Genomic DNA, 57,671 nt, shown 5'->3' on the forward strand with positions numbered 1-57,671 from the left:
TCAGCTTTGAAACAGCCGCGCATCAGCTTGGTGCAAAGCCGCTGTTTTTGCACAGCGGCTCCATGCAGCTTGGCCGTGGTGAAACCATCGCTGACACCGCAAAGGTGATGAGCCGCTATGTGGATATCATCATGATCCGCGCCAACACGCACGAAGCCGTGGTTGAGTTGGCCGAAGAAGGCGACGTGCCCGTGATCAATGCGCTCACTGACCGTTCGCATCCCTGCCAGTTGATGGCGGATATCATGACGATTGAAGAACATCGTGGCCCAATCAAGGGCAAAAAGGTGGCCTGGCTTGGGGATGGCAATAATGTCGCCACTTCTCTGATTGAAGCGGCAGTGAAGTTTGATTTCTCGCTCGTGCTTGGGTGCCCCGAGGCTTTCGCCCCTTATGATGATGTGTTGTCGTGGGCGGAAGAAGAAGGCGGGGACGTGCGGGTTGTAACCAATGCCGAAGAAGCCGTGTGGGACGCGGACGCCGTGATCACAGACACCTGGGTTTCCATGGGTGACGACCGCACGGGTAGCCGCGTGCGGGCGCTTGAGCCATTTCAGGTAAACCGCGCTTTGATGGCCAAGGCGGCGGATGATGCGCTTTTCCTCCACTGCTTGCCGGCACACCGGGGTGAAGAGGTGACCAACGCGGTCATCGATGGTCCGCAGTCTGTTGTGTGGGACGAGGCGGAAAACCGCCTGCATGCGCAAAAAGCTATCCTTGCGTGGTGCGTCGGAAAGCTTTAAAAGCCGCGGCCAACAGCCCTTTTGAGTGAGTGTGAAGCATAGCCATGGTTAAAGCGTCCAAAAACGACCCGATCCAACGCCCGATTGTTATCCCGGACCCGGAAGGCAGCCGCGATAACGAGGTTCGCCCTTTTGCGATTGAAGGCATGGATGTGCGGGGCCGTGCTGTGCGCCTGGGCACCGTGGCCGACCAGATACTGTCTGCCCACAACTACCCGGACCCGGTGGCGCGGATACTGGGTGAGATGCTCACACTCGCGGGGCTTCTTGGCTCCATGCTCAAGTTCAAGGGCATCGTCACCCTGCAGGCCAAATCCGGCGGCGCCGTCCCGATGATTGTTGTGGACTATGAAGTGCGTGACGATGGCATCGGCCGGTTGCGCGGTTATGCACAAATCGATGAAGCCAAACTGGCGACTTATGGCAAGAACCCCAGCTTCAACGGCCTGATTGGCACCAAAAATGGTTACCTCGCGCTGACCATTGATCAGGGCGAGGATATGGACCGCTATCAGGGCATCGTTGACCTGAAGGGCGAAAATCTGGCCGAGGTGGCGCGCAACTATTTCATGAATAGTGAGCAGACACCGACGGAGTTGCGCCTGACGTGCGAGCGTGACGCGGTAACCGGCAACTGGCGCGCGGGCGGCATTATGGTGCAGCATCTCGCGCGCGGTGAAGTGGGGCAGGAACGTATCCTCGACCGTGAAACCAAGGAACAGTGGGAGCGGGCCTCTATCCTGATGAATAGCGTGAAGGCGGAAGAGCTTCTCGACCCGGCGCTTGATCTCGACCAGCTCTTGTTCCGGCTTTATCATGAGGACGGCGTGCGTGTCTTTGAAGCGGCGCACCTGATGAAAGGATGCCGCTGCGACCGCGAGCGTCTGCTTGCTGTGCTTGCTCAGTTTGGTGACGATGATATCGAGCATATGCTGGAAGACGGCAAGATCGGCGTGAACTGTCAGTTCTGTAACAAGACCTTTGATTTCACGCCGGAAGAAGCCCGCGGCCAGCAAGCCTAATAGGCTATGCTTTCAAGCCACGCGGCGGTATCGACCACGCGGGCCGGGACACCATTTTTCAGAGCATCCTCCAGCACATGACGGTTCCTGAAGCTGCCGAGCACAAGGATGCGTTTCTCAGGGTTCGCGAGAGCCACCTCAAGCGCGATGTTAGCCATATAGCCGTCCCACTCGGCCTGGTTCTCTGCCCCGCTCTCATGAAAAAAGCTGAACTGTACGCGCTTGTAGCCTTCCACAAGATCCCGGGTGTTGCCGTCGTGGCTTTGCGCAGGGCTCTCCCAATAAGATACGAGCGCCATTTCAAAGGCCGTGCGGTACCGCTTGAGGAAATCGAACCCCGCCGGGTTTTCTTCAGCGAAAGCCTTGAAAGCGGCGGAAGCCTGCCCTGCCATCCGTGCAAAATCTTCCTCGCCCGGCTCCATCGCAACAGCGGCAGGGCCATCTGATTTGAGCATTGGCCAGATAACGGCGGGATACTCAGGCCTGCCGGGCGTGTCCTTCAGCTCAGCCAGTTCGTCCGGCCGTACCTCGAGCACCATGATGTCAGGGTTCAGCCGTTCAATGATCTCCCTAAGCTTTTCATATGTGAAGCTGTCTTCCCGTTCGTGCAGGCTGTGCAGGGCGCCTACAACATAGATGCTGTTATCGTCCGCGCCGGATGCCGCGAGAATGGGGTGGGGTATCAATAGTGCTGTGGCTATCAGGCCGGTTCTCAACCAGTTGGAAATTTTCATTGTGTTCCTCGTTATCATGCTCGGTGATGCGTTTCTATGAGGGAGCTAACGCGGCGCGAATGCTCGCCACCAGTGGGAAATGATAAGCGGGACCGGAGAGGTGATCAGCGGGTTGGAGAATGCTGTAGAAGGGAAGCCAGCCTTTCTCTGTAACGGCGGCTCAGGCGTAGTTCGGTACCGTCCCTGAGCACAACAAGCGCATCCCCCCGGCCGAGGCTTTTCAGCTCAGCAATGGCATCAAGCCTCACGAGATGGCCCCGGTGGATGCGGGCAAAGCTGTCTTCCGGTAGCCTTGCCTGCACAGAGGCAAGATTGTCATCGGTGAGAAAATGGCCCTCCGCAGTATGCACCTCTGCATAGTTTCCGGCGGCGGCGATCCAGCTGATGTCATTGTATGCCATAAGGCGCACACGTCCCTTGGTGCGAAGGCGTAAGGCCTTGGGTTCAGGGTTGCCAGGCGAGCTGATCTGTCTGGCCCTGAGGGCATGCAGGCCAACACCCAAAAGGACAAGCGCGCAATAGAAAATAAGGTTGGTGTGCAGGTTTTGCACGATCATGCGTTCGCCCATATCAAGGCGTGTCGCGATACGGCCAGCATCGTTATAAACCGGCCAGAAAATGAGCACAAAAAGCGCCACATGCAATGGGTTGATGATGATGGCACCAAGGGCATAAAGGCCTATCCGGCGAAGACGGGGGAGGCCCCTTTCTTCAACCTGCCTGACAAGCCTGAGCACGGGTGGGCTGACGAGCGCCCAGATGGAGAAGATAGCGAGGGAATAGCCAAAAGAAGGCCACCATGCTTGTGGGCTGCCTCGATAGGCGCTGACGAGATACCCTTCAGCCGAGAACAGGAGCGCAAGTAAAAACCAGACACCGCCCGATAGTGTATAGGCGCGCAGAAGACCGCCCGTTTCCATGCGGTGTTGCAGGGTGGTCAGTTTTTGGCTCAATAGCGCAATCATGCCGGTAGCCTAAGCATAGCTTGGCGTGAAGATAAAGGCTGTTCTCATGAGGGGGCCTTAGAAGATCGCACTTTGAACGCCATTGATCGTTCACGGGGTGTCCTATGGTGGATGGGCATAAAAAAGGGCGCCCCGTGGGGCGCCCAAAAAAACTCGAAACACAGGAGTGGCCGGATCAGAACTTGAAGCCGACATTGAGGCGGACCGAGCGCGGCTGGGCCGCGGTGCGGACCGCGAGGAAGTCCTCGTTCGGGCCATCGAAGCTGTCTGTGATGATCTCATAGAGACGGAACGCCTTTTGGGTGTTCAGCACGTTGAAGATATCGAGGCCAGCGTAAAAATCGAACCCGTTGATCTCAGTGGTGTAATCAAGGCTCAGGTCAAGACGAACCTGCCATGGTGTGGTGCCATACTGGCCGCGCTCGATATACTCAAACACGCGGTCCTGGCTCGTCCAGACGCCATCACCCGGATCAAGGCAGTTATCAACACAGAGATAGTTGCCTTCTTTCCGTGTTTGGGTGTTGAACGGGTTGCCGTAGGCACGAGCGTTGATCGGCGCGCCTGAGAGGATGGACATATTTGCACCCGCTGTCAGCTCAGGCGTGATGGCATATGCGCCATACATCTTGAACTGGTGCCGGTGGTCGTTTGCCATCAGGCCATAGTTGGAGTTGATGAACATCACGTCATCACCAGATTCCGTCCAGCCCGGGATGTCGTTGCCGGTGTCAGAGTTGACGCCGCCCTCATAGTTACCTGTGCTTTTTGAAAGCGTGTAGGAGAAGCGTGCCATCCAGGTATCATCCCAGTGACGATTGGCAACAAACTCAAGGGCACGATACTTACGGATTGGGCGATCAGAACCAATCGGGTCCGGGTTGCCGTCACCATCAAGGTCGTAACCAAAGCTTTGTGCTTCACCAAGGTCAACCGTCACGGTTTGCACGTCGCCGCTGTCACACTCATGGTCGATGGTCAGTTCTTTACCAACGTTACCAAACACCCATTTGGAGATATTGCCGCAACCGGCCACATCTACATCGATGCGCATGTCCTCAATCGCGTCATGGAATTCACGGTAGATACCACGAACACCGAAGTCCCAGTCATCATTGACGGCCATCTCGAAACCGAGGATGAACTCGTCCTGATAGGATGCGTCCAGGTCCTGATCGACAACGAAGTTTTTGTCGTCACGGCCTTCACCGCTACCAAACTGGACCACCTGACCGATTTGAGCACCAAGCTGAGGCGTGATGTTGGTCAGGCCAGCGCTTGTCTCATTCTCAGCCAAGCCCTGAAGGGCATAGTAGGTGCGGGTGTCAATCGTGCCGCCACCTTCACGCGCGGCAAGGCCGTTGGCGATTGGGAAATAGTAGCGCCCAGCGTTGGCATAAAGCTTCATGTTGCCGTCGCCCTTCACATCCCACGCGAGGCCGAAGCGAGGCGAGAACATGTTGGAGACCTTGATGAAGGAATTGCCTTCAGCGTCCTTGCTGTCAAACCGGTCCCAGCGCACACCAAGCGTGGCTGTCAGGTCATCGGTTACAGACCAGATGTCCTCAAGGTAAGCGGCTGACGTGTTGGCATCAAACGTACCGCCCCGGATTTCCTTCCGTGCCAGCACATAGGCAAACACACCGTCAGGGACTGTGGTGTCGTTCACGCTGTCACCCGGTTGGGTGTCATAGATGGTGAAGTTGGCCTGCTCTGGCCCCACAGACGCCCGTTCCATAAAGGTGGTACGTTTCTCGTGGTCGAACCCGAAACGGAGCAGATGGCGGTCAAGTTGCCATTCCATATCAAGCCGCATGGCGTCGCGTGAGTTGATGCGGTTGTCGTTCCGGGTCTGTGTTGTACAGCCGATATGCTCGTCCACACCGTCCCGGTCATCATACACCCGGTTACATTCGGTTGAGATGTTGGTGAAGTCGTTCGAGTTACGCCTGTTGCGGCCATAAAGGGCTTTCACCGTGAAGTTATCGGTGATCTGGCCCGTATAGGTCGCAGCCCAGTTAATGCCGCCCCGCTCGCTTGTTGCGGTTTCAGCATAAGTACCACCCTGGAAGCGATCAGTTACTTCCTTGTTTTCATCGGAGAAAACAAAAGCTTCAAGGCTGTGGTTGTCGGTGATGAACCAGTCAACCTTACCGCCCCAGAAGGAGGTGTTGTTGTCAAACCGGCTGAGCGACGAGCCTGTGGTGTTGTAGAACGAACCGTCGTTGATACGCGGCTGGAACAAGGCGTAGAAGAAGACCTTGTCCTTGATGATCGGGCCGCTCAGGTGCAGGTTGGCGCTGAAGTTGTTTTCTTCATCGTCAGAGCGGTAGATGGTTTTGTCACCATCGCGGTTATAGAAGTCGTTTGCGTTGCCGCGCAGGAACTGAGGCTCATAGAAAACCTCTGCACCGCCATGAAACTCGTTGGTGCCTGATTTCAGCACCGCGTTCACAACACCACCGGTGGTGCGGCCAAACTCAACGGAATACCCGCCGGTCTTAACCTGAAATTCCTTGAACATGGAGAAGGGCACGTCAGAGAAACCAACCCCGGTTTCAACGTCGCTCACGTTCAGGCCGTTCACGAAGATGGAGTTTTCACCTACCGATGCGCCCCCAAAGGAGATGCCGCCAAAGGCTGGCCCCTGCACAACGCCGGGTGCCAGAAGCGCAACCGCGTCGGCGGAACGGCCGATTGGCAGGTCTTCAAGCATTGCCGCGCTGATGTTGAGCGCTGATTCGGTTGATGTCATGTTGATGCCGCTCAGCGCGGAGGCAGAGACGATAATCTCTTCCATCGCCATGTCGCCGGCGGAAAGTGCAACATTCAGGTCGGTTGAACCACCGATGGAAACACGTACATCTTCCACCAGTGTGCGTTCATACCCGTCTTTCGAGACCGTTACATTATAGGTACCCACCGGCAGGCGCGCGAAACGGAACTGGCCGTCGCTGTCTGCGGTGACAATACGGCGGAATCCGTTTTCCTTGTTGGTAACAGTAATTGTAGCACCGGAGAGGGCGGCGTTGCTTTCGCTTGTCACCATACCCCGGATTGAGCCGTCGCTGTTGGCAGCGAAGGCGCTATTGACGGAGAGAGCGGCGCAACTGACCCCCATCCCCAATATCAATGATAATTTTCGCAAGTTCCGTGCGTTCATTTCCTCACCCATAAGCTTTCTGTTGGTGCAACGAAGCCCCTCCGCCCCGTCGCAAGAATACTTGACGAATAATTTATGCGATGAATTATTCCTTCTGTAAAGAATTTTTATTCCAAGCGACACAAAATTGCCGAAAAAATAAGCTTCCCTGCTCCATTTCTATCTGGTAGAACCGGTTTGGGAAGATGGAATAAATAATTCCGTTACGGTTTTGGCGGGCTTTTGAACCTGAAAAAGGCCTTAATGACAGACAACTGATAGCTATGGGTATACCCAAAGGAATAAATTCGTCGGTCAGGGGAGAATAGGGCGGTGATTACAGACGGTTTCACGTATCTGGCGGTTTTGCTTCTGATTGGAGGCGGGATTCGCTTGCTTGAAACAAATTCAAAGCATCGTCTGTTTGATTATCTGCCCGGTGTGGTGGCGCTTTATATCATTGTGATGATGCTCAGCACTTTCGGGCTGTGGCAACAAAGCACCAGCGTGAACGCGACCTACAGCACGGTGAAGGGTAACATCCTGCCTGCGATGATTTTCCTCATGCTCCTAAAGGGTGACCTGCGCAAGATTGCCGCCCTCGGCCCGCGCATGCTGCTTGCTTTTGCCGCCGCGGCCATCAGCATAGGTGTTGGCTTTGTTATTACCTATGCAGTGTTGAATGCCTGGTTGCCAGCGGACGCCTGGAAGGCATTTGCGGCTCTTTCCGGCAGCTGGATGGGCGGCACCGGCAACATGGTGGCCATTCAGGGCGCCTTGAATGTGCCCGACAGCGCCATGGGTTATACGCTTCTGATGGATTCGATTGATTACGCCATCTGGGTCATCCTCCTGCTCGCTCTAGTGCCGCACGCAAAGCTCTTCAACCGCTGGACCAAAAGCGACACAGGCATCATCGACCGTGTGGGCGAAAAGCTGGATATGGGAGAGGACGCGGATAAGAAGATCGACTTCACTGCGATTGTATTCCTGCTGGGGGCGGGTCTGGCCGCATCCGCGCTCTCGCAAAACCTGGCTGGGTTGATGCCTGCCACCAGCTTTTTCACCGCCACCACATGGGCGGTGCTGATTGCCACGATTTTGGGTGTGAGTGCAGCGATGACGCCTATGGGCCGCATGGCGGGCTCTAACGAGCTTGCGAATGTTATGCTCTATGCCATCATCGCGCTTATTGCATCCCGCGCTGACTTTGCAGGCCTGACGCAGGCGCCGCTTTATGTGTTTGCAGGCCTGATGATCCTGATCATCCACGGCCTCTGCATGGTGGTGGCGGCCAAGGTGTTCAAACTTGATCTGTTTTCCTGCGGTATCGCGTCGCTCGCCAATATTGGCGGGGTGGCGTCTGCGCCTATCCTTGCGGCCGCTTATTCACAAATGCTGATCCCTATTGGGGTGCTGATGGCCATGCTTGGTTATATCATCGGCACCGGCGGTGGGTTGTTGGTCGGCAAAATATTGTCCCTGCTCTCCTGAGAGGCCGTACCTTTATGAGGAATGTGATGAAAAATCCGGGTTCAAAAATACTACTGTTGCTCGCGCTTGGCCTGACAGCCTGCGGGAGCGAGGAAGAAAAACAAAACACTGTCACACCGCCTAACGGGCTTGAGGACGCTTTTGTCTCAGACGTGATTGGCGTGCGCGAGAAACACCTGAGTGCGGACTATTGGGTTGATGCCCTGCCTGCGGGTGCGGGTGATGTGATTTTCACCGCCGATGAAATCACCGCCATGAATGCGGCAAGCATTGAAGGCGACCCCACGATGTTTGACCTCAGAAGCTTCCCCGATACGCTTCCGGGTGAAGAGGTGCGCACGCGCCTTCGGTCCATCAGCAATGTGCCGTCTTACCCACGTGTTTATATGAACGGCAACCCGGTGCGCGAGGCTGATTTTGACGCCTATGAAGCTAGCCTCAATCTGGATGCTATCGCTGACGATGTGCCGGTTAAGTTCGCCCTTGCGGTCCGGCGCACGCCACTTCGCACATACCCGACCATGGACAGGCTTTTCAGCGAAGGTGCCAGCAATACGGATATCGACCGGTTCCAGGAATCGACTCTTTTCCCCACTGACATAATGGCGGTGTTGCATGAAAGCGCAGACGGCAACTGGGCGCTGGTGCAAACCTATAATTACATCGCCTGGGTGCAGAAGAAGGATATCGCCACCGGGCCGCGTGATGAGGTTTTTGCCTATAAGGACGCGAAAAATGTGCTGGTGATGATGGGGGCCAAGGTACACACGGTCTATAACCCGGTGATCAAGGATGTGTCCGAGCTTCAGCTTGATATGGGCGTCGCGGTGCCGCTTGATCGCCCGGAAGAGCTTTCAACCAACCTTTATGGCCAGAACCCTTATCTGCACCATATGGTCAAATTGCCTGTACGGCTTGATGACGGCAGTCTTGATTTCCGCCATGCGCTGATTTCCCGCGCGGAAGATGTGCGGGTTGGGTATTTGCCGTTCACGCGCGCCAATATCATTCGGCAGGCCTTCAAGTTCCTTGGGGAGCGTTACGGCTGGGGCCATAGCTACAATGGCCGGGATTGCACCGGTTTTGTTTCTGAGGTGTACCGCAGCATGGGCATCCTGATGCCGCGCAACTCGGGCGACCAAGGCAAAAGCACGATCGGCTCCAACAGCCGGTTTGAGAAAGAGACACCACGCGCAGACAAGGAAGCGCTCCTGCGCACATCGCTTGTGGGTGACCTTGTTTACATCCCCGGCCATGTGATGATGATCCTGGGGCAGGAGGGCGACAAGCCGTTCGTCATCCATGACGTCACCGGTCTTGGCTATCTGGCCGAGGACGGCAGCATCTATGAAGGCACGCTCAATGGTGTTTCCATCACGCCGCTCCTGACGCTACAGTCTTCAAAAACCCGCACCTATGTTGATGCGGTGTATAATGTCAAATCGATCAAGTGATCCAAAAGGTAGAAGTGTTCCATGAAAATTACCGGCTATAAACTTGGGATGTTGCGCGTGCCGCTGGTGACAGCGTTCAAGACCGCGCTTCGGACAGTTGATCATATCGAAGACATTGTCATCATCATCGAGACCGACACCGGCCACAAAGGCTATGGCGAGGCCCCGGCGACGGCGGTGATCACAGGTGACACGCATGGCTCGATCCTCGATGCCATCCGCACCTTCATCATGCCGCGCCTGATTGGCATGGAGATCACATCGCTCAATGAGATCACGCAGATCATCCAAGGCGCGCTCGTCAACAATTTCTCCGCCAAGGCAGCGGTTGAGATCGCGGTGTATGATCTGTTCGCCCAGTTCTATGGGGCGCCGCTTTATAAAATCCTTGGGGGTGGGCAACCGCGCCTGTCGACCGACCTGACCATCAGCGTCGATTATATCGACAAAATGGTGGCGGATAGCATCCGCGCCTGTGACGCGGGTTATGAAACCCTCAAGATCAAGGTCGGTAAAGACATTGGTGTTGATATCAAGCGGGTGAAGGCCATCTATGCGGCAGTGAAAGACCGCGCACTTCTGCGGCTTGACGCCAACCAGGGCTGGTCGCCCCGCCAAACTGTGGCAGCGCTTCATGAGCTTGAAGAGGCCGGTATTGAGCTGGAGCTGATTGAACAGCCGGTGAAAGGCGAAGACCTCAAGGGCATGAAATATATTACCGAGCGCGTGCGCACGCCGGTAATGGCGGATGAAAGCACCTTTGGCCCGCGTGAAGTGATTGAGCTTATCCAGATGCAGGCGGCGGATATCATCAACATCAAGCTGATGAAAACAGGTGGCATTTCAAACGCCATCAAGATCGCTGATATCGCGTCTATCTATGGTGTGGAATGCATGATCGGCTGTATGCTCGAGAGCAGCATCAGCGTAACGGCTGCCGCGCACCTTGCCGTCGCCAAGCCAAATGTGATTACCAAGGCAGACCTTGATGGCCCGTCCCTTTGCCAGTTCAACCCGGTTGAAGGCGGCGCGACCTTTGATAGTTCAGAGATTACCCTGTCAGAAGAATCTGGCCTCGGCATCAAGTCGATTGAGAACCTGACCATGCTTGATGACTGATAAGGTCGTTCCGACTGGATAGAAGGAAACCCCGGCTCGCTTACCGCGCTGGGGTTTTTCATTGGCTTTATTCCACCCGTTTGAAATCAAGGTCCTGAAAGTCGAAGCTGAAATCCGTGTCAGGTGAGACGGGCCGCATGGTGATGCCAACTGCGTTGCCGTCAAAGTCGGTTTCAAACCGCACATAAGCGTCCGCACCCATCATGCGGTTATCCCAGCGCACGATGAAGGTGTTTTGCTCATAAGGCTCAAGCATGCCGGTAAGTTGTACAGACTTGCGGGACGAAAACCTCAGCCCATCTCCGTCCTTCATCACGGTTGCTTCACCAAGCCAGGCATCGCGGTAGGTGCCCATATAAGCCTCAAGGCTCAGGAACATCTGGCCGGAGCCTTTGGTGGAAACCTCTTCTTCCTCCGCTACACGGGCGCGGTAGGCAAGCTGGGCGTCATGATAATCCTTCACCCAGTCATGCTCAGGCTGGTCCATATAGGCTTTGATGATGGTGTTGGTGACGGCTGTGCGTGCACCGTAGTTTGAGCCGTTATTCAGCACGATAAGGCCAAGGTCCAGCTCCGGCACGAGGGTCAGGTAAGCCTGCATGCCGGAAAGCGTACCCGTGTGCGAGATCACCTCATGCCCGTGCACATCCGCCTTGCGCCATGCGAGGCCGTAGGTACGGAAATGCGTGTCGTCTTTCTCCCGCATGGATTTGGAGACAGGCAGGATGGTGTAAGATGCCCACATCTCATCGCGCCGGTCCTCAGAGAAGACGCGCACACCGTTTGGCCCCTCGCCGCCCCGAAGCTGGGTAAGCATCCAGGTGCTCATGCCGCGCACATTGCACACCATGCCGCCCGCTGCGGCTGACACCGTGGCCTTGCCGCCAATGGCATTCCTCGGGATGGTGACAAGCTTGCCGTCCATCATGCCGTGGGGTGTGGCGACATTCGCGAGGGCACTATCCGGCACGTCGCCTGAGTAGCAACCCATGCCGAGGGGGCCGAGGATGCGGTTTTGCACAAAGTCTTCCCAAGACATACCGCTCACGCTTTTCACCACTTCGCCCGCCACGATATAGAGGAGGTTATCGTAGGCATAGGAACTGCGGAAACTGGTCACGGGCTTCAGGTGGCGCAGGTTTTTGATGATCTCGTCACGGCTGAAGCCGGACGGCTCCGGCCATAGCATCAGGTCGCCCGCACCGGAGCCGAGCCCGCTGTTGTGCACCAGAAGGTCACGCACGGTAAATTCACGGGTGACCCAGGGGTCGAACATGCGGAAATCCGGCAGGTGGTCGATCACCTTGTCGTCCCAGCTTAGTTTGCCTTCATCCACAAGGATCGCAAGCGCAGATGACGTGAAGGCCTTGGTGGTGGACGCGATGCGGAACAGGGTGTCTGCATCCACCTTCTCTTTGCTGTAGATATCCCTGACACCATAGCCCATGAGATGCACAACCTCACCGTCTTTCACAATCCCAACCGCCATGCCGGGGGTGTTGAAGGTTTCAAGCGCTTCTTTCACCACATCGCGGATCTCAGAGGCTGTAGGAGCGTCTGCAAGAACGGCAGGGGCCACAAACATTAGCGCGGCAGCGAGAGCGGAGAGGCGGGAAGCAGGCATGGTCTGTCTTTCGGTGTTTGAGGCTGTGGTTACAGGAAAAAGGCGCCGGTGATCAGGTAAAGCACGATGGTGATACCGCCCGCGAACAGCGCATAGGGCAGCTGCGTGCGCACGTGATCAAGGAGATCACAGCCCGCCGCTAGTGATGATACGAGCGTGGTATCGGATATGGGCGAGCAGTGATCGCCGAACACACCGCCGCCCAGCACTGCGGCCAGAAGGAACGCGGGTGGCAGGTCAAACGCACCAACAAGCGGCATTGCAAGCGGGATCAGGATCGCGAACGTGCCCCATGAGGTGCCGGTAAAAAAGGAGATCAACCCGCCCGCGAGGAACAGAAGCGGCGCCACGAAAATTGGCGGCAATGTGCCTGAGACGATGCCCGCAATGAAGGTGCCGGTACCCAGCATCTTGAGGCTTGCGCCAAGCGCTATGGACAGCAGCAGCAAAAGCACAATGGGGAACAGCTCGTTCATGCCCTTGATGCCAATTTCAACAATATGTTTGTGGCTGAAGTTCTTGTCTGAAATCAGCAGAAGATAGCCCACAAGGCAGGCAAGGGCCGTGGCATAAAGGATGGATTTTGGCCCGCTGCCGGACGTGATGTCCCCGCCACCGGTCCAGAGCATGAAACCCGCCATGCCAAAAATCATGGTCAGAAGCGGCAGCACCATGAAACGTGCGCGGGTGGCTTCAAACACTTCTTCCTGCACTTCGGATTGCTCGATCTCGCTATTCGCTTTGTTTTCAGCTTGGGCGAGTGGCCCAAAAAACCGCTGGGTTGTGGCGGAATAGAAAACGATCACAAGCGTCACGATGGCGTAGAAGTTGAAGATGACCGAACCCCAGAGAACCTCCGCCGCTGTTACCTCAAACTCATAGGCGCTCAGAAGCGCGAGCACAAAGGCACCCCAACCGTTGAGCAGCAAAAGGATGCACACGGGCGCGGATGTGCTGTCGACAAAATAGGCGAGCTTGGCGCGGCTCAGGCCGTAGCGGTCAAAAAGCCCACGAGAAACAAGCCCTGCGGTCAGCACGCTCAGGTTCGATTCCACAAAGACCACCATGCCGATGATAGCGGGGGTGAGGCTGGCCTGCCGTTTTGTTTTCACGAACCCCTTGCCAACGATGATATCGATCACCGCGGCCACACCGCCGGAGCGATACATGAAGGCGAGCAGCGCGCCGATCATGAGCGCGAAGGTGAGGAGCCGGGCGTTATCCGCATCCGAGAACACGGCGACGATACGGTCGATCATCGCGAGGCCCCCCATCGGTATCGCGGTAGCGAGGGAGGAGGTTTCACCAAGGCCAGCCTGCAGCAGCACTTCAGAGGCGAAAATCGCCAAAATCAGCGCCAGCAGCACTTCCTTTCGCCACAGCACCACGGCGATCGCAATGATCGGTGGCAAAAGGGATATCCAGCCCATGAAATGTCCTCCCAAAAGATAAAACCCAAAAGACAGAAACCTCGGCGCGCCGCCCAACTGGCGCCCCCGATCGACCCTTATATGGGACCTTGCCGAAGATTTCTGTTGTCTTCAAGTCAATTATTCCATAACGAATAATATATTCGTGATTAAATCAACAATCTATTCCAAAGGGAATTTTTGATCGTGGCACTCAGGTATGAAAACGGCGCATTGATGATGGAAGACGTTGCGCTTGGCACCATCGCACAAGCTATCGGCACCCCGGTGTATGTCTATTCAAAAGCGTCGATTACCGCAGCATTTGGCGCTTATAAGGCCGCCTTTTCATGCTTTCCGGCGGCGATGATCTGTTACGCGGTCAAGGCCAATACAAACCAGGCCGTGATTGGCACACTGGCTGATCTGGGCGCTGGCGCCGACGTGGTGTCTGAAGGGGAGCTGAGGCGTGCTTTGAAGGCTCATATCCCCACGTCAAAAATTGTTTATTCCGGCGTGGCAAAACGCCCGGCGGAGATGGCCTTTGCGCTCAAGGCCGGTATTTTCCAGTTTAATGTAGAATCAGAGCCTGAGCTTCTTGCACTCAGCAAGGTCGCAAGCTCGCTCGGCCTCACCGCCAATATCGCGCTTCGGGTCAACCCGGATGTAGACGCCAAAACCCACGCAAAAATCGCCACCGGCAAGGCGGAAAACAAGTTCGGCATTCCGTGGAAACGGGTGCGGGACGTGTATGCCGAGGCCGCGCGGCTGCCGGGCATCCGCATTCAGGGCATTGCCATGCATATCGGCTCCCAGCTTCTGTCGCTTGAGCCCTATGATGCAGCTTACGCAAAGCTTGCCGAGATGGTCACAGCCCTCGGGCATGACGGCATTACGCTTGATACCATCGATATCGGCGGCGGGCTTGGCATCCCCTATGATGGCGGTGCAGCACCGGATGTCTCGGCGCTTGCGGCGCTTGCATACAAACATCTAAGTCATTTTGGTGCCCGCCTGATGCTGGAGCCGGGCCGGTCGCTTGTGGGGCCGTGTGGCGCGCTGCTCTCAGAGGTGATTTATGTGAAATCCGGCGAAAGCAGGGATTTTTTGATTGTGGATGCGGCGATGAATGACCTGATCCGCCCCGCCATGTATGACGCCTATCACGGCATTAAACCCCTGAAGGCCGAAGCCCGGGCTGACGCCACCTATGACGTGGTGGGCCCGGTGTGTGAAACCGGCGATACATTTGCCGTTGGGCGCACGGTGCCTGAGCTGCAGCCGGCCGAGCATATCGCTTTCACCCATACCGGCGCTTATGGCGCGGTGATGGCATCCACCTACAACAGCCGCTTGCTTGTGCCTGAGGTGATGATTGATGGTGCAAATTTCGGGGTGATCCGCCCGCGCGGCAGTTATGACGAACTGATCGGCACTGACACGCCCTGGCACAATGGCGAAGCGACGCGGAAAGCGGGTTAAGCTAATAAAGTCCTAGATATCTTCAACAGCCTGTTGGCTCAGGGTCACAAGCTCACGCCCGTGGGTGTTGCGGCTTGAGAGCACAAGGTACAGCGCGTCAATGAGGTGCTGGAGCGCCACACGCGCGATGATGTGCGGCGCACTTGAGGCAGCGGCAGGGCCAGAGCGTTCATCAAAGGTGAACAGGCTATAGTCTGACATCAGGCTCAAGGGGTTCACGTCATATTTGGTGAGCGATACGATGGTCACGCCCGCTTCCTTTGCGGCTTCGGCCAGCTCATTCACATGGCTGTTCTGGCCTGAGACGGAGAGCGCGAACAACACATCCCCGCGCCGCATGGATGCAAGGTTGGCTTTTTGCACAAAAGGATCACTTTCCGCGACGACGGATTTACCCATGATCATCAGCTTGAGCGCAAAATCCTTCACCACCAGCGAATAGCCGCCTGCGGCCACAAACTGGATGCGGTTGGCTTTCTCGATGGTGCGCACCACTTCAAGCAGCGCTTCTTCGCCGTTCAGCTCCGCAATGCCGCGCACAACGTCGGCTTTGGTTTGCGCAAGCTCCTCAAACACGGTGCCGGCTTCATGCTCGCCCACCGGTTTTTGCATTTGGCTTAGGTCAACCTGTGCGCTACCGCGCGCCAGTTCTTCGCTGACGGCAAGTTTCAGGGCGGGGTAACCCCGGTAGCCAAGCTTCTGGCTAAATTTCACCACGCTTGATTGGCTCACACCAACCGCTTCGGCGAGTTGTTGCGACGAATAATCCCTGAGAAGCGAGGCGTTGTTCAGGATAAATTCGGCAAGTTTCCGTTCGTTCGCAGACATTCCGTTAACTGCCCGCCGAATATTTGCCAAACAATCGTTCATGGACCTTATTCACCCCGTTTGCGTTTGCACTGTTGCCGGTGGCGCGTCTCCGCGCTCGCATCTGTGCCAAACTCCCTCTCCTTCATTTCGTTTAGGCCGAAAGCCGCCTGAACTCAAGCATTACGGTGAAGCCGCTTAATTCTCGCCGTTTGGTGGGAACCAATGCAGCCACCACCGGAGCACCTCATCCTCAGCCCGGTACATGGGTGTCACGCCGCTGCCCGGTGCCGGGTCGTCCGCCGTGCCGGTGATCAGCGCAATCAGCGCATCGCCATTTTCAAAATCGATCCAGAATTGCCCCATCAGGCCGTAGGCGTCGCCAAGGTGGCCTGTGAGTGTGCGGTCCTCATCCAGGCCCCACTCCGGCAGGTGCGCGATATGGGTTGAAAGCCCATAAGCCTGCATCAGCCCTTTTGAGGGGCCATCGGGGTTAATATCTTCGCCCGTGGTGTTGGCGTTCTCGGCAGCAGGGTTATAGCGCCAGACCGGTGTGGCCATCATCTTCACGCTTTCAGGGCTTAAGAGGCGAACACCGTCCACCTCGCCGCCACCAAGAAGTAAGCGCGCGATTTTGGTGAGGTCTTTCGCCGATGCCCGCAAGCCGCCTTGGGGCGAAAAAGCCGTGGGGTTATCGCCGGGTTTATAGCCTTCAAGCACCGGGCCGGGTTGTTCGCCGCGGCCAACAGGTTCCATGCCATAAGTGCAGGAGAAACGCTTGCTATCAAGCTGGGGCTGCCAGTCCCCTTCCGGGTGCCAGTTGCCGTCATCGTCGCGCTTGCGGAACAGCGTGGCCATGCCGTCCGGGTTTGTGGTGGTAACATCACAAACATTATAGCTTGCGCCAAGCCCAAGCGGCAGCAGCACCTCTTCGCGCATATAGCGGTCAAAACGTTTGCCGCTCACCTTCTCAATCACCCCGGCCATGATGCCGAAGTTGAGGTTGGAGTAGGTGAAAAACGCGCCCGGTTCTTTACCTTCGCCGCTGGCGAAATGCGCGCCGTTTTCATAATGCGCGCCGCCGGGGCGGAAAAAATCTTCAAACTTTTCGCCAACCTTCAGCCAATAATAGCTGGCATCACGGATAGACGAGCTGTGCGACAGCACAGTCTTGAGCGTGATTTTATCGTGCGGAAAATTGGGGTTCCTGAGCGTGAAACCAAGATAGTCGGACACGTCCGCATCCAGATCTACCTCGCCCTTTTCCACCAGCTTCATGAGCCCGATGGTTGCCACCAGTTTGGAAATGGACGCAATGCGCATCTTGTGATCAAGGGTGAGGGGAATGCTCTCACCCGTATCAACGCGCGCAAGCCCGGTCGCATGCGTGAAAACCGGCTTGCCGTCCCTGATGACAACCATCTGCAGCCCACTGATCTCGGGCGAGCCCTGAACCTTGCCTGTGACAATTGCATCAAGCGTTTCATAAGCCTCGGGGGGTAGGCTTTCGCTGGCTGCAATCCCTCTCGTCGTGCCGGTAAGGCCAAGGAACCCAAGCGTGGCGCACATCACAACAGCTCGAAAAGTCGGGAGGAATTGTCGTGACGCGTGCATGATACGGACCTGTGCGTTAGGGTTCTGTGGATTTATGAATACATTATTCTAAATCGGGCGCAGGCCCGTGGCTCAAATTGAATATATTATTCCATCAGAGTCAAGGCTTATTCGTGGGAGTTTGGGGCGTGCCCAGCTTCAGGGTTTCACCACTTTATAGCGGTTCATCACCAGTCCCGAGCCATAGCTCTGTGAACTCAGCAGTTTCAGGTCGATATCCTGCTCAATGTCCCCAAAAAGGCGAATGCCTCTACCGATGAGGACAGGGATCAGGGTCAGGGTGATGTCATCAACAAGACCAGCGCGCATGAAGGATTGTACCAGCCTCCCGCCATCAACATACACACGTTTCCAACCCTTCTCATGCAAGCCTCTCATCACCTTCGCCGGATCGGTCTCGCTCGTGATCTCGACCTTGCCTTTCAACTCATCAGGGATGTCCGCTTTGCTTAGGGACGTGCTCATGACCAGCACCGGTTTGGTGTAGAGCCATTTATCAAAGCTCAGGACCGTCTCATAGGACCCACGGCCCATCACCAGCCCGTCAACGCTGTCTATGAACGCATCATAGCCGTAGTCTTCGCCCTCTGTTGGTTGTTTCATCAACCAGTCAAGCGTGTGGTCTTCCCGCGCGACAAAACCGTCCAGGCTTGTGGCGATATATACGTGGCCTGTTGTCATCTTGCGCCTCTTCCTTCAACTGCCGGTGTGAGGTCTCTATTTGGCATGGTCGACCAGCGAGGGGAAGATGTCCTGCGGATAATTTTAATCAGGCTTGCTTACGGGGTTTTTGTGAGCACTTTCCCTGTGCGCTTACCCGTTGCTTTGCCATGTTCAAAAGCGCTTTGGCCGCGCACCAGCACCATGTCAAACCCGGTGGCGAGTTTGTGCGGGGTGGTGAAGTTGGTCTCTTCATGCACCTGTTCAGGCTTGAAGATGATGAGGTCTGCGGTCATGCCCGGTTTGATGATGCCGCGGTCTTCAATCTGCATAATCTCGGCTGGCAGGCCCGTGGCTTTATGGATAGCGGTTTCAAGGCTCATCAGGCCCTTCTCCCGCACATAATATTCAATCAGCCGGGCGTAGGTGCCGTACCCGCGCGGGTGGCGCATGGTGGGGCTGCCGTCAGTTGAAAGCGCAACCTCGTCTGCCGTTACCAGCTTGTCAACGAGCGCGCGGTCCATCACAAAATGCGCGGCACTACCGCCGGTGGGGCCAAGGTCTGCCATGAAATCGACCGGGCTTTTGCCTGCTTCCCGTGCAGCTTCAGCCATGGTTTTGCCTGCATAGGGGGCTGTGCCAAAGAGAAGCGCGTCAGGCCCGCCGCGCTTTTTTATGCGCGTGGCCAGATAGGCTTTCAGCTCATCTTCGCGGCTTTCCCGCAGCGCCTTATAGTCGGTTGGTGGCAGCGCCCATTCGGGGAAGATGATACCAACACCGGTAAAGCTGGCGGCATAGGGGTAAACGTCCGCACTCAGCCGTGTGCCGCTTGTGCGTTTGCCTTCCATAAAGGCCAGCAGTTCATCAGCCCGCGCGGCGCCTTTGCCGTACACCACCTTGAGATGCGAGATATGCACACGGCCCGAAGGTGCCATGGCGACAAGCTCGTCGATCGCATCTTCCACGTCCGCATTATCTTCGCTGCGCATATGGCTCATGATGATGGCGTCCTCAGCCTCGATCACTGCGCCAAGCGCTTTCATCTCGGCCTCCTCCGCATAGACGCCGGGCACATATTCAAGCCCGAGCGACAGGCCAAAGGAGCCCGCTGCCAGATCGTCCCTGAGCGCTTGTTGTAGGGCTGCGGTTTGCGTATTGGAGAGCGCCCGCGTGCCATCATCAATGCCTGCCTTGTGGCGCACGGTACCGTGGCCGGACATGGGGATGACGTTAAGCTCCAGCCCCTTCTCGGCGGCCTTGGTGCGCCATGCACTGAGCCCATCGCCTGTCAGGCTATCGCTGCTGCCATCCATGCCCAGCGTGACGGTGGTAACGCCTTGCGCGAGGAAGTTTTCAAACGAGTGTGTGAGCGGGTTACCGTGACTGTGGAGGTCAATAAAACCGGGGGCGACCACGCGGCCCTTGGCGTTGATCACCTGCTTGGCGGTGGCCTTCTCGTCCGGTGCCAGCACAGCTGTGATCACACCGCCTTCCACCACGATATGGCCGGGGTAGGCATCTGCGCCTGTACCGTCAACGATCATCGCGTTCTCTATCACAAGGTCAGCGTCCGCAAACGCGGCGGATGAAAAGAGCATAAGGCAGGCGAGCAGGCGCATGGTGTGGTCCTATTCTTCGGTCGCGCCAGTGTGCGCGGCGGGGAAAATATTTTCAAACATATCAGCGCGCACCTGCTCCCGTAGGCGGAAGGCATGGTCGCCCGCCGTGTTGTTATTATAAATGGCGGCGGTGCCAGCTTCAGGGTCGATATAAACAAAAGCGGTGAAACCGGCCTGATCGCCCGTGTGGCCGATATAGCGCGTGGGCGCGGCCTTGCCCTCCGGTGTGTTTTGAATAGTGAAAAACACCATGCCCATATATTCCTCGACCGAACTATCGTCGGTGCGGCGAAGGGCTTGCCACATCTCCTCAAAGCTCTCGCGGCTCAGGATAGCGGGGGTGCTGTCGTCAAGCCCGAGCCAAACGTTCAGCCATTTCACCATATCACCCACAGGCGCATTGAGGCCGCCGTTGCCCACCGTGGCACCGGTGTCAAAATCAAGCCCGAAGGTTTTTGTCTTGCCGTCCTCACGCCAATAGCTGTTCGAGCGGTCCTTGAGGAGGTGATAGGGCGTGGTGTCAAAATAGCTTTGGCTCATGCCAAGCTGCATCAGGATATTTTTTGTGAGATATTCTTCAATCGTGTCCCCGCTGACGATCTCAACCACCCGCCCAAGCATGGAGATGCCCGGGTTTGAATAGCTGTAGGCGCTGCCGGGCGGGAAGTGGAGCCGTGTGTATGGCATCATGGCCGCAACCTGGGACCAGGCTGTGGGCTCAAACGGTTGCCAGTCCTCACCGTCGCTCCACGGGAAGGTGGGGGAGCGGAAACCCGATGAATGGGTGATCAGGTGGCGGAGGGTGATGTCTTCCATGCTGCCGTAAGGGTTATGAACCGCGCGCACTTCGGGCAGGTATTTGATGATCGGCTCATCAAGGCTCAAGCGCCCACGGTCGCGCAGTTGCATGACAGCCGTGGCGGTCAGCGTTTTGGTGATGGAAGCCCAGTGGAAGATGGTGTTGTCATCTATCAAACGGCCAGTCTCACCGTCCGCCATGCCGTAGCTGTGCCGGGCGATAATCTTGTCGTCCTTGAAGAAGCCTACCGTGGCGCCAACGGTGCCCGCCTCCTGCATCATGCCGTCAAAGCGGCCCTCAAAAGCCCGCCAAGCCTCACTGAGCGCATCCGCCGCCACACCAGTTGATGTGAGGCATAAACAGGCCAGAAGAGAAAAAGCCTTGTATTTAAATGTGTTTAGCATGCGACACTTCCTCTTATATGCCGTGAAAACACCGCCACCCCCGTGCCATAGAAACGGTCACACTTTTGCCCACAAACGGTCCGGTTTCAGCGCACTCTCATCCACGCCAAAAGCCTTGAGCGCCGGATCCATCTCACCGTTCAGGATAAGCCCGGCGGCAAACCGCGCAAGGGCTGGCGCTGTCTGGATGCCGTATCCACCCTGCCCCGCCAGCCAAAAAAAGCCTTCCCGGTCAGCATCATAGCCCGCAACCGGCGTGCGGTCTGCTACAAAGGACCGCAGGCCTGCCCAGCGGTGTTCAATGCGGCGCACATTGATATTCGCGGCGGTCATCAGTCGGTCAGCGGCGATGGCAACATCCAGCTCCTCGGCTTGCGCGTCACATGCGGATGTTTCCGTTTCATCACAAGGGGATACAAGGAGATGCCCTGCATCGGGCTTGAAATAAAACTCCTCCCCAACATCCATCACCATCGGCCATTTTGCCGGGTTATGTTCAGGCGGCGGCGCCACCAGAATGGCAGTGCGGCGCTTGGGTTTGAGACCAATAGGCCGCGCCCCGGCAAGCGTGCCAATCTCTTCCGCCCAGGCGCCTGCGGCATTTACCACGATGGGCGCGCTATAGCTGCCCGCGCTCGTGGTGATATGCCAACCGCCGCCTTGCTTTTTGATTTCCCTAACAGCTGTGCCCGTCTGGATCTCGCCCCCCTTGTGGCGAATGTCCCTGAGGTACCTCTGGTGCAGGCCGTGCACATCAATATCCGCTGAGCCGTCCTCATATAGCGCGCCAATCAGCGCCTCTTCCTTCAGGATAGGGCAGTGGGATACGGCTTCTTTTGCACTGATCCAGCGGGTATGGGCGCTAACGTCTGGCTGGGCCTTCAGCCCATCCAGCGCTTCAGCCTGCAGGGCGGTTGCCACAAACATGGTGCCGCGCGGGTTAAGAAGCGGTGCGGCGGCAAACCCTTCAGGCGGGTTTTCAAAAAACGCCTTGCTGGCACGTGAGAGCGCGCGCACCGCCTTGCTGCCGTATATCTCTGAAAACAGCGCAGCCGAGCGCCCGGTTGAGTGGTAGCCGGGCTGTTCTTCACGCTCGATCAGAAGCACGTTTCGGTGGGGTGCCAGCGCCGCGCCAAGCGATGCGCCGGCAATGCCCGCACCAATGATGATGATATCGTATGATGAATTGCTCATGTAATCCAAACCCCGGGGCGTGGTGCCCCAGCCTCGTTTGGAATAAATTATCGAATAATTCTGAAAATAGGAATAAAAAATTTATATGGGATGAAACAGCGCGGTAACCTGCGCGTTAGAGCGGGGTCAGGGTTGCGGTATTTTGCTGCGCGCCACCTCACGAAGCCCCTCAAGGACCGTGCTTGTAAGCGCTTCGTCATGATCTTCAGCGAAGGCGATATAAACCGGGTAGGTGAAGGTGGGGGCACCTGCTACTGGCTCAAGCGCGCCACTGGCCAGAAAGGGCGCAGCAATGCGCAGCGGGAAATAGCCGGTGGCCTTGTTCTCGAGCAGAAAGGAGATACCCAGCGTGCCCACATTCAGGCTGATGTTTGGTGCGGCCGCATCGGGGAAGTTGAGCGCATGGTCTGCTTCAAACTCCGGCCCCCAGTCCACATAAACATAATTGTCACCAAGTGGATCGCTGCCCATGGTATCTTCGCTGGTAACCAGTACCAGATGTTCCTCGAATATCTGTTTGATGATGATGCCGGGGCGGGATACGGGCCGGTACAATATGGCAAAATCCAGGAGGCCATCCACAAGCTGGCGCATCAGGGCGCTTGAGGCCGCCATCATTTGTGCCCGGATGGCGATGTCCGGCGCGTGGGTATGCATCCACGGCAACCAGCGCAGCAGGAAGCCGTCCCACAGGCTGGGCTGGCCGCCCACCACCAGCATACGCTTCTGGCCTTCCGGCACCGCGAGGGTTAGCCGCGCCTGATCCCACATGCGCACGATAGCCGTGGCGTGGCGGGCGAACTCCTGCCCCACCAGCGTGGGCACAGCCCCCGACTTGTTGCGCACAAAAAGTTCCTGCCCAAGCTGGTCCTCCAGCGCCTTGATGCGGGTGCTGACGGTAGACTGCGCCACATTCACCTTCTCTGCGGCATGCAGAAATGATCCGGTTTCGAGAACAGCGAGGAAGGTGCGAGCCTGGGCTATATCCATGGAATTCTTCTTCTATCGAATATTCCGATATTATCTATCAAATATATCCGCTTTTCAAATATTATCCATAAGCGCAGAAGGAAAGCTACAGTGCAACCTTTGAGGATACTAGCGTGCGCCGTCCCGAGCTTTATGTTGAACGCCCCGCCTATGGTTATGGTGACAACCCTTGCCAGCATTTTGATCTGACGTGGCCGATCAGCGAAGTCATGCTTCATGCCGAGATGAGCTGTGAACAGTCTATCGAGGATATCGCCAGCAAGTATCATGTCTCGGTTGCGGAAGTGCTGAAACTGCGCGAAAGCTACGAGCTAGACTTTGGATAAGACCCATGTCGCCGCGAGGTGATGCTCCGTTCCTGCCGCATGCGCTCATTGGCTCCCAGGCAAAACCGTCAACCAATCTGCTGAAACCCTATGTTGATGAAGGGTTTCTGAGCGCGGATGAGTGTGCTCATTTGCGGGCACTTGCTACCGCACAGGCTGCCAGCAAGGGTCGGCTTGCCGGTGGTGTGCAGGCAGATGCGGTGCGGTCTGTCGGTGCCACATGGCTTGACGATACGGACGAGCCCTGGCTCGCGGCCAAGTTTGCGCGGGCGCTATCGCAGATATGCGCAAACGTATTCCCTTTCGATATCGACGGTTTTGATGAGGGTTTCCAGCTCTTGCGGTATGAAGGTGCCGCGGGCAAACCCGGTGATTTTTATGACTGGCATGCTGATATTGGGCGGGCCGGGTCAACAAAGCGCCGCAAGCTGAGCCTTGTGGTCCAGCTCAGCGACCCTTCCGCCTATGAAGGGGGCGAATTGACCCTGAACCCGGGCGGCAGCCATATGGTTGCCCCAAAGGGTGAAGGCACCCTGATCGCTTTCCCAAGCTTTGTGCTGCACCAGGTAACACCGCTTGAGGTAGGTGAGCGGGTATCCCTGGCCGCATGGGCGCACGGCCCGGCGTTTCGCTAGAACCCTACGCCGTGAAGCGCTTTACGGCGTGATCATCACCGCGCGGAAATCATTCACGTTTGTGCGGGTTGGCCCGGTGTAAACAAGGTCGCCAATGCTTTCAAAAAACACAAAGCTGTTGTTCTCGTCCAGCGCCTTTTTGGCATCAAGTCCCTTCTCAGTGGCACGGTGTAGCGTGGTGGCATCTATATAAGCCCCCGCCGCATCTTCGCTGCCGTCAATGCCGTCTGTGTCACAGGCGAGGGCGTGGATGCCGGGTGCACCCTTCAGGGTAAGCGCCAGCGAAAGCGCATAGGTCATGTTGCGTCCGCCGCGCCCTGATGGGTTGGTCACCTTCACAGACGTTTCGCCGCCTGAAAGCAGGATCACCCGTCGGCCATCCTGCCTGAGCTTGAGCGCGAGCTTGGCGTGGTCCGCGCCTGTGGTGGCGGCATCGCCTTCAAGGTCAGCGCCAAGGTTGATAACCTCATAGCCCTGCGCCTGAGCCAAAGTTTCTGCGGCCTGCAGGCAATCAAACCCGGTTGCGATAACCTTGCTGTGCCATCTGGGCCTGTTCACCTTAACGGTCTCAAGGGCGGGGTCAGACAGCAATCGGTTGATGAGCGGCAGGTCTGGTGCACCGTAGCGCGCGAGGATATCTGCGGCATCCCCAAGCGTCGAGGGGTCGGCCATCGTGGGCCCTGACGCCACGTCACACCCGATATCATGGGGCACGTCAGAGATCACATAGGTCAGCACCTCCGCCTCTCCGGCAGTTTCTGCGAGCCTGCCGCCCTTGATGCCGGACAGATGTTTGCGCACACAGTTGATCTCGGAGATGGTGGCACCTGAGCTTAGCAGGTGTTTCATCAGCGCCTGTTTGGCGCCAAATGGCAGGCCCGGGGCAGGCAGGGACATCAGAGACGACCCACCACCGGACGCGAGGAAGATAAGCCTGTCTTTTGCGGTAAGCTTTCCTGCGAGCATGAGCATGCGGCGTGCGGCCTCCATGCTCATGCTGTCAGGTACCGGGTGACTGGCCTCCAGCACCTCAATGCCCGGAATGCTACGCCCGATACCGTGCCCATAGCGGGTGACCACAAGGCCCTCACAGGGGCTTTGGTAGGCGCCTGTGAAGGCTTCAGCCATGGCGGCGGCGGCTTTGCCCGCGCCGAGCACGAGAGTACGCCTGCCTGTGAGCGGCCCTGTGAGCGGTCCTATGAGCGGTTCTGGTACATGCGGCGGCAAACAGGTGGCGGGGGCAACGCGGCTCAGCCCTGCGTCAAACAGGGAATGCAGCAACTTATACTCGGGCGTTGTGGTCTCTAGGCTCATGGTATCTCACATGCTGTAATCCAGCGCTGTATTTTCATGGCAGGGCTGTTAGTTTAAGGCAAGACACAAGAGGGGAGGCATCCATTTCAACGGGCAAAGGTTATAAGCTCAAGCTGCGCATCATGGTGGGGGACGAGATCGCCATGGGCCCCGGCAAGGCTGACCTTCTGGATAATATTGCCAAAACCGGGTCCATCGCTGCGGCGGGCCGCGCCATGGGCATGAGCTATAAACGTGCCTGGGACCTGGTTGAGCAGATGAACCGCTCCTTCACAGAGAAGCTGGTTGAAACTTCCAAAGGCGGTGCCGGGCGCGGCGGCGCAGTTGTCACAGCGTTTGGGGAGGAAGTGGTGCGCCAATACAGAAGCGCTGTTTTAACCGCCACGAGGGCAGCGGACGAAGAAGCCCAAAAGCTGCTCGTGCGCACCAAATCTGATTGACAGAAAGCGCGCTCCGCCCCACATTCGATATATTCTTGAGAATATATCGGGATAGATTATGTGGTTATATAGCCTGAGAGGCTGTTTTTTTGCCCTGGCATTGTTGGTGTTACCGTCCGCCTCGCTCGCAAGCGAAGCGCGTGTGGCGGTGGCGGCAAACTTCACGGAAGCGGCGCGGGCGCTCGCGGCGGCTTATGAGCAAGCAAGCGATGATCAGGTCGCGCTCAGTTTCGGCTCAACCGGGCTTCTCTACGCCCAAATCACACAAGGCGCGCCGTTTGATGCGTTTCTGGCGGCTGATAAAACCCGACCCGCCCGCGCCGTCGCAGACGGTTTTGGTGTGGCTGGTACAGGTTTTACCTATGCCACCGGGCGGCTTGTGCTCTTCACTTTGCAGGACGACTTGGAGCTTGGTGCTGACGCCTTGACCGGCGCTGGAGTTAGCCGTGTGGCCATCGCAAACCCCGCCACGGCGCCCTATGGCGCGGCAGCAATTGAGACCCTGACAGCGTTTAGCGTGCTTGACGAGGTGGCCCCAAAACTGGTGCGCGGCACCAATGTGGCGCAGGCCTATCAGTTTGTGTTTTCCGGCAGTGCAGAGGTGGGGTTTGTTGCCCTGTCGCAGGTGGTGGGGCGTTCAGGCGGTGCCTGGTGGCCGGTGCCCGGTAGGTTCCATCAACCCATCGCGCAAGACGCTGTGCTGCTCACCCGCGGGGCTGACAATAAAGCCGCAATTGGCTTTCTGGATTTTTTGAAAACCGATAGGGCGCGGGAAATTATCGCGGCCCATGGATATGCCCTGCCCTGAGTATGTGCCCTGAGTATGGGCTTTGGGAAGCGATGAGGAGACAAGACTGATGAACCATATCATTGAAGCCCTGATGCTCGGGGTCGGCGCCACTCTCTTTATGGACCTGTGGGCGCTGTTTCGCGCCCGCGTGCTGGCTGTGCCCTCCCTTGATTATGCCCTTGTGGGGCGGTGGGTCGGCCATATAGGAAAAGGCCGTTTTGCGCATGCGAGCATTGCTGCAGCTGAACCGGTGCGGGGCGAGGCGGCCCTTGGCTGGGCAGCGCACTATCTGATTGGGGTAGTGTTCGCGAGCGCGTTTCTCATGCTCACCGGGCCTGGTTGGCTTGTCCAGCCGTCGCCGCTTCCCGCGCTTGTATTTGGTACCGGTACAGTGGTTTTACCCTTTTTCATCATGCAGCCGGCGTTTGGTCTTGGCATCGCTGCCGCCAAAACACCCCACCCCGGTGTTGCCCGTATACGCAGCCTTATCACCCACGCGAGTTTTGGGCTGGGGTTATATCTTGCGGGCCTGTTGATGCAGGCGCTTCGCTAGGGGGTTAAAAGAAAAGGCCCGGACGAGATAGTTCATCCGGGCCTTCATATTTTCTTTTGTCCGCGCTTCTTAGAAAGCGTATCGGGCTTTCACTGTGATGCGGCGCGGCTCACCATAGGCCAACTGGCTGTAGAAGCCGATCTGGCTATAGTAGGTTTTGTCAAAGAGGTTATCCACATTGGCCTGCAGCGAAAGCTGGTCAGTGATGTCATAGCGCGCCATCAGGTTCGCGAGGGTATAGGACCCCTGCACCAGCCGCTCCGCCTGCGCGCTCACCGGGTTGATGGTGTCTGTATAGTTCTGGCCTTCCCAGTTGAAGCCGCCGCCAAGAGTAAGCTGGCCCACGCTATAGGTGGTGAAGACCTTCAAGAGCTTGCGTGGCTGCGAGGTGTTCACGCCAACACCGTTTGCGTCCTCTGCCTTGAACTGGGTGTAGCCTGCGCTCAGTTTCCAGCCGGGCAGTATCTCGCCGACAACTTCAGCTTCGAAACCCTTGCTTTCCGTACCTTTGGCCGCGCGGGAAGCTTCAAAGATCGTGCCGGGGATCAGGTGGCCGGGATCAGGCTGCGCGAGATTATCCTGCTCCACAAGGAAGAGTGAGAAGGTGGTGTGCAGGCGGTCGTCAAAGAATTTGCTCTTGAGGCCAACTTCATAGTTTTTGCCTGTCACCGGCGGCAGGAAATCGCCGTTGCGGTCCTGCGCGTTTTGCGGCTCGAAAATCTCTGTATAGCTCGCGTAGAGGGTATGATCGTCTGCGAGATCATAAAGCACGCCAGCATAAGGGATGAAGACACCGCTGTCGCCAAAGTCGAGCGGTGTGCCATAGAGAACGCCCTGCTGCTCCCATTTCGAGAGCCGCCCGCCGAGCACGAGCTTGAACGCCTCGCTCACATTCAGGCGTGAGGCCGCGTAAAAGCCGGTCTGCTTTGTATCATAATCGCCGCTGATGGCACGGTCGCTTGACCAGGTCGGTTCAGCGTATGAGCCGTCCCACGCGTTAAAGTCGCCAATGGGGTCGACATTGCTGGCGGCATAGGTGCCGCCTTCGGTCTTTTGTTTGCTGTGAAGGCCGCCAAACACCACTTCGTGCTCACGCCCAAACAGGCTGAAGATCCCTTGCAGCTGGAAGTCGATGCTGTTCTGGTTGCTTTCTGTGTCTGCGCGGTAAGGGGATGCGCCAAGGCCGATGCCTGTGTCGCGGTCCGGCACGCCATATAGGTACAGAAGTTTCAGGTCGGCTGAGGTTTCATTCCGGTTGAAGTTGACCTTCAGGCTCCAGTCCGGCGCGAAGGCATAGTCGAGGGTGGCAAAATAATTGCTGGTCTCGGACGCCCAGAAGGACCAGTCCGGCGCGATGGTTTTTTTGCGGTCCCATGTGGCGCGGCTCCCGTCCGCATACCATGTGGGCAAGCCGCCCCATGTGCTGCCGAGGGGGTCATTGTCCTGATAGCTGGCACCAGCGCGCAGAAGGAGATTATCGGTTACATCGGCTTCAACCGTGCCGTACAGCACCGTTTTTTTATCGCTGCCCCAGTCGCGGAAGCTGTCCCCGTCCTGATAGCGGGCGACCACCCGGCCGCGGATCGTGCCTGCGTCATTCAGCGGCGTCGCAACATCCGCCAGCACTCCATAGGTGTTCCAGCTACCGCCATCGACCGAGACAAAACCGGTGAAGTCCCGGTGTTTTGCGGTTTTACGCACAAGGTTGATGGAGGCGGACGGGTCACCGGCCCCGGTGAGGAGACCCGTGGCGCCACGGACGATCTCGATCCGCTCATAAAGGGCGGTGTCCTGCAGCGTTTCACCAGAATCGCCGCCCGGGCTCCATGCAAGCGGTACACCATCAAGCTGATAATTCTGGATGGTGAAACCACGGGCCGAGAAGCTGAAGCGGGTGCTGTCCAGCTCTTTCGCCGATACACCAACCGCGTTCATGACAATATCGGTGAGCGAGCGCAGGCCCTGATCCTCAATGCGCTGGAATGTCATCACGCTGACGGACTGCGGCGTTTCCTGCGGGGAGAGGCCAAGGCCGGTTGCGGAATCCAGAAGCTCGCTTGTTGTGTAGGAGCCTTCAACGATGATCTCTTCAATATCATCGTCTCGCTCGGCGGCCTCCTGGCCAAGAACGGGTGCGGTTAGCACGGCGGAGGAAGCCAATAGAGAAAGCATGATAGCGCGGCGACGGGCGCGAGGCGCACGGGCGAATTTTGTGGTGATTGCAGACATTTCCAAACCTTTTTGCCCCCGCCTTGAACGTGGGGAGGAAGGCGGAAGTTTTATTGATATTAATAATGATTCGCATTTTTATATCAGCAAGGCGGGCGCGTCCAGCGTTAATTTGGCCTAAGCGATCGGGATAGGTGATTGGGCTCAAAACCCGCGCGCCAACAGGCTTTTCGCGCAACTATTGTTCCATAGACCGCCTGTCCTTCTCGCTGTATTTGTTATTAAGTAACGGGAGGGCAGTGATCATGCAGTTGACGAGAAGAGCATTCTTTAAATCGAGCCTTGTGGCGGGCGGTGGCCTTATGCTCACGCTCTCGCTGCCGCTCACCGCTGAGGAGGAGACGGAAGAGGCCAGCTTTCAGGCGAACATCTACCTGCGCTTCAACCGAGACGGCACCATCGTTTACCGCGACACTAAACCAGAGATGGGGCAAGGCGTGTCTACCGGTCTGGCTATGGTGATCTGTGATGAACTTGGTGCGGATTGGGACCAGTTTATTATCGAGCGGCCACCCCTCACCTATCAGATGGAAATTCGCCATTCCCTCGAATCCTCTGCGGGCAGCAATGGCATGCTGGCGGCTTATACGCCCCTTCGGCAGGCGGCGGCGGGCTTGCGCCAGCTTTTCATTGAAAGCGCAAGCGAGCAGTGGGGTTGCCCGCAAGATGACTGCAGGGTTGCTATGAGCCTTGTGCACCGGCGGTCAACCAAAGAGACCTTGCCTTTCAGTGCCCTCTTTACTGCAGTCGCGAAAAAACAGGTGCCGGAAGAGGCGCGGTTGAAAGATGAGGCGGAGCTGCGCCTTGTTGGCACGCCCTTATCCATCCGCGAAAACCGCGCGATTGTGACCGGCGCACAGCAGTACGCGATCGATGTTGATCTTGAGGGCATGGTGTATGCGGTTATTGAGCGCAGCCCAACCACGGACGGCCATCTCGTCTCGGTAGACGATACAGATTGTCTCAAGCTTGAAGGCGTTACCGGGACCATCCAGATGCCTGCTTTTCCCTATCAAACCGACGCGAACAACAAGTGGCAGGAAAAATACCGGGGCACCAAAAGCGGGGTCGCGGTTATCGCACGCTCAACCTGGCATGCCATGAAGGGGCGGGAGGCGCTGAAACCGGTGTGGGCTGAAAGCCGATATGCCAGCCACGACGACCAGCGCATCAGGGAGGACATGCTGGCGGTCGGTGGTGATACCATCCGGGATGTAGCAAGCTTTGGCGCCACCAGCGCAGAGATTGCCAATGCGGCGCCAGGTAAGGTCTTCCGCAGCCGGTATTTCAACCCCTATCAGGAAAATGCCCAGATGGAGCCGCTCAATGCGGTGGCGAGTTATGATGGCGACACCCTGACCCTGTGGGCAGGCAGCCAGTCCCCCACCTTGGCCATCGCCTATGTGGCTGAGGTCACCGGTGTGCCCACCGAGAAAATCGTCATTCACTCCATGCGGTCTGGCGGCGGGTTTGGCCGCCGGTACTTCTATGATTTCATCGCTGAGGCCGGGTATCTGGCAGTACAGTTGCGGCAGCCGGTGAAGGTTACATGGTCGCGGGAGGATTGTATCAGGCATGGGCGATATCATCTGGCGCGCTTTGACGAACATACCCTTGTGCTTGATGATGCAAACAACCCGGTTGCCTGGGAGAGCCTGACCAGAAGCGGGTCAAACTACGGATGGCTTGGCCGTAATATCATGCTGGATTATTACGCGGGCGCCACGCCGCACCGCGCGACCCGGCACGCGGAGGGGGATAGCCTTGTGCTCTTTCCCGGCTCATGGCGCAGTGTGGATGCCCATCCGGTTGCGCTCGCGCGTGAGGGTTTTATCGACGAGGTCGCGGCCACATTGAAAATGGACCCTATTGCGCTTCGGCAGCAATGGCTGAAGGAAACGGCTGTCCTTCATGCGGGGGAAAACAGGCTCAATGAAAATGCCCTGCAGCAGCGCCGGGAAAGACAACAGGGCCTATGGTCCCTGCTTGAGATGGCTAAAACCACAACCGGTTGGGCCGAGCCGCCGGTGCATGGGCGAGGGAAAGGTGTGTCCCTCAGCTATTTTTACGGCACTTATGTTTGCCAGATCGCCTATGTGAGCCTGAGGCGAGACCGCATCCATATCGACAAGATCGTCTGTTTTTTCGATTGCGGTAAAGTCGTTAACCCGCAGCTCGTGAAGGCTCAAATTGAGGGCAGTATCGTCTGGTCGCTTTCTGCGGTGGTGAACCCGGCCATATCTGTGGAAGACGGTGAGGTTACCCAGACCAATTTTGACGACTATCCCGTTATTCGGGGCGACAGCCTGCCTGATATTGAAATCCATCTGGTGGAAAGCGCGCGCCCGCCCAACCGTGTTGGTGAGGCGGCGGTGCCAGACACAGCACCTGCGATCCTGAACGCGATCTTTGATCTCACTGGTGAGAGGATAAAGGAACTGCCTGCCCGGCTTGAAAGAGCGGTTTCCTAAGTCCTACCGGGCACTCTTTGGTAATCACCCGCAACACGCGAGCGGTGCTATCTGCTCGCGCCCCATACACCTTCCTGCCCTTCGGGATTGCAAAAAAATATTTATTCAACTATAAAAATATCCTCTAATAAAAAAATTAAACGGGTTGAGAAGGAACAAGCATGACGGGTTTGAGGGAGCGCCAGAAAGCGCAGCGTCGCGTGCTGATCGAGAAAGCGGCCGGTGAGCTTTTTGTCGAAAAAGGGTTTGCAGATACCACAATAGAAGAGATAGCGGCCCGTGCCGTTGTGTCTGCCCCCACCGTCTATAACTATTATGGCACCAAGGGTGACCTGTTGCTTGCGCTTGTGGCGCGCGGCGAAGAGGGTATCGAGGAAGCGCTGAGTGATTTCAGCAAACAGGCGGCCACCCACACGCCTGTTGAACTTGTTGCCAAAGTGATCCGCTCCAACGTTAACGACACCCTGTCGGCGCTATCGCGGGAGCTGTGGGGCCATGTGGTGGCTTTTGTTGCCACCTCAAGCGACCCTGAAGTGGCACCGCGTTACCTTGACACCATCGCGGGTGGCCTTGGGGCGGCGATCCTGTCGGTGCTGAAAGCGTATCAGGATATGGGCGCGCTCAGCGCGGACGTGGACGCGGAGGAGCTTTCCTTCCTGCTGACCCGCATGGAGCGTATTCACTTCCTCAACTATGTGTATCTGAAGGCCATGACGGTGGATGACCTGCACGGTGCCATCGCCCGCGATGTGGAGATCATTGTTGGCCCCTATGCGCGTCAATGATGATTTTACGTTAGTCACAAATATTATTTTAGTTGACTATAAAAAAATAGCCTGCCATATTTTTTCAAACGACATAAATATGGGAGGAGTAGCCATGTCGGCTATCGGGAAACTGTCCACACTGACACTCATGTCTTCAACGGCGCTTACAGGCCTGCTGGCCATGCCGGTGCTTGCGCAGGACGCAGAGACAGGTGGGGATATCACGTTGGAAGAGATTGTGGTGACCGCAAGCCGCCGGGCTGAGCGTATCCAGGATATCCCTTATAATATCTCCGCTGTTTCTGGCGCGCGCATTGAAGATGCCAAAATGCTCGATTCGGCGGAACTGCTGCGCTCTGTCTCCGGTGTTGCGATTGTGGACCGGGGGCCAAGGAACGCAGGTGCGGTAAACAGCATCCGCATTCGCGGTCTCAATGTGGATGGCTCTGCCCTTGGTGATTATGCCACCTCTGCGGCGGCGACCGTCTCCACCTATATTAATGACACGCCGATGTTCGCGAATATGCTGATTAAAGACCTTGAGCGGGTTGAGGTACTGCGGGGTCCGCAGGGCACGCTCTATGGCTCGGGCGCGCTTGGTGGTACGGTGCGCTATATCACCCAGAAACCACAGTTTGATGAGTTTTCTGGCAAGGTTTCCGGCTCACTGAGCAGCGTGAAAGGCTCGGAAAGCATGGGCTGGGCCGGTGATATTGTGCTCAACGCCCCGCTCGGTGACACGCTTGCTTTCCGCTTTGCCGGTACCCGCATGGATTACCCCGGCCTGACCGATTATGTGAACGTATATGAGCTGGACGCCAACGGTATCCCTGTTGCACCAAACGGTGTGCTGGACGACGCGGCGTCATACACCAGTGTTGAAGACGCAGACACCTATGATGTGTGGTTTGGCCGCGCCAGCCTGCGCTGGCAGCCAAGCGACAAGGTTGACCTCACGGCCACTTACACCCGGCAGTCTGACAACATGGGCGGACGCCGTGCGCAAACCGTGGGCAAAGACGGCTTTGGCAACGAATATGAGAAATATGAAGTTGGCTCTATCCAGCTCGAGCCAGCGGAAAGCGATGTTGAGATGGGCTCGCTTGAGGCCACCTTCGACCTTGGTTTCGCGACGCTGACCTCCTCCACCTCCTATTATGATCACGAGGGGGAGAGCATCAGCGAGAACACCGGCTTTTACGCACAGAACGGTTGGCTGGCCTGGTATTATAACTTCCCGCGCCCAATGGCGACGGCCGCGCGCACCTATGAAGACAAAGCCTTCATTGAAGAGGTGCGGCTAGTGTCCAACTCTGACGGGCCGCTCCAGTATGTGGTTGGGCTTTATTATCAGGACCAGGACCGCCAGGCGACGCAGGAAAGCTACCTTTATGGTGCCAATGCTTATGTGGACGAGTTGTTTGGTTTTGATGTGCCGTGGATCACCGGCGACCAGGACTTCCACTATGTGCTGGATGAAACCTTCAAGCAGAAGGCCGTCTATGGTGAGCTGACCTACTCGCTTTCAGACAAGGTGGATGTCACTGTTGGGGGGCGTTATTTCAAGAACACCAGCCGGTCAGACACCTTTATGGCGCTGCCGTTCTGGACGGACCTGTTCCCTGAGCTGACATCGACCTTCGAGAATGAAGAAAACAAGATGCTCTTCAAGGCGAATGTGACCTATCACCTTGATGACGATAACTTGCTTTACGGTACATGGTCGCAAGGCTATCGCCGGGGCGGTGCCAACGGTGTGCCCACAAGCGGCTATTATGCAGAAAATGAAGCCTGGCTGACCTATGAGGCCGACACGGTTGATAACTTCGAGCTGGGCATCAAGGGCACCAAGGGCAACACGCGTTACACCGTCAGTGCCTTTTATGTGGACTGGTCTGACCCGCAGCTCAACACATCAACACCGGCGTGGGGTTTCTTCGCGGTGCAGAACGGCTCCAAAGCCAGCACCAAGGGTATTGAGCTGGAGCTTGATGGGTATCTCTCTGAGGGGCTGCACTATACCGTTGGCTATGCTTATGCGGATGCAAAACTCGGTGATGACTTCTTCTCGCCCACAGGGGCATTGATTGCGGCGGATGGTGCGCGGCTACCTGGTGCGCCGAAGCATATGTTCAATGTGGCGCTTGATCACCGCTATGAGCTGAGCGAGAGCATGACCCTTGTCTCCCGCATTGATGGGTATGTGCAGTCATCCACCCGCAATGCGATCGGGACATCGGCGAAGTTTGACCGTACGCTTCCGGCCTACGGCATCTGGAACGGCTCATTGTCACTTGTTTACGGCAATATGGACTTCACACTCTGGGTGAAAAACATGTTTAACGCCGAGGGGGTGAGCGCCGTGTTCAAGAAGCAATATATGGGCACGCGCCCAAGCGAAGGCTATTACGGCAATGGCTCCAAGGAGCAGATCGCCCTGCCGCGTACGTTTGGGCTTTCCGCAACCTATCGCTTCTAACGCAAAAACTTGGCACAGTATTATACTGAGCACCTGCCGGGGCGGTATCGCCGCCCCGAACCGCCAGACAATGTTCAGCAGAAGACCCAACGTTCAACAGAAGACCCAACGTTCAACAGAAGACCCAACGTTCAACAGAAGACCTAGAGAATGCCTTCATCCCTGCCAGATATAGACCGCGCGATCGCAGAAGGGCATATCGCCCGGGCGCGCAGCCTATTGGGTGAGGCCGAAGGTCAGGCAGGTGATGTCGCTTCATTGCAGGCGCTCGCGGAACGCTATATCCAGCTTGGTTTGTTTCGGGAAGCCGATGCGCTCTACCGAACGGCGCTCAAGCTCGCACCCCATGATGCGGGGCTCCTTTATAACGCCGCGACGGCTGCGGTCGCGCTTGGCAATATGGCGGAGGCGGAGCGTTGGCTCGACAGGGTTATCACCCTACGGCCCGGTGATTATGACGCTTATTATAACCGCGCGACGCTTAGGCGCTGGCGTGAGGACGATAATCATATCGAGGCGATGGAAGCGCTCCTCAAAGCGGGGATCCCGGACCGGAAAGGGGCGGTGCAGCTTTTTTATGCGTTGGCCAAAGAATATGAAGATCTGGGGAAACCCGAACAATCGTTTGGTCACCTTCGGCGCGGGGCAAACCTGCGGGCTTCCATGATGCGCTATGATGTGCGCCAGGATGTGGAAACCATGGCGAAAATCGCGGCGGTGTTCACGCCGCACTCACGCCACACACCCGCCACAGATTCCGGCAGTTATGACACGGATCCCGCCACACTTTCGGCCACACATGCCACATCGGCGCCACACCCCGCAACACCCGAGAACCAAGGAAAACCGGTGTTTATCGTCGGGTTGCCGCGCACCGGCACGACGCTGGTGGACCGTATCCTAAGCTCCCACTCTGAGGTGGCGAGCCTGGGGGAAATCAGCGATCTGGCAAGCGCTATCGTAAGGCTGGCTGGCCCTGTGAGAGGTCGGATGGAACTTATTGAAAAGTCTGCGGAAATAGACTTTGTTTCGTTATCGAAACAATACGCCAGAAGCACGTCAGAGCGCGGCTTGGGCGCACCTGTTCTGATAGATAAAACCCCGGCAAATTTCCTCTATCTCGGCATCATTGCCCGCGCCATGCCACATGCGCGCATTATCCACCTCAAGCGGCACCCGCTTGATGCCTGTTACGCCATCTATAAGACCCTGTTCCGCATGGGGTATCCCTATAGCTACAGGCTTGATCAGCTTGCGGAATATTATATCGCTTATGACAGGCTGATGGCTCACTGGCATAACGTCATGCCGGGCCAAATCCTTGATCTGCAATATGAAAATCTGGTTCAGCACACGGAAGCGGAGGTTGGAAACCTGCTGAAATATTGCGGGCTCAGTTGGGAAGATGCTGTGCTTTCCTTCCATGAAAATACCAGCCCCAGCGCGACAGCCTCCGCCGCCCAGGTGCGCCGTCCTCTATATAGTTCGTCCATTGGCCGGTGGCGTGAGCATGCGGACGATCTCGCACCGCTCATTGAGCGGCTCGTCTCGGCAGGCATCGCGCTCGAAGGGGCGCCATCATGATCAAGACATTGATTTTAATATGGTTTTTTGTGGCTTCCCCTTTTGCCTATGCGGATAGTGCAAGGCGTGATGCACTGCTTGCGGGCGCTGACGGATATGACCTCGCGCTGCCATTCCAGGACTTTACGCCGCAGGAATTGGCAGCAGAAACCACACGGCTTGAAGGCCGCCTTCATCTTGATATGACCGCGCTCAGCGGCGGATTTCAACAGGTGCTCGACACATACGGTGTGGCCGATAACCCTGATACCCAGGTGCGGGTGATGCCCGACATCGATGTTGAATTGGTGCAGCTGGGGCGGCAGATAATTCCTTTAGATCAAGGCCTTATCGAAACACGCCACCCATACTTCGATCTGATTTTCACCCCCGGTACAACATGGACGGAGGCCGATGGCAGACGGTTCATCTCGCTGCCCTTCGCGCTGATGGAGAAAAACGCCAACTGCATCCACAATGGTGCACTGTTGGTTGCCGTTACAGTGGATGGACAGGCGTCGAGGGCGCTGATGCAGGTGGGGAGCGAAACCTGCGCTTACTTCCAGTTCAATTTCTGGGGTCAGTATGCTGCATCGTGGCAGGCGAGTGAGCTGGAGGGGGCGGATGAGATATTGGCGGATCACCGCCAGCATCTTGCGGCCCAATTGCCCAAAAAAGCCATAGAAGGCCTGACGCAAGACATTGATATAACGAAGTTTTCTCAAGTATCTGAGATTGCGCTAGCTTCCATGAGCGCCTTCGGTTTGGTGCTGGACGGTGTGCATTACCGCAGTGGGTGTGATACCCGCCTCGGGCCTTACCCACACTGCGAAACCATGGTGCTGCCGTCATACTCGCTGGCGAAGTCGCTCGCCGGTGGCCTTGGTCTCCTGCGGCTTGACGCGCTTTATGGCAATGTCTCTTCCCGGCCCGTTTCCAGCCTCATCCCGGCCTGCGCGGGCTGGGATGATGTATCCCTTCTGGATCTCCTGAACATGTCGACCGGACGTTTTGAGAGCCGCGCCGCACATAGTGATGAAGCATCAGAAGGTTTTGCGCCTTTTTTCACGCTGACAGAAGGTGCTCCGAAAACCGCCTTTTCATGCGAGCATTTCAAACCGCGTGCAAAGCCGGGCTCGCGCTGGGTCTATCACACCTCAGATACCTATCTGCTGGGTGTTGCCATGAATGCCTATCTGGAACACGAGGAAGGGCTGGGCGCCGATTATTATCGTGATCACCTGTTACCCATCTGGCGTGAGCTACACCTGAGCCCGCTTCTCAGCGTGATGCGCCGCACAGCCGGGTCTGATGCCGAGCCTTTCACAGGTTACGGTATGGCTTTCACGGCAGATGACATCGCCCGCCTTGCCCACTTGCTTGCGCGAGGCGATGAAGGGCTTTCGGTGAAGTTTGACCAAGCGGGCCTTGCCGCCGCGATGCAGCGCAACACGCGAGACCGGGGCCTGGAAGCGGGCGGCAAAACCCTGCGCTATAAAAATGGCTTCTGGGCGTGGAACGCGCGGGAAAGCCTTGGGTGCGGGGAGGATACATGGTTGCCGTTCTTCTCCGGCTTTGGCGGCATCACCGTTGTGCTGCTACCGGGCGGCAACGTTTATTATTATTTCAGCGATAGCGGTGTCCACAAGTTCGCTGAACCTGTCAAGGCTTTGTCAGCCGTTACCCCAATCTGCGGAGCAACACGATGACCGGCAATACCACGACCTCAACAGGGGGGCTGAGGCAAGCTTCCCCCACAGGGCATATCGCGCCGGTTTTGCTGGCATTCCTCACCACGGCGGGTCTGTTTTATGTCAATATCATGCCTGCGCTCGTGAGTGGCCTTGTTGAGGGGCTTGGTTTCTCAAAATCGACGGCGGGTTATGTCGCCTCTGCCAATGTATATGGTGCATCGCTTGGTGCGCTGGTGGCGGTTTTCGCTATCAAACACCTTCGCTGGAAAAAGGCCGCAATAGCGGCCCTTATTGGCCTCATCCTCGTTGATATCGCCTCAACCGTACAAACGGATGGCAATATACTCATCGCGATGCGTTTCCTGCATGGCTCCATTGGCGGTTTTCTGGTAGGCATTGGTTTTTCTGTGATCGCGCGCACGCCTGCGCCAGATAAAACCTTTGGCATGCTGCTAGTGGTGCAATATGGCCTTGGCGGTGTTGGGCTGATGACATTGCCAAAGCTGGTGCCGCTTTATGGTACCTCCGTGCTTTTCATTGCGCTGATGGCTTTCAGCCTCGTCACGCTCGCGATGCTGCCTTTCCTTGCCTCATATCCCGCCAAGGAAAAAACCGTAATGGAGGCAGAGCGAGACGGCTCAGGTGTGTATTTCAAGCCGCTAGTTCTGGCACTTCTTGCGGTGTTCTGTTTTCAGGCAGCCAATATGGGCCTGGCAGCCTATGTGATTGAACTTGGTAAACACGCGGGCCTCACCACCGGCAGCATCAGCACAACACTCGGTTTCGCAAACTGGATATCAGTGGCGGGGGCGGTGTTTGTTTATGTTATCGGGCTCAAAAACGGCCGGTTGAAGCCGCTTCTTCTTGGGCTTGTGGTCACCATTGTTGGCATGGTCCTGTTTCGGTTTTCATCGAATGCGACGCTCTTTTTTATCGCCAATGTGATCACCGGCATCACCTGGGCGTTCCTCATCCCGTATCTGTTGGGTATGTGCGCCGCGTTTGACGGTAAGGGGCAGATGGCGGCTCTATCGGGCTTTTTCTCAAAAATGGGGCTGGCGTCGGGGCCATTTGTTGCGGCGCTTGTGATTGGTGAAAGCAATTACACCCTGCTGATCAACCTGGCGATCATGGGTATTGTGCTGTGCCTTGTGACCGCCTTTATGCCAGCCCGGCTTCTCGACCAGAAGGCGGGCCGCGAACCAGACATTGCCCCCATGCAGCCTCAAACCGCACAAGAAGTAATCGAGTAGGGAGGGACCAGACCATGAAACCATTTGCTATTGCAGGGTTGCAGCTCGCGCTTCCGCACAGCGGTAATCTGGAGCTCGTGATCAAAAAAATCAGGCAGACCACCCTTCGGTACCCCTGGGTGCAAATGGTTGTGCTGTCTGAGCTGGCCATCTGTGGCGCCGCAGTTGGTACCGCAGAAGCCCTGCCCTCAAACACGGAAGACCGATTGAAGGCACTCGCGAAGGAACTGGGTATCTGGCTGGTGAACGGCTCACTGTATGAAAAGAAGGACGGCAAGGTCTACAATACCACCAGCGTCATCTCAGCCACTGGTGAGGTGGTGACCCGCTACCGCAAGATGTACCCTTTTCTGCCGTACGAAAAAGGCGTTGCAGAGGGGACGGAGTTCTGCACCTTTGATGTGCCGGATGTGGGACGTTTTGGCGTGTCTATCTGCTACGATATGTGGTTTCCCGAAACCAGCCGCGCGCTTGCGACCATGGGGGCAGAGGTGATCATTCACCCCACACTAACGAACTCTATCGACAGGGAGGTGGAGTGCGCAATGGTGCGGGCAACCGCTGCCCAGCAGCAGTGTTTTGTGGTTGATATCAATGGCGCGGGCGAGCAGGCCAATGGCCGTTCCGTTATCGCGGGTCCAGATGGTGATATCCTTCATCAGGCTGGTGAGATGGAAGAGATCATCGCGCTTGAGATCGACCTTGCCCGTGTGGCGCGGGTGCGGGAGCGAGGGCTGCTTGGCCTTGGTCAGCCGCTAAAGAGTTTCCGTGATGCAGGTCACAAGTTTCCGCAGGATGGCCTCGCGAACCGGGCAGAATACCTCGATACTTTGGGCCCGCTTGAGATACCAAAGCGCGGCGGTTAAACGCGCAGATACCCTTCAAAAAGGATAGTTTTGATGACCCAACATTTCCCGTTGGTAAAAGATTTTGCGGCCAAAATACCGGGCCTTGAAGTGCTGGACCCAGCCTCTGGCGCGCATTTGATGACAGTCGCGGACATGACCGCTGATGACGTGGCGCACCATATCGGCGCTGCTGAACAGGCGTTTCAGCTTTGGGCGAAACGCACCGCCAAAGAGCGGGCCAGCCTGATGATGGCCTGGCACCGGCTTATACTCGCGCACGCGGATGAGTTGGCTGAGATTATTACGGCGGAGTGCGGCAAACCTCTCTCCGAAGCACGGGGGGAAGTGCTCTATGGGGCCAGCTTCATTGAATGGTTCGCGGAAGAAGGCAAACGTGCTTACGGCGATATCATACCCAGTTTTGCGCCCGGCAAGCGTATCATGGTGCTTAAGCAGCCCGTGGGTGTTGTGGCCGCAATTACACCGTGGAACTTTCCGCTTGCCATGATCACGCGGAAGGTGGCGCCTGCGCTTGCCGCCGGATGCAGCGCGGTTGTGAAACCGGCGGAAGCCACACCGCTTACCGCCCTCGCGCTTGAGAAGCTCGCGCTGCAGGCGGGTTTGCCTACAGGGCTCTTCAAGGTTGTCACCACCACTAAACCCGATGAGATTGGCAAGGTGCTGACAACGCACCCAACCGTGCGCAAGTTCTCTTTCACCGGGTCAACCGCAGTCGGGCGGCTGTTGATGGCGCAGTGTGCGTCCACGATCAAGAAGGTCAGCCTTGAACTCGGCGGCAACGCGCCTTTCATTGTGTTTGAGGATGCCGATATTGACGCTGCGGTGCAGGGTGCCATGGCATCCAAATACCGGAATGCAGGGCAAACCTGCGTGTGTGCGAACCGGTTTTTTGTGCATGAAGCCGTGCATGACGAATTTGTCGCCAAGCTGAAAGAGGCGGTCGCGGGACTGACGGTTGGGCACGGGGCTGAGGCAAGCACGACGGTTGGGCCACTTATCAATAAGGCGGGTTGCGACAAGGTTGAAACCCTTGTGAAGGCGGCAGTCGCAGATGGTGCTCAAACAGTTATTGGCGGCGCACGGCATGGCGCGGGGCAAAGCTTTTATGCCCCAACCATCCTGACCGGTGTCACGCCGGCCATGGAGATTGCCCAGGCGGAGGTGTTTGGACCAGTTGCGCCGGTGTTCAAATTCAGCGATGAAGCCGAGGTTATCCGCCTCGCGAACGATACACCCTATGGCCTTGCTGCCTATTTTTATGCCCGTGATCTGGGGCGTGTGTTCCGCGTGGCGGAGGCCCTTGAGTATGGTATGATTGGCATCAACGAAGGCATCATTTCAACGGAAGTGGCCCCGTTCGGTGGGGTCAAACAATCGGGCCTCGGCCGTGAAGGTTCGAAATACGGTATCGACGATTATCTGGAATCCAAATATTGCCTCCTGGGAGGGCTGGACTGATGCTGAAAAAACTGAAATCCACCAATACAGAAACACTCAAAAATAAAGACCTTTGGGCCCGGCGCGAAAACGCGGTGCCGCGCGGTGTGGGCAGCATGCACCAGCGCTTCTCGGCTTATGCCAAAAACGCCGAGGTATGGGATGTTGAGGGCAAACGATATGTGGATTTTGCCACTGGGATTGCTGTCACCAACACCGGCCACGGTGACCCTCGCATTCTTGAGGCTGTGAAAGCGCAGATCGATAATTTCTCCCACACCTGCTTTCAGGTAACGCCGTATGAGAGTTACATCGCACTCGCGGAGAAACTGAACGCGCTTGCACCGGGCGATACGCCGAAAAAAACCATCTTCCTCACCACAGGGGCCGAGGCGGTTGAAAATGCCGTAAAAATCGCGCGCGCGGCCACAGGACGCCCCGGCGTGATTGCCTTCAAGGGTGGGTTTCACGGGCGGACAATGATGGGCATGGCGCTCACGGGCAAGGTTGCCCCCTATAAGGTAGGCTTCGGGCCGTTCCCCCAAGGCATTTATCACGTGCCGTATCCGGTGCCCTATCATGGTGTGACCGAAGATATGGCGCTTGAGGCGGTGGCGGACCTCTTTAAAGCCGATATCGCGCCCGAAGATGTGGCGGCTATCATTCTGGAGCCGGTGCAGGGAGAGGGTGGTTTTTACGCTGCTTCGCCGACGTTCATGCAGGCGCTGCGGAAGCTTTGCGATACACATGGCATGCTGCTTATATGTGACGAGATCCAGACAGGGTTTGCCCGCACGGGGCGGGTGTTTGCCACTGAGCACGCGGGCATTGAGCCTGATCTCATTACTGTTGCCAAGGCCATGGCGGGCGGGTTCCCCATCTCGGGTGTGATTGGCAAGGCGGCGGTGATGGACGCGGCAGCACCCGGCGGTCTTGGCGGTACTTATGGCGGGTCGCCGCTTGGCTGTGTGGCCGGGCTTAAGGTGCTCGACATCATTAAAGAAGACCGGCTTTGTGAGCGGGCGGATGAGATCGGCGCATTGTTTAAAGCGCGGCTTACCGCCATGCGGGATAGTGGCCTCAAGGAGATCGGGGAGATCCGTGCCCTTGGCGCCATGATTGCGATTGAAATCGTGAAAGACGGCGTTGCTGACGCGCCAGACCCCGCACGCACAACCGAGATCGTGAAAGCCGCGGCAGAAGCCGGGCTGATACTGCTGTCATGCGGTATCAGAGGAAACGTGATTCGTTTCCTGCCTGCCTTGACGGCACCGGATGAGATACTCAATGAGGGTCTTGATATTCTTGACGCGGTGATGCGTTAAAATAGGCGCAGGGCGGAGTTAAGCGGCTAGGGAGAAGGTCCCCCTAGCCGCTCTATTTTTACTTATCAGATATCCAGATTGCCGACACTGAGCGCGTTGTCCTGGATGAAGTTACGGCGTTCTTCCACCACATCCCCCATCAGTTTGGAGAAGATTTCGTCAGCTGTGTCTGCCTGGCTGACCTTCACCCGCAGCAGCGAGCGTACATCAGGGTCCAGCGTGGTTTCCCAGAGCTGTTCCGGGTTCATCTCGCCAAGGCCCTTATAGCGCTGAATGGAAAGGCCTTTGCGCCCGAATGCGAGCAGGATCGCGAGCATCTCAAGCGGAGTACCGACCGATTGGCTTTCTTCCTTGCGGGAGATGGTGATTGGTTCTTGGAACAGGCCGCGTACTTCACCCATGCGCTTGTGAAGTGACCGCGCCTCCTGGCTTTCGATGAAATGCGCGTCAATCTTGTGCATGTCAATCACGCCGCGCACCTCATGGGCAAAGCTATAACCGCCGTCATCCGCTGCGGTGCCGCTCCAGCCGTTTTCTTCCTCGGTGGTGGCAAGCACGTTCAGGCGCTCCGCAATACGGTCTGCCATCGCCTGCCTGCCAGCCTGATCCTCAAGCAGCTTTTCGTCAAAGCCGCCCAAGAGGCCCATGGTTTCAATCAGGTTGGCGTTGTAGCGCTGCGGTACGTTTTGCATGGTTGCCTTGATCGCCCGCGCTTCAGTTGCCAGATGTTCGATCTCTGCGCCCGCGTGTTGTGCGCCGGTGCTGTCGGTGATGATGACATCCGATGTGCCCTGGTTGAGCAGATACTCATCCAGCGCCTTGTCGTCCTTCAGGTAAACCTCGGACTTGCCGCGCCCTACCTTATAAAGAGGCGGTTGGGCGATATAGAGATGCCCACGCTCCACCACCTCCGGCATCTGCCGGTAGAAGAAGGTCAGGAGCAGGGTGCGGATGTGCGCCCCGTCCACGTCAGCATCGGTCATGATGATGATCTTATGGTAACGCAGTTTGTCGGCGTTGAAATCCTCGCGGCCGATACCTGTGCCAAGCGCGGTGATCAGCGTACCAATCTCATTGGATGCCAGCATGCGGTCAAAGCGTGCGCGCTCCACGTTCAGGATTTTACCCCTGAGTGGCAGGATCGCCTGGTTTTTCCGGTTGCGGCCCTGCTTGGCGGAGCCACCAGCCGAATCACCCTCCACGATGAAGATTTCTGAAAGCGCGGGGTCGCGTTCCTGGCAGTCCGCCAGCTTGCCGGGCAGTGACGCGATATCGAGCGCGCCTTTGCGGCGGGTCAATTCACGCGCCTTGCGGGCAGCTTCGCGGGCTGAAGCCGCGTCGATGATCTTCTGGATCACCATGCGAGCTTCGCTGGGGTGTTCTCCAAACCATTCGGCCAGCTTTTCGTTCACCAGGCCTTCAATGGCCGGGCGAACCTCGGATGACACTAGTTTGTCCTTGGTCTGGCTAGAAAATTTCGGATCCGGAACCTTCACAGAAACCACAGCGGTCAAGCCTTCACGGGCATCATCACCAGCGAGTGATACCTTGGCTTTTTTGGCCAGGCCGCTCTCATTTACATAGTTGTTGATGGTCCTTGTGAGCGATGTGCGGAAGGCCGCAAGGTGGGTACCGCCATCGCGCTGCGGGATGTTGTTGGTAAAACACAGCACATTTTCATGATAGCTGTCGTTCCACTGCAGGGAAATCTCGGCTGTGATGCCGTCTTTCTCACCGACGATGGTGATGGGCTCACCAATCTGGCTCGATTTGTTGCGGTCGAGATATTTCACGAATGCGGTGATGCCGCCCTCATAAAACAGGTCTACCTCTTTCACGTCCGCATGGCGGTTGTCCCGAATGAGGATATGAACGCCGGAGTTTAGGAAGGCGAGCTCACGGTAGCGATGCTCAAGCCGGTCAAAATCAAACTCCACAAACTTGAACGTGTTGAGAGACGGCATGAAGGTCACCGAGGTGCCTTTTTTGCCGCCTGCGTCACCAACAACAACGAGATCGTCAACCGGCTCGCCACGTTCAAAGCGCATGAAATGTTCTTTGCCATCCCGCCAGATGCGCAGCTCAAGCCAATCGGAAAGCGCATTCACAACCGATACACCAACGCCGTGCAAGCCGCCCGAAACCTTATAGCTGTTTTGGTCGAACTTACCGCCCGCGTGAAGCTGGGTCATGATCACCTGTGCAGCGGACACGCCCTCTTCTTCGTGGATGTCGGTTGGAATACCGCGCCCGTTGTCGGTCACAGTACAGCTACCATCCGGGTTGAGGGTCATGGTGACCAGATCACAGTGGCCAGCGAGCGCTTCATCGATCGCGTTATCGGAAACCTCGAACACCATATGGTGCAGGCCGGAACCATCTTCCGTATCACCGATATACATGCCAGGGCGTTTGCGCACGGCATCAAGGCCCTTGAGAACCTTGATCGAATCCGCGCCATATTCGTGTTCTGGCGTATTTGTCATTTCTTCACTCATGCCTTTGACCCTTCATCCTCTACTGGAGCGCCGGTTGGATCGAACCATCGCACACGTCAAAAAATTCTGCCTGGCCTTCGAGCGCCGCAAACAGGCTGCGGTCGGTGCCAGTTAGCCAGCATTGGCCACCAAGGGAGGCCAGTGCGGCAAAAAGCGCGGCTCGACGGCTTTCATCGAGATGCGCTGCAACTTCATCCATCAGCATCAAGGGCGCCTGGCCCTTCATGGCTGACTGTAGTTTCGCGTTGGCAAGCACAAGCGCGACCAGAAGCGCTTTCTGCTCACCGGTGGAGCACAGGTCGGCCCGCATCGCCTTGGGCGCATGGGTGACGATCAGGTCTGTTCTATGAACCCCTTCGCCTGTGCGGCCGTTTGCCATGTCTCTGCCCCGTAAGCTCAGGAGCTTGTCCCTATAAAGGGTTTCAGCTTCCACGGCGGCCATACCATCCGCAAGTAATCCCTCAAGCCAGCCGTCAATCGCCAGCTCCGCCTTCGGGAACGGTCCATCTTCCGCAGCTTCCAATTGGCCAGCAAGCTGCCCCGCATAATCAAGGCGCGCAGTCGCTACGGCAACAGCATGCTCAGCCATACGAGCCTCTATAGCGCTTAGCCACGCCGCATCGGCATGCATGCCCCTGTCACCAAGCAGACGGTTGCGTTCCCGCATCACCCGCTCATAAGCGCCAACCTGGCGGCTATGGTCAGGATATAGCCCCAGCACCAAGCGGTCGAGGAACCGGCGGCGGGACGATGGCCCCTCAATGAACAGCCGATCCATCTGCGGCGTCAGCCATGTGACGGACCATCGGTCCCCCAGCATATTGCTGCTCGATACGGTTTGGCCATCCATGCGAACAACCCGCTTGCCTGCGCCGTCTGTTGCGTCAGCGTCTTGCCCGGTACCGACCTTGATATCGTCGCCTGATACACCAAGCGTGGCGGCAACCACCCATGGTGACGTGCTGCCTTGTTTCGCAACCTCGGCGACGCTCGCCTGCCTCAGGCCCCTGCCGGGGGCAAGGAAACTGAGCGCTTCAAGCACATTGGTTTTGCCCGCACCGTTATGCCCGGTAAGCACCACAAGCGGGGTGGTGCCAGACGGTGCGACCGATGCGCGCGTGTAAGAACGAAAGTTTGTCAGCATCAGGTTTCGCACATAAACGCCACCGTTCACCTCGGTGCTCCAGGCCCTTTCTGCGTCAGCCATGGCAAGTCACCAGCGTCAGCACAGGCAGTATGGATTGGCGTTTCAATGCTTAAACTCGTCAATTGGGTTCAAAGCCAATGGGGCCTCATTAGACCCGCATCGGCATCAGAACGTAAAGGGCACCTTCGTCGACCATGTCGCGAAGGACCGTTGGGGCAGATGGGTCGGCGAGGAATACCTGCACGGTGTCACCTTCAACCTGCGCGAGGATATCGAGCAGGTACCGGCTGTTGAAGCCGATCTCAAGTGCATCTGCGCCGTATGAGGCTGCCAGTTCTTCCGTCGCCGTGCCACTGTCCGGGCTGTTGACCGACAGCGTGAGCGTATCATTGGCGATGGAAAGTTTTACGGAGCGTGTTTTGTCGGAGCTGATGGTGGATACCCGGTCGGTACCTTCCGCGAACAAGCGGCAATCCATCTCGAGCATCTTGTCGTTGCCCTTCGGGATCACGCGGCTGTAGTCAGGGAAGGTGCCGTCAATCAGCTTGGAAGTGATTACGGCGCCGTCGTAAGCGAAGCGGATTTTGGTGTCTGAGAGCGATATCTGGATATTGCCTTCAACTTCGTCGATCAGCTTGCGAATTTCGCCCACTGTCTTGCGTGGGATAATGATACCCGGCATGCCTGCGGCCCCGTCCGGCACGTCCTGCTCTACTTGAGCGAGACGGTGGCCGTCGGTGGCAACCGCACGCAGCGTAGAACCGTCTTCCGTGGTTGCAACATGCAGATAGATGCCGTTCAGGTAATAGCGGGTTTCTTCTGTGGAGATTGCGAAGCGTGCCTTGTCGATCAGGCGCTTCAGCTCAGCAGCGGCCAGCTCAAAGCGGTGCGGCATATCGCCTTCGCTCATCACCGGGAAATCTTCCTTGTCCAGGCAGGCGAGTGTGAAGCGTGAGCGACCAGCCTTCACGATAAGGCGGTCGTTCTCTTCTGCGGTCAACTCAACCTCGGCACCGTCAGGCAGCTTGCGTACAATGTCGAACAGGGTGTGCGCAGGCACGGTGATTGCCCCGCCTTGCGCCACTGACGCGCCCGTGCGTTCAATAATGGCTATATCAAGGTCTGTCGCTGTCATCGACACTATGTCGCCGTCGGCCTCGATCATCACGTTTGAAAGAATGGGGATGGTATTCCGGCGCTCTACAACTGACTGCACGTGGCCCAGTGTCTTGAGAAGGGAATTCCGTTCAATAGTGACTTTCATGGATAATTCTTCTTATCTGACTGTTGCTTCCGGCGCTGGTATCATTGCCCCCGTGCCGGACACTCCCGCCTCATTATCCCTGCCCGTTTGGGGCACTTATCCTTTGCTACTGACCGCCTCCCAGCCAGTGGCACAGAAATGGGCAAAAATCGCCCGAAACAATGAGGATTTATTTCATACGGAACAATAGCGATTTTGACGCCCAAACCAAACGAAAAAGCGCCAAAAAGGCGCTTTTTTTTGAGGTGGAGAATCTAAGGAAATCAGCCGAGTCGCATATCAGCTTTTTATCCCCCAGTCATGGGCGTGATATCAGCCTTCCAGCAGGCGACCAAGGCGGGTGATATCTTCATCCAGCTGGCTATCATCCCGGCGCAAATCTTCAATCTTGCGCACCGCGTGCATAACCGTTGTGTGGTCACGTCCGCCAAAGCGGCGACCAATTTCCGGCAGGCTGCGGCTTGTGAGTTGCTTAGAGAGATACATGGCGATCTGCCGTGGCCGGGCAATCGTGCGGGCGCGGCGCTCTGATAGCATCTCCGCAAGCCGCAGGTTGAAATAGTCGGCTACTGCCCGCTGGATCTCATCAATTGTCAGTTTGCGGTCATTGGCGCGAATAAGGTCCTGCAGCACGTCGCGGGTCATGTCCATTGTGATAGGGCGCCCAACAAGCGTTGCGTAAGCCAGTACGCGGTTCAGGGCACCTTCCAGTTCGCGCACGTTGGATGTGATACGGCGGGCAAGAAACTCGAGCACCTCTGCGGGTACGTCAACATTCTTGGACTGCTCGGCCTTCGACTGCAAAATGCCAAGGCGCAGCTCGTAGTCCGTCGGGTGAATATCAGCCACAAGGCCCCATCCCAGACGGGATACGATACGTTCCTGAATGCCTTCAAGATCTGTCGGTGAGCGGTCTGCGGTGATAACCACCTGGCAACGATTGTCGACAAGTGCGTTGAACGTGTGGAAAAATTCTTCCTGCGTGCTCTCTTTGTTGGCGATGAACTGAACATCATCAACCATCAAGAGGTCCACAGCGCGGAACTTCTGTTTGAAGGCGTGTGTGTCCTTGTAGCGAAGCGCTGCGATAAACTCGAACATGAATTTTTCGGCCGAGATATAGACGATGCGTTTGTTTGGGTTGTTGCGTTTGCTCTCCCACGCAATGGCGTGCATCAGGTGGGTTTTGCCAAGGCCAACACCACCATGCAGAAAGAGCGGGTTAAACGTTACATCATCTGATTCCGAGATGCGTTTTGCAGCCGCGTAGGCCAGCTCGTTGGACTTGCCAACAACAAAACTGTCAAAGGTATATTTGGGGTCGAGCGCTGAGCTTTCATCGGCCCGGCTGCCAATGGTTGCAGGGCTGGTTTTCTCGCCCTGTGCGGGCAGAGGCGCTTCGGATTTGGTGGCAGTGGTGGTAGCAGATAGACGGATACTGAGCGCTTTGACCTGTGGGTCCTCAGCCGTAAAGAAATCCTTCAGGCGCGGCGCATAGTGGCTCTGGATCCAGTCCCGTACGAATTTTGTCGGGGCTGTCAGCTCAGCTGTACCGCCATCAATGCCGTTATAACCCAATTGGCCCAGCCATCTGGAAAAAGCGTGTTGGCCAAATTCCTGTCTGAATTTTTCGCACACACGCGGCCAAGGCGACGCGTCGAACTTCTCGTTCAGCGTGGATGCAACCCCCCCGGTAGCCCCCATGGTATCCTGCTCCCTCTCTGACATCGGGCAATAACCCCCTTACTCTGAACAATTGTCGTCCCGATGCTTGTTCCGCAAAGCTATGACACAATTCCTGCATCACTGACGGTTATGCAGTTGCCCAATAAAAGGGGCAACGCGCCAGTCAGGGCACTTGCGGTCCCGATCTGCTATTTTCAAAAACGGTGGCGTGATCCCAGCTCAAATTATTTGCACTGTCTGGGGCCTGAACCACATTCGGACTGCTCTCTCGGAAGAGAAGGTTGGTTGTCCGACCGGCCCACCGCGTAAGGACGGAATGTACAGGCGCGAGGGGTCAGCCTCAACCGATTCTATCGCTTGACAGGAATAAAATTCACAGCCCTATGGCGCGATTCAGGGCGGTACACAATATCTTGATTCAGGCGGGTTTCACCCCCACTGGTGTGCCTGTTTTGTTCCGCCGTTTGTATACAATAAAAAAGCCGCACCAAGGTGGTGCAGCTTTTTTCAACTCATGCCGGGCAGATTGCTCGGCGAATCGGTCAGTCTTGATTAAGCGAGCGCTTTAACGCGAGCAGACAGACGAGAAACTTTGCGGGAAGCCGTTTTCTTGTGGATAACGCCTTTGGTTACGCCGCGCATGATTTCAGGCTGTGCGCTCTTGAGTGCTTCACCAGCTGCAGACTTGTCGCCAGATGCAATCGCTTCTTCCACTTTGCGAACAAAGGTGCGGATACGGCTAACGCGGGATTTGTTGATCGCGCGGCGACGTTCGTTTTGGCGAATGCGTTTCTTGGCTTGTACTGAATTTGCCATTTCTTCTAACCTTTTTAGGACTGCGCCTCAAAAACCGTCCAGCGCCACACGTCCACATTTTCTATCGTTTTAGGGCCGCAAGCAAATTAGGCGCGACCGCTATTGAATTCGAGGTCGGGTCTATATACCGCTTCGTACCGTGCGTCAATAGGGGAAGGCTATAAAACTTAGGGTCTCGTTAGCCTTCCGCCCTCCTCATGGTGCCACTAGCAGTTTTTAAACTGCGGTTGGCGTTTCTCGATGAAGGCATTCATGCCTTCTTTCTGGTCTTCCGTCGCAAACAGCGAATGGAAGGCCCGGCGCTCAAACAAGAGGCCCTCGGCCAGGCTTGTTTCAAGTGCGCGGTTGGTAGCTTCTTTCGCCAAGGCAACACTTGGGTTGGAGAGGCTGGCTATAGCACCGGCGATCTCCATCACACCGTCCAGCATGTCTTCCGTTGGCAGGATGCGGCTTACAAGGCCCGCACGTTCCGCCTCCACAGCGTCCATCATGCGGCCGGTCAGCATCATGTCCATAGCTTTGGACTTACCGACAATGCGCGTCAGGCGCTGTGAACCACCAATGCCGGGAATAACACCCAGCTTAATTTCAGGTTGGCCAAATTTTGCGTTCTCTGCCGCGATGATAAAATCACATGCCATGGCAATCTCGCAGCCACCACCAAGCGCATAACCGCTAACGGCCGCAATGACGGGCTTGCGCACACGAGCAAAAACGCTGTTGATATTGCCAAACATGTCACTTTTCGCGACATCGGCAAATGTCAGTTCAGCCATCTGTTTGATATCAGCGCCCGCGGCGAAAGCTTTTTCGCTGCCGGTTACGACAATCGCGCCGACCTCATCATCTGCGTCAAGCGCCAGAAGCGCTTCCCCCAGCTCACCCAGCAACGTGCTATTCAGCGCGTTAAGGGCATCGGGGCGGTTAAGCGTGATGAGCCCAACCCCTTCCTGCTTGTCGAGCAGAATCGTTTCAAAAGTCATCAATCAGCCTTTTCTTGATCCGACCTCGGTCGAGACTCCTACTGCGCTCAAGCCGGTTTGAAAAGACCTTTATGCGTGGGCGCTGAAAAGCGGGAAGATATGGTCATTCTATAGGCTCAAGGCGCAAGATGATGCGCTTGGCGTTTGCGCCTTCTTCCGGCGTTGAGAAGACCAGGCGATTCTCTTCGCGGGCACATGCCATATCACTTGGGCGAGACGTGCAGGCCCAGCCGAGCCCTGTGAGCGCTTCATTATAGGCCTGGTAAGCGGCAGGCGCCGCGACATTGATGTTGAGGATAAATTCAGCAACGGTGCCGCCGGGTGTATCAAACACAACGGGTTCACCCTCGATAGAGGTCACCACAGACAGTTGCGGCACATCAGGCAGTCCTTCTATGAACACATCCTCCGCATGAAGGGCAGACGTGACACAGAACAGGAGAAGAGCAACGTATCGCATAAAGTCCTCGGTTAACGTGTGGTACTTTCTAACTTTGACAGGTGCCGCAGAAGAAGCTTGAGCGTCCTTGTTGCACGATTCGCTCGACCGTACCACCACATCCCGGCTTCGAACAGCCTTCACCTTCACGACCATAAGCCTTGAAGCTATGCTGAAAATAGCCAAGCTCGCCGTCCGTGCGGGCATAGTCCTTGAGGGTGGAGCCACCTGCCTCGATGGCTTCTGCCAAAACGTCACGGATGATGGGCACAAGCTTTGAGGCCTCTTCCGCCGTGACCGACTGAGCAATGCGTGCCGGGTGAATGCCTGCGCGCCACAAAGCCTCGCATACATATATATTGCCAAGGCCCGCAACCAATTTTTGGTCAAGAAGAGCAGCTTTGATCGTGCTTTTCCGGCCTCTTAGCCCGTCCCCCAACACATCAGTGTTAAAAGCATTGCCCAGAGGCTCTGGCCCGATGTCTTTCAGAAGCGGGTGTGTGGCCATGTCGCTTACGCTCGTGAAGGTCACCATGCCAAAACGGCGGGTGTCATTATAGAATATATGATCGCCGCGTTCTGTGATGAGGATGATGTGGTCATGTTTCCCGGGCTCCGGTGTCGGTGTTCCCGCAGGCACAATGGTGACCCGGCCAGACATGCCCAAATGCAGTATAACGATAAGGCCGTCGGCACATTCTATAAGGATGTATTTTGAGCGACGAGTGAGCCGTTCCACCCGGTTGCCGCTTAACCTTGCGCTGAAGTCGGCGGGGATGGGTATGCGGAGGTCTGGGCGCCTTGCGACCGCGCTTTTTATGACGGCACCTTCAAGAACAGGCGCGAGCCCGCGACGGACAGTTTCTACTTCGGGCAATTCGGGCATTTTGTCGCGCTCATTTCTTAATATAAAAGGATGCTGGTATTTTAAGCGTGTGCTGGGCTATGGTCCGCCAAATTTAGCGCATGTAAAGCAACAAGGTACATGGCAGATGTCAAGCGGCAACAAAGAGACAGCAAGCAAGACGGCAAAATCGGCAACACACGCGCCGGGTGGCGAAGCTTCTACAACGCATTTTGGCTTCAAGACCGTCGAGGAGGGTGAGAAGGCATCGCTCGTGCGCGGTGTGTTCAACTCTGTTGCCGACCGTTATGACATTATGAACGATGTGATGAGCGCAGGCGTACACCGGGTCTGGAAAAATTCCCTGATCGATAGCCTCAACCCGAGAGCGGGCATGCACCTCCTTGATGTTGCGGGCGGGACAGGCGACATAGCGTTCCGTTTTCTTGATGCCTCTGATGGCGGTGAAGTAACGGTGTGCGACATCAACGCGGAGATGCTGCGTGTTGGCCGCGTGCGCGCCGCTGAGAAAGGTTATGCTGGTCGGGCGGAATTTGTGTGTGGTGATGCGCAGAAACTGCCGTTTGAAAGCCGCTCCAAAGACGCCTATACCATCGCTTTCGGTATAAGGAACGTTACCCGCGTGGAAGAAGCGCTCGCGGAAGCTTACCGGGTGTTAAAGCCGGGTGCGAAATTCTTCTGCCTTGAGTTCAGCCCGCAGGTGGTGCCTGTGTTGCAGCAGGCATATGATACCTATTCCTTCAACCTGATCCCTAAAATGGGTGAGGTGATCACGGGGGATGCGGACAGCTATCAATATCTGGTCGAATCGATCCGGCGTTTCCCGAGCCCGCCAAGGTTCGCAGATATGATCAAGGATGCCGGTTTTGGCCGTGTAACCTGGCGGACGATGTCTGCGGGTGTGGTGGCTATCCATAGCGGCACGCGACTTTAGCGGCGGCGGAAGGGAGCAGCGTGCGTACACTGTGGCATCTTTTCCAGCTATTTCGGCTTGCGGCGGGTCTGCGCCGCTACGGCGCTATCCGTGCGCTTTCAAGCATTGATCTGGTGCCCGCCTGGGCGCCGAAGCTGCTTCGGGCCACCACTTTCTATATCCCGCGCAAACGTAACCTGCCCACAAGCGATGGTGAACGGCTCGCGCGCGCTTTGGCTGCTATGGGGCCCGCTTACATCAAGCTTGGGCAAACCCTGGCGACCCGCCCGGATCTTGTTGGCAGACCAATCGCGGACGGTTTGACCACGCTGCAGGATAGTTTGCCACCATTTCCCTTCAAAGCAGCAAAAGAAGTGATAGAGGCAGAGCTTGGCGGCATACTCACAGATCATTTCCAGGCGTTTGATGAGACACCTATCGCGGCAGCATCTATCGCGCAGGTGCACAAGGCTGTGACCATTGCAGGCAAGCCGGTAGCCGTGAAAGTTTTGCGGCCGGATATTGCTCAGCGTTTCACGCGAGACCTCAGCCTGTTTGAATGGCTGGCGGGTAAAGCGGAGGCCAAGGTGCGGGAAGCTCGGCGCCTGCGGCTTGGCAAAGTGGTGGATAAAATTCGAGAAACCGTTCTCCGCGAGATGGACTTTCGCCTTGAAGCCGCGGCAGCGGCGGAACTCTCGGAAAACATGGCGGGTGAGGCAGGATACCGACTGCCGGGCGTGGAATGGGACCTCACCAGCAAGAGTGTGTTGACCCTTGAGTGGGTGGACGGCATTCGCCTGGTGGACCGCGGCGCCCTTGAGGCTGCTGGTCATGATCTGGCGGCCCTGGGAGAACGGGTTGTTCAGGTTTTCCTCACCCAGGCACTGCGGGACGGATACTTCCATGCAGACCTGCATCAGGGCAATCTTCTGGTGCAAAAGGACGGTACGATTGTCGCCGTTGACTTTGGCATCATGGGGCGTCTCTCAAAGGAAGAGAGGCGGTTCCTCGCGGAAATTCTCTATGGGTTCATCAAGCGTGATTATGTGCGGGTTGCGCAAATTCATTTTGATGCCGGCTATGTGCCCAAGGATCAAAGCCTTGAGGAGTTCGCGCAGGCGCTTCGCTCTATCGCTGATCCCATCATGGATCTGCCGGTTGAGGAGATATCAGCGGGCCAATTGCTCGCTCAGCTTTTTGCCACCACGGCGCGTTTCTCGATGGAGACCCAGCCCCAGCTCCTGCTACTTCAGCGGACCATGGTTATGGCCGAAGGTATGGCGCTTCACCTGAACCCGAAGGCTAACATGTGGCAGATATCCGAGCCGGTTATTGAAGCCTGGATTCGCGCGAACCTATCCCCTGAAGCCCGTCTGGCTGACGCTATCAATAACCTGCCCAGATTTATTGAACGCCTGCCAGCACGGCTTGAGCGCTGGTTGATGGAAGAAGATCAGCCGAAACAAGATTTGCGGGCTGATGCTCCTGAAGAAAAGCAGGCATCATCAAGACTTTACCCCTTCGGTTTTGGTCTCGCAATCGGCGCGCTGCTCGTAAAAATGCTGACATCCTAAGCTTACTTGCGCGAACGCCTGAACTGAGGGACAATTCCTCTTTCCAGTAGGGGAGATGGACATGGAAAAACTTATGCCAGTTGCCCATGTTTTGGGGCGCGTTATCCTCGGACTTATCTTTGTTGGTGCGGGGCTCAGTAAGATCATGGGTGATCACGGGGCGACCATGCAATATATGCAGCAAATGGGCGTTCCGGGCTTCCTGTTTTGGCCTGCGGCCTTGTTTGAGCTTTTGGCCGGGCTTGCGGTGCTTGTTGGGTTTAAGACGCGGATTGCTGGTTTGCTGCTCGCGGGTTTTTGCGGGCTGACGGCGGTATTGTTTCACGCGAATTTTACCGACCCCATGCAAATGGGCATGTTCCTCAAAAACTTCGCGATGATGGGGGGCTACCTGATGCTGATGGTGGCGGGTGCCGGCGGCTATAGCGTCGATTCGCGGAAAATTTCTGCTGATTAAGGCCTTTGGATAAACGTGTGCAAGGCGCTTTCCTTATGCGGGTTGGCGCCTTTTCTACTGTGGTAATGCCGGTTGAATGATTGCGGCACTGGGCAAAGACGCCTATATGATCCAGAGCAGAATAACTGTTCAACGGCACACAGGCGCAAGCATATGCTCAATGGTAAACGCATACTTCTGATAATCGGTGGCGGTGTTGCGGCCTATAAGTCGCTTGATCTGGCACGACGCCTGATGGAGCGCGGTGTGAGTGTGCGCGGGGTTCTCACCGCCGGTGGTCAGCAGTTCATCACGCCGCTATCTGTGGCGAGCCTGACCGGTGAGCAGTGTTATACAGATCTCTTTTCGCTCAAGGATGAGGCGGAGATGGGGCATATCCGGCTGAGCCGCGAGGCCGACCTTGTTGTCGTGGCCCCAGCGACAGCTGACCTGATGGCGAAAATGGCGAACGGCATTGCCAACGATCTCGCGTCCACCATCCTCCTCGCGACAGACAAGCAGGTGATGGTTGCCCCGGCCATGAACGCAGAGATGTGGGACAACAAGGCCACGCGCCGCAATGTTGATACGCTCAGACGGGACGGCATCCTGATGGTGGGCCCTGAGGCGGGCCTCCTGGCATGCGGCGAAGTGGGTGCCGGGCGCTTGTCTGAGGTGATGGATATTGTTGCCGCGATTGAAGATTATTTTGGCGGTGCGGGCCAGCCACTTGCGGGCAAACATCTGATTGTGACCGCGGGCCCCACGCATGAGCCGATCGACCCGGTGCGCTATATCGCCAACCGGTCATCCGGACGCCAAGGTTTTGCCATTGCCGGTGCGCTTGCGGGGCTTGGTGCATCGGTCACATTAGTGGCTGGGCCAACAGTGGAGGAGACACCGGCTGGTGTCCGCCGCGTGGATGTGCAAACCGCCCTTGAGATGCAAGCCGCCGTGACAGCAGCGTTACCCGCTGATGGCGCCGTTTGTGTGGCGGCTGTGGCAGATTGGCGCGTGGAAAACGGCGGTGTGCAGAAGCTGAAAAAGTCGAAAGACGGTTTGCCTCAGTTCACCTTCGCTGAAAACCCGGACATTTTAAAAGGCTTGGCCGGAATGACAGAAGGCCGCCCGACCCTTGTGGTGGGCTTCGCGGCTGAGACAGAAAACGTCATTGAGTATGCAAGCGCTAAACGGGAGCGCAAAGGCTGTGACCTGATCGTCGCAAACGATGTTTCAGGTGGCACCGGCATTATGGGTGGGCTTGAGAACGAAGTGCATCTTATCTCGGTGGATGGTGTTGAGAGTTGGCCACGCCTTGGTAAAACAGAGGTTGCTGTCAGGCTTGCCCAAAAAATAGCAGACAAACTTAAACAATAATCGATTTCAGGGATCAGGGGATTATGAGCGCAAAAGTAGCGATCAATGTAGTCAAGCTGCCGCATGGGGCGGACCTTAAGCTGCCAAAGTATGAAACCGAGCAAAGTGCGGGCATGGACCTGTATGCTGCTCTTGCTGATGGCGAGATTGTTACACTTGGCCCCCTTGAGCGCGCGATGATCCCAACTGGCCTCGCGATGGCATTGCCAGCTGGTTATGAAGCGCAGGTACGTCCGCGCTCCGGTTTGGCGGC

At 56.8% G+C, this 57,671-nt stretch carries 48 protein-coding genes (2 of these 48 running past the window's edge); 26 read left to right on the plus strand and 22 right to left on the minus strand.

Annotated elements, in window-relative coordinates:
• Both argF and ACN0XZ_RS04705 read left to right on the plus strand, forming a co-directional pair.
• Positions 1-743, plus strand: partial view of an ornithine carbamoyltransferase gene (gene argF / locus ACN0XZ_RS04700; RefSeq protein ID WP_417456552.1) — the 3' portion only. The gene continues 199 nt to the left of window position 1, outside the view; 743 of the gene's 942 nt are visible here — the last part of the coding sequence; the start codon falls outside the window, past its left edge; its stop codon occupies positions 741-743.
• A 44-nt stretch (positions 744-787) separates the two neighbouring features.
• Entirely contained in the window at positions 788-1,765 is a 978-nt protein-coding gene (locus ACN0XZ_RS04705; protein ID WP_417456553.1) for an Hsp33 family molecular chaperone HslO, read from the plus strand.
• Here the strand turns inward: ACN0XZ_RS04705 and ACN0XZ_RS04710 are convergent.
• The 3 genes from ACN0XZ_RS04710 to ACN0XZ_RS04720 all read right to left on the minus strand — a co-directional run bounded on the left by ACN0XZ_RS04710 (position 1,762) and on the right by ACN0XZ_RS04720 (position 6,627).
• Entirely contained in the window at positions 1,762-2,499 is a 738-nt protein-coding gene (locus ACN0XZ_RS04710) for a hypothetical protein (protein WP_417456554.1), read from the minus strand. The genes ACN0XZ_RS04705 and ACN0XZ_RS04710 overlap by 4 nt on opposite strands.
• A 104-nt stretch (positions 2,500-2,603) precedes the next feature.
• Complete coding sequence (locus tag ACN0XZ_RS04715; RefSeq protein WP_417456555.1) at positions 2,604-3,464, minus strand: LytR/AlgR family response regulator transcription factor; 861 nt, start codon at positions 3,462-3,464, stop codon at positions 2,604-2,606.
• A 175-nt stretch (positions 3,465-3,639) separates the two neighbouring features.
• Positions 3,640-6,627 (minus strand): TonB-dependent receptor, encoded by a 2,988-nt coding sequence (locus ACN0XZ_RS04720; protein ID WP_417456556.1) that lies wholly within the window; start codon positions 6,625-6,627, stop codon positions 3,640-3,642.
• Positions 6,628-6,939: 312 nt separating this feature from the next.
• Between ACN0XZ_RS04720 and ACN0XZ_RS04725 the strand changes: the two genes are divergently transcribed.
• Genes ACN0XZ_RS04725 through ACN0XZ_RS04735 form a run of 3 tightly spaced genes read left to right on the plus strand, consistent with a single transcriptional unit; the run spans position 6,940 to position 10,673 of the window.
• Positions 6,940-8,100, plus strand: coding sequence for a DUF819 domain-containing protein (locus ACN0XZ_RS04725; protein WP_417456557.1), 1,161 nt, complete (start codon positions 6,940-6,942; stop codon positions 8,098-8,100).
• Between the two features lie 26 nt (positions 8,101-8,126).
• Positions 8,127-9,554 carry an SH3 domain-containing protein gene (locus tag ACN0XZ_RS04730; RefSeq protein WP_417456558.1) on the plus strand — a complete coding sequence of 476 codons (1,428 nt, stop codon included), beginning with the start codon at positions 8,127-8,129 and terminating at the stop codon, positions 9,552-9,554.
• 21 nt (positions 9,555-9,575) lie between these two features.
• Entirely contained in the window at positions 9,576-10,673 is a 1,098-nt protein-coding gene (locus ACN0XZ_RS04735) for a dipeptide epimerase (RefSeq protein ID WP_417456559.1), read from the plus strand.
• Between the two features lie 67 nt (positions 10,674-10,740).
• On the opposite strand, the gene ACN0XZ_RS04740 is transcribed toward ACN0XZ_RS04735, so the two are convergent.
• Both ACN0XZ_RS04740 and ACN0XZ_RS04745 read right to left on the minus strand, forming a co-directional pair.
• A complete protein-coding gene (locus tag ACN0XZ_RS04740; RefSeq protein ID WP_417456560.1) occupies positions 10,741-12,297 on the minus strand; it encodes a serine hydrolase in 1,557 nt (518 codons plus the stop codon).
• 29 nt (positions 12,298-12,326) lie between these two features.
• Entirely contained in the window at positions 12,327-13,727 is a 1,401-nt protein-coding gene (locus tag ACN0XZ_RS04745; RefSeq protein ID WP_417456561.1) for a Na+/H+ antiporter NhaC family protein, read from the minus strand.
• A 186-nt stretch (positions 13,728-13,913) separates the two neighbouring features.
• Here ACN0XZ_RS04745 and lysA point away from each other — a divergent pair, with 186 nt between their 5' ends.
• A complete protein-coding gene (gene lysA, locus ACN0XZ_RS04750) occupies positions 13,914-15,188 on the plus strand; it encodes a diaminopimelate decarboxylase (RefSeq protein WP_417456562.1) in 1,275 nt (424 codons plus the stop codon).
• A gap of 12 nt (positions 15,189-15,200) precedes the next feature.
• Here the strand turns inward: lysA and ACN0XZ_RS04755 are convergent, their stop codons facing one another.
• The 7 genes from ACN0XZ_RS04755 to ACN0XZ_RS04785 form a co-directional block, all read right to left on the minus strand.
• Positions 15,201-16,058, minus strand: coding sequence for a MurR/RpiR family transcriptional regulator (locus tag ACN0XZ_RS04755; RefSeq protein WP_417456563.1), 858 nt, complete (start codon positions 16,056-16,058; stop codon positions 15,201-15,203).
• Positions 16,059-16,193: 135 nt separating this feature from the next.
• A complete protein-coding gene (locus ACN0XZ_RS04760) occupies positions 16,194-17,564 on the minus strand; it encodes a serine hydrolase domain-containing protein (RefSeq protein WP_417456564.1) in 1,371 nt (456 codons plus the stop codon).
• A gap of 183 nt (positions 17,565-17,747) precedes the next feature.
• Positions 17,748-18,290, minus strand: a complete 543-nt coding sequence (locus ACN0XZ_RS04765) for a dihydrofolate reductase family protein (protein WP_417456565.1) — start codon at positions 18,288-18,290, stop codon at positions 17,748-17,750.
• 98 nt (positions 18,291-18,388) lie between these two features.
• Positions 18,389-19,888 carry an N-acyl-D-amino-acid deacylase family protein gene (locus ACN0XZ_RS04770; protein WP_417456566.1) on the minus strand — a complete coding sequence of 500 codons (1,500 nt, stop codon included), beginning with the start codon at positions 19,886-19,888 and terminating at the stop codon, positions 18,389-18,391.
• A 9-nt stretch (positions 19,889-19,897) separates the two neighbouring features.
• Positions 19,898-21,091, minus strand: coding sequence for a serine hydrolase domain-containing protein (locus ACN0XZ_RS04775; protein WP_417456567.1), 1,194 nt, complete (start codon positions 21,089-21,091; stop codon positions 19,898-19,900).
• 57 nt (positions 21,092-21,148) lie between these two features.
• Positions 21,149-22,285 carry an NAD(P)/FAD-dependent oxidoreductase gene (locus ACN0XZ_RS04780; RefSeq protein ID WP_417456568.1) on the minus strand — a complete coding sequence of 379 codons (1,137 nt, stop codon included), beginning with the start codon at positions 22,283-22,285 and terminating at the stop codon, positions 21,149-21,151.
• A gap of 126 nt (positions 22,286-22,411) precedes the next feature.
• Positions 22,412-23,275, minus strand: a complete 864-nt coding sequence (locus tag ACN0XZ_RS04785) for a LysR family transcriptional regulator (RefSeq protein ID WP_417456569.1) — start codon at positions 23,273-23,275, stop codon at positions 22,412-22,414.
• Between the two features lie 113 nt (positions 23,276-23,388).
• On the opposite strand from ACN0XZ_RS04785, the gene ACN0XZ_RS04790 reads away from it, so the two are divergent.
• Positions 23,389-23,601 (plus strand): hypothetical protein, encoded by a 213-nt coding sequence (locus ACN0XZ_RS04790; protein ID WP_417456570.1) that lies wholly within the window; start codon positions 23,389-23,391, stop codon positions 23,599-23,601.
• Positions 23,602-23,606: 5 nt separating this feature from the next.
• Complete coding sequence (locus tag ACN0XZ_RS04795; protein ID WP_417456571.1) at positions 23,607-24,236, plus strand: 2OG-Fe(II) oxygenase; 630 nt, start codon at positions 23,607-23,609, stop codon at positions 24,234-24,236.
• A gap of 21 nt (positions 24,237-24,257) precedes the next feature.
• Here ACN0XZ_RS04795 and ACN0XZ_RS04800 read toward each other — a convergent pair whose 3' ends face one another.
• A complete protein-coding gene (locus tag ACN0XZ_RS04800) occupies positions 24,258-25,550 on the minus strand; it encodes a glycerate kinase type-2 family protein (RefSeq protein ID WP_417456572.1) in 1,293 nt (430 codons plus the stop codon).
• Positions 25,551-25,672: 122 nt separating this feature from the next.
• Here ACN0XZ_RS04800 and ACN0XZ_RS04805 point away from each other — a divergent pair, with 122 nt between their 5' ends.
• The 3 genes from ACN0XZ_RS04805 to ACN0XZ_RS04815 are packed head-to-tail and all read left to right on the plus strand — an operon-like array spanning position 25,673 to position 27,333.
• Positions 25,673-25,990, plus strand: coding sequence for a winged helix-turn-helix domain-containing protein (locus tag ACN0XZ_RS04805; RefSeq protein WP_417456573.1), 318 nt, complete (start codon positions 25,673-25,675; stop codon positions 25,988-25,990).
• 58 nt (positions 25,991-26,048) lie between these two features.
• The gene (gene modA / locus ACN0XZ_RS04810; RefSeq protein ID WP_417456574.1) at positions 26,049-26,798 is read left to right on the plus strand and encodes a molybdate ABC transporter substrate-binding protein; all 750 of its coding nucleotides are present in this window, start codon (positions 26,049-26,051) and stop codon (positions 26,796-26,798) included.
• Positions 26,799-26,847: 49 nt separating this feature from the next.
• Positions 26,848-27,333 (plus strand): DUF2938 domain-containing protein, encoded by a 486-nt coding sequence (locus tag ACN0XZ_RS04815; RefSeq protein ID WP_417456575.1) that lies wholly within the window; start codon positions 26,848-26,850, stop codon positions 27,331-27,333.
• A gap of 69 nt (positions 27,334-27,402) precedes the next feature.
• On the opposite strand, the gene ACN0XZ_RS04820 is transcribed toward ACN0XZ_RS04815, so the two are convergent.
• Positions 27,403-29,562, minus strand: coding sequence for a TonB-dependent siderophore receptor (locus ACN0XZ_RS04820; RefSeq protein WP_417456576.1), 2,160 nt, complete (start codon positions 29,560-29,562; stop codon positions 27,403-27,405).
• 245 nt (positions 29,563-29,807) lie between these two features.
• On the opposite strand from ACN0XZ_RS04820, the gene ACN0XZ_RS04825 reads away from it, so the two are divergent.
• From ACN0XZ_RS04825 to gabT, 9 genes are all read left to right on the plus strand, one after another.
• Positions 29,808-32,033, plus strand: coding sequence for a molybdopterin cofactor-binding domain-containing protein (locus ACN0XZ_RS04825; protein ID WP_417456577.1), 2,226 nt, complete (start codon positions 29,808-29,810; stop codon positions 32,031-32,033).
• A 161-nt stretch (positions 32,034-32,194) separates the two neighbouring features.
• On the plus strand, positions 32,195-32,818 hold the full coding sequence (locus tag ACN0XZ_RS04830; RefSeq protein ID WP_417456578.1) for a TetR/AcrR family transcriptional regulator: 624 nt from the start codon (positions 32,195-32,197) through the stop codon (positions 32,816-32,818).
• A gap of 94 nt (positions 32,819-32,912) precedes the next feature.
• On the plus strand, positions 32,913-35,279 hold the full coding sequence (locus ACN0XZ_RS04835) for a TonB-dependent receptor (protein ID WP_417456579.1): 2,367 nt from the start codon (positions 32,913-32,915) through the stop codon (positions 35,277-35,279).
• 150 nt (positions 35,280-35,429) lie between these two features.
• Positions 35,430-36,863, plus strand: a complete 1,434-nt coding sequence (locus tag ACN0XZ_RS04840) for a sulfotransferase (RefSeq protein WP_417456580.1) — start codon at positions 35,430-35,432, stop codon at positions 36,861-36,863.
• Complete coding sequence (locus ACN0XZ_RS04845) at positions 36,860-38,551, plus strand: serine hydrolase (protein WP_417456581.1); 1,692 nt, start codon at positions 36,860-36,862, stop codon at positions 38,549-38,551. The genes ACN0XZ_RS04840 and ACN0XZ_RS04845 overlap by 4 nt, the downstream gene beginning before the upstream one ends.
• Positions 38,548-39,789: an MFS transporter gene (locus tag ACN0XZ_RS04850; RefSeq protein WP_417456582.1), complete on the plus strand. Its 1,242-nt coding sequence runs from the start codon at positions 38,548-38,550 to the stop codon at positions 39,787-39,789. The genes ACN0XZ_RS04845 and ACN0XZ_RS04850 overlap by 4 nt, the downstream gene beginning before the upstream one ends.
• Before the next feature lie 14 nt (positions 39,790-39,803).
• Positions 39,804-40,655: a carbon-nitrogen hydrolase family protein gene (locus tag ACN0XZ_RS04855; protein ID WP_417456583.1), complete on the plus strand. Its 852-nt coding sequence runs from the start codon at positions 39,804-39,806 to the stop codon at positions 40,653-40,655.
• A 33-nt stretch (positions 40,656-40,688) separates the two neighbouring features.
• Positions 40,689-42,116 carry an NAD-dependent succinate-semialdehyde dehydrogenase gene (locus ACN0XZ_RS04860; protein ID WP_417456584.1) on the plus strand — a complete coding sequence of 476 codons (1,428 nt, stop codon included), beginning with the start codon at positions 40,689-40,691 and terminating at the stop codon, positions 42,114-42,116.
• Positions 42,116-43,420, plus strand: coding sequence for a 4-aminobutyrate--2-oxoglutarate transaminase (gene gabT, locus ACN0XZ_RS04865; protein ID WP_417456585.1), 1,305 nt, complete (start codon positions 42,116-42,118; stop codon positions 43,418-43,420). Before ACN0XZ_RS04860 ends, gabT begins: the two co-directional genes overlap by 1 nt.
• Positions 43,421-43,485: 65 nt before the next feature.
• Here the strand turns inward: gabT and gyrB are convergent, their stop codons facing one another.
• The 3 genes from gyrB to dnaN form a co-directional block, all read right to left on the minus strand.
• Entirely contained in the window at positions 43,486-45,918 is a 2,433-nt protein-coding gene (gene gyrB / locus ACN0XZ_RS04870) for a DNA topoisomerase (ATP-hydrolyzing) subunit B (RefSeq protein WP_417456586.1), read from the minus strand.
• A 19-nt stretch (positions 45,919-45,937) separates the two neighbouring features.
• Positions 45,938-47,125, minus strand: coding sequence for a DNA replication/repair protein RecF (gene recF, locus ACN0XZ_RS04875; RefSeq protein WP_417456587.1), 1,188 nt, complete (start codon positions 47,123-47,125; stop codon positions 45,938-45,940).
• Positions 47,126-47,213: 88 nt separating this feature from the next.
• Complete coding sequence (gene dnaN / locus ACN0XZ_RS04880) at positions 47,214-48,329, minus strand: DNA polymerase III subunit beta (protein WP_417456588.1); 1,116 nt, start codon at positions 48,327-48,329, stop codon at positions 47,214-47,216.
• On the opposite strand from dnaN, the gene ACN0XZ_RS04885 reads away from it, so the two are divergent.
• Positions 48,328-48,519: a hypothetical protein gene (locus ACN0XZ_RS04885; protein ID WP_417456589.1), complete on the plus strand. Its 192-nt coding sequence runs from the start codon at positions 48,328-48,330 to the stop codon at positions 48,517-48,519. The two genes, dnaN and ACN0XZ_RS04885, sit on opposite strands and share 2 nt — an antisense overlap.
• A gap of 122 nt (positions 48,520-48,641) precedes the next feature.
• Here the strand turns inward: ACN0XZ_RS04885 and dnaA are convergent, their stop codons facing one another.
• The 5 genes from dnaA to mutM all read right to left on the minus strand — a co-directional run bounded on the left by dnaA (position 48,642) and on the right by mutM (position 53,139).
• On the minus strand, positions 48,642-50,033 hold the full coding sequence (gene dnaA / locus ACN0XZ_RS04890; RefSeq protein WP_417456656.1) for a chromosomal replication initiator protein DnaA: 1,392 nt from the start codon (positions 50,031-50,033) through the stop codon (positions 48,642-48,644).
• A gap of 534 nt (positions 50,034-50,567) precedes the next feature.
• A complete protein-coding gene (rpsT, locus tag ACN0XZ_RS04895; RefSeq protein WP_417456590.1) occupies positions 50,568-50,831 on the minus strand; it encodes a 30S ribosomal protein S20 in 264 nt (87 codons plus the stop codon).
• Between the two features lie 206 nt (positions 50,832-51,037).
• A complete protein-coding gene (locus ACN0XZ_RS04900) occupies positions 51,038-51,814 on the minus strand; it encodes an enoyl-CoA hydratase (RefSeq protein ID WP_417456591.1) in 777 nt (258 codons plus the stop codon).
• A 103-nt stretch (positions 51,815-51,917) separates the two neighbouring features.
• Entirely contained in the window at positions 51,918-52,274 is a 357-nt protein-coding gene (locus ACN0XZ_RS04905) for a hypothetical protein (protein WP_417456592.1), read from the minus strand.
• A gap of 28 nt (positions 52,275-52,302) precedes the next feature.
• Complete coding sequence (gene mutM / locus ACN0XZ_RS04910) at positions 52,303-53,139, minus strand: bifunctional DNA-formamidopyrimidine glycosylase/DNA-(apurinic or apyrimidinic site) lyase (RefSeq protein ID WP_417456593.1); 837 nt, start codon at positions 53,137-53,139, stop codon at positions 52,303-52,305.
• 106 nt (positions 53,140-53,245) lie between these two features.
• Between mutM and ubiE the strand changes: the two genes are divergently transcribed.
• The 5 genes from ubiE to dut all read left to right on the plus strand — a co-directional run.
• Positions 53,246-54,052 carry a bifunctional demethylmenaquinone methyltransferase/2-methoxy-6-polyprenyl-1,4-benzoquinol methylase UbiE gene (gene ubiE, locus ACN0XZ_RS04915; protein WP_417456594.1) on the plus strand — a complete coding sequence of 269 codons (807 nt, stop codon included), beginning with the start codon at positions 53,246-53,248 and terminating at the stop codon, positions 54,050-54,052.
• Between the two features lie 20 nt (positions 54,053-54,072).
• A complete protein-coding gene (gene ubiB, locus ACN0XZ_RS04920) occupies positions 54,073-55,605 on the plus strand; it encodes a 2-polyprenylphenol 6-hydroxylase (RefSeq protein ID WP_417456595.1) in 1,533 nt (510 codons plus the stop codon).
• Positions 55,606-55,666: 61 nt separating this feature from the next.
• On the plus strand, positions 55,667-56,062 hold the full coding sequence (locus tag ACN0XZ_RS04925; protein WP_417456596.1) for a DoxX family protein: 396 nt from the start codon (positions 55,667-55,669) through the stop codon (positions 56,060-56,062).
• A 153-nt stretch (positions 56,063-56,215) separates the two neighbouring features.
• Positions 56,216-57,418: a bifunctional phosphopantothenoylcysteine decarboxylase/phosphopantothenate--cysteine ligase CoaBC gene (coaBC, locus tag ACN0XZ_RS04930; protein WP_417456597.1), complete on the plus strand. Its 1,203-nt coding sequence runs from the start codon at positions 56,216-56,218 to the stop codon at positions 57,416-57,418.
• A 23-nt stretch (positions 57,419-57,441) separates the two neighbouring features.
• Positions 57,442-57,671, plus strand: partial view of a dUTP diphosphatase gene (gene dut / locus ACN0XZ_RS04935; protein WP_417456598.1) — the start only. The gene runs 232 nt beyond the window's last position; 230 of the gene's 462 nt are visible here — the first part of the coding sequence; it begins with the start codon at positions 57,442-57,444; the stop codon falls past the right edge of the window.

Source organism: Kordiimonas sp. (genome assembly GCF_048264555.1).
GTDB lineage: Bacteria > Pseudomonadota > Alphaproteobacteria > Sphingomonadales > Kordiimonadaceae > Kordiimonas.

Bases quoted from the DNA above. Each gene is read 5' to 3' on its own strand.
- ACN0XZ_RS04705 (WP_417456553.1), top strand. From the start codon at position 788: ATGGTTAAAGCGTCCAAAAACGACCCGATCCAACGCCCGATTGTTATC.
- ACN0XZ_RS04710 (WP_417456554.1), bottom strand. From the start codon at position 2,499: ATGAAAATTTCCAACTGGTTGAGAACCGGCCTGATAGCCACAGCACTA.
- ACN0XZ_RS04715 (WP_417456555.1), bottom strand. From the start codon at position 3,464: ATGATTGCGCTATTGAGCCAAAAACTGACCACCCTGCAACACCGCATG.
- ACN0XZ_RS04720 (WP_417456556.1), bottom strand. From the start codon at position 6,627: ATGAACGCACGGAACTTGCGAAAATTATCATTGATATTGGGGATGGGG.
- ACN0XZ_RS04730 (WP_417456558.1), top strand. From the start codon at position 8,127: ATGAAAAATCCGGGTTCAAAAATACTACTGTTGCTCGCGCTTGGCCTG.
- ACN0XZ_RS04735 (WP_417456559.1), top strand. From the start codon at position 9,576: ATGAAAATTACCGGCTATAAACTTGGGATGTTGCGCGTGCCGCTGGTG.
- ACN0XZ_RS04740 (WP_417456560.1), bottom strand. From the start codon at position 12,297: ATGCCTGCTTCCCGCCTCTCCGCTCTCGCTGCCGCGCTAATGTTTGTG.
- ACN0XZ_RS04745 (WP_417456561.1), bottom strand. From the start codon at position 13,727: ATGGGCTGGATATCCCTTTTGCCACCGATCATTGCGATCGCCGTGGTG.
- ACN0XZ_RS04755 (WP_417456563.1), bottom strand. From the start codon at position 16,058: ATGAACGATTGTTTGGCAAATATTCGGCGGGCAGTTAACGGAATGTCT.
- ACN0XZ_RS04760 (WP_417456564.1), bottom strand. From the start codon at position 17,564: ATGTGCGCCACGCTTGGGTTCCTTGGCCTTACCGGCACGACGAGAGGG.
- ACN0XZ_RS04765 (WP_417456565.1), bottom strand. From the start codon at position 18,290: ATGACAACAGGCCACGTATATATCGCCACAAGCCTGGACGGTTTTGTC.
- ACN0XZ_RS04770 (WP_417456566.1), bottom strand. From the start codon at position 19,888: ATGCGCCTGCTCGCCTGCCTTATGCTCTTTTCATCCGCCGCGTTTGCG.
- ACN0XZ_RS04775 (WP_417456567.1), bottom strand. From the start codon at position 21,091: ATGCTAAACACATTTAAATACAAGGCTTTTTCTCTTCTGGCCTGTTTA.
- ACN0XZ_RS04780 (WP_417456568.1), bottom strand. From the start codon at position 22,285: ATGAGCAATTCATCATACGATATCATCATCATTGGTGCGGGCATTGCC.
- ACN0XZ_RS04785 (WP_417456569.1), bottom strand. From the start codon at position 23,275: ATGGATATAGCCCAGGCTCGCACCTTCCTCGCTGTTCTCGAAACCGGA.
- ACN0XZ_RS04795 (WP_417456571.1), top strand. From the start codon at position 23,607: ATGTCGCCGCGAGGTGATGCTCCGTTCCTGCCGCATGCGCTCATTGGC.
- ACN0XZ_RS04800 (WP_417456572.1), bottom strand. From the start codon at position 25,550: ATGAGCCTAGAGACCACAACGCCCGAGTATAAGTTGCTGCATTCCCTG.
- ACN0XZ_RS04805 (WP_417456573.1), top strand. From the start codon at position 25,673: ATGGTGGGGGACGAGATCGCCATGGGCCCCGGCAAGGCTGACCTTCTG.
- modA (WP_417456574.1), top strand. From the start codon at position 26,049: ATGTGGTTATATAGCCTGAGAGGCTGTTTTTTTGCCCTGGCATTGTTG.
- ACN0XZ_RS04815 (WP_417456575.1), top strand. From the start codon at position 26,848: ATGAACCATATCATTGAAGCCCTGATGCTCGGGGTCGGCGCCACTCTC.
- ACN0XZ_RS04820 (WP_417456576.1), bottom strand. From the start codon at position 29,562: ATGTCTGCAATCACCACAAAATTCGCCCGTGCGCCTCGCGCCCGTCGC.
- ACN0XZ_RS04825 (WP_417456577.1), top strand. From the start codon at position 29,808: ATGCAGTTGACGAGAAGAGCATTCTTTAAATCGAGCCTTGTGGCGGGC.
- ACN0XZ_RS04830 (WP_417456578.1), top strand. From the start codon at position 32,195: ATGACGGGTTTGAGGGAGCGCCAGAAAGCGCAGCGTCGCGTGCTGATC.
- ACN0XZ_RS04835 (WP_417456579.1), top strand. From the start codon at position 32,913: ATGTCGGCTATCGGGAAACTGTCCACACTGACACTCATGTCTTCAACG.
- ACN0XZ_RS04840 (WP_417456580.1), top strand. From the start codon at position 35,430: ATGCCTTCATCCCTGCCAGATATAGACCGCGCGATCGCAGAAGGGCAT.
- ACN0XZ_RS04845 (WP_417456581.1), top strand. From the start codon at position 36,860: ATGATCAAGACATTGATTTTAATATGGTTTTTTGTGGCTTCCCCTTTT.
- ACN0XZ_RS04850 (WP_417456582.1), top strand. From the start codon at position 38,548: ATGACCGGCAATACCACGACCTCAACAGGGGGGCTGAGGCAAGCTTCC.
- ACN0XZ_RS04855 (WP_417456583.1), top strand. From the start codon at position 39,804: ATGAAACCATTTGCTATTGCAGGGTTGCAGCTCGCGCTTCCGCACAGC.
- ACN0XZ_RS04860 (WP_417456584.1), top strand. From the start codon at position 40,689: ATGACCCAACATTTCCCGTTGGTAAAAGATTTTGCGGCCAAAATACCG.
- gabT (WP_417456585.1), top strand. From the start codon at position 42,116: ATGCTGAAAAAACTGAAATCCACCAATACAGAAACACTCAAAAATAAA.
- gyrB (WP_417456586.1), bottom strand. From the start codon at position 45,918: ATGAGTGAAGAAATGACAAATACGCCAGAACACGAATATGGCGCGGAT.
- recF (WP_417456587.1), bottom strand. From the start codon at position 47,125: ATGGCTGACGCAGAAAGGGCCTGGAGCACCGAGGTGAACGGTGGCGTT.
- ACN0XZ_RS04885 (WP_417456589.1), top strand. From the start codon at position 48,328: ATGGATAATTCTTCTTATCTGACTGTTGCTTCCGGCGCTGGTATCATT.
- dnaN (WP_417456588.1), bottom strand. From the start codon at position 48,329: ATGAAAGTCACTATTGAACGGAATTCCCTTCTCAAGACACTGGGCCAC.
- dnaA (WP_417456656.1), bottom strand. From the start codon at position 50,033: ATGGGGGCTACCGGGGGGGTTGCATCCACGCTGAACGAGAAGTTCGAC.
- rpsT (WP_417456590.1), bottom strand. From the start codon at position 50,831: ATGGCAAATTCAGTACAAGCCAAGAAACGCATTCGCCAAAACGAACGT.
- ACN0XZ_RS04900 (WP_417456591.1), bottom strand. From the start codon at position 51,814: ATGACTTTTGAAACGATTCTGCTCGACAAGCAGGAAGGGGTTGGGCTC.
- ACN0XZ_RS04905 (WP_417456592.1), bottom strand. From the start codon at position 52,274: ATGCGATACGTTGCTCTTCTCCTGTTCTGTGTCACGTCTGCCCTTCAT.
- mutM (WP_417456593.1), bottom strand. From the start codon at position 53,139: ATGCCCGAATTGCCCGAAGTAGAAACTGTCCGTCGCGGGCTCGCGCCT.
- ubiE (WP_417456594.1), top strand. From the start codon at position 53,246: ATGTCAAGCGGCAACAAAGAGACAGCAAGCAAGACGGCAAAATCGGCA.
- ACN0XZ_RS04925 (WP_417456596.1), top strand. From the start codon at position 55,667: ATGGAAAAACTTATGCCAGTTGCCCATGTTTTGGGGCGCGTTATCCTC.
- coaBC (WP_417456597.1), top strand. From the start codon at position 56,216: ATGCTCAATGGTAAACGCATACTTCTGATAATCGGTGGCGGTGTTGCG.